This is a genomic window from Bacillus sp. C-3-6, assembly GCF_054509685.1.
Genome location: NZ_CM137247.1, coordinates 2,033,775 through 2,091,445, shown reverse-complemented (window position 1 = coordinate 2,091,445; position 57,671 = coordinate 2,033,775). Strand labels below are relative to the sequence as shown.

59 protein-coding genes, 2 pseudogenes and 2 other annotated features (1 of these 63 only partly in view) are annotated in these 57,671 nt (G+C 33.8%); of the genes and pseudogenes, 13 read left to right on the top strand and 48 right to left on the bottom strand.

Annotation, left to right across the window (positions count from 1 at the left end; all coding sequences use genetic code 11):
* Window positions 1-694: the 5' portion of a tetratricopeptide repeat-containing glycosyltransferase gene (locus ACW0JX_RS10820; RefSeq protein ID WP_144465459.1), read on the bottom strand. 527 nt of this gene lie to the left of the window's left edge; the window shows 694 of its 1,221 coding nt (coding positions 1-694); the start codon lies at window positions 692-694; the stop codon falls past the left edge of the window.
* Window positions 695-833: 139 nt separating this feature from the next.
* Between ACW0JX_RS10820 and ACW0JX_RS10815 the strand changes: the two genes are divergently transcribed.
* Window positions 834-1,598: a DUF2711 domain-containing protein gene (locus ACW0JX_RS10815; RefSeq protein ID WP_144465458.1), complete on the top strand. Its 765-nt coding sequence runs from the start codon at window positions 834-836 to the stop codon at window positions 1,596-1,598.
* Window positions 1,599-1,666: 68 nt separating this feature from the next.
* Here the strand turns inward: ACW0JX_RS10815 and gnd are convergent, their stop codons facing one another.
* Genes gnd through gntK form a run of 3 tightly spaced genes read right to left on the bottom strand, consistent with a single transcriptional unit; the run spans window position 1,667 to window position 5,484 of the window.
* Window positions 1,667-2,563 carry a phosphogluconate dehydrogenase (NAD(+)-dependent, decarboxylating) gene (gene gnd, locus ACW0JX_RS10810; RefSeq protein WP_144465457.1) on the bottom strand — a complete coding sequence of 299 codons (897 nt, stop codon included), beginning with the start codon at window positions 2,561-2,563 and terminating at the stop codon, window positions 1,667-1,669.
* Window positions 2,564-2,581: 18 nt separating this feature from the next.
* Complete coding sequence (locus ACW0JX_RS10805) at window positions 2,582-3,931, bottom strand: GntP family permease (RefSeq protein ID WP_000260205.1); 1,350 nt, start codon at window positions 3,929-3,931, stop codon at window positions 2,582-2,584.
* Window positions 3,932-3,945: 14 nt separating this feature from the next.
* Window positions 3,946-5,484, bottom strand: coding sequence for a gluconokinase (gene gntK / locus ACW0JX_RS10800; protein WP_459245661.1), 1,539 nt, complete (start codon window positions 5,482-5,484; stop codon window positions 3,946-3,948).
* Between the two features lie 560 nt (window positions 5,485-6,044).
* Between gntK and ACW0JX_RS10795 the strand changes: the two genes are divergently transcribed.
* Together ACW0JX_RS10795 and ACW0JX_RS10790 are read left to right on the top strand one after the other, a co-directional pair.
* Complete coding sequence (locus tag ACW0JX_RS10795; protein WP_095690980.1) at window positions 6,045-6,947, top strand: ABC transporter permease subunit; 903 nt, start codon at window positions 6,045-6,047, stop codon at window positions 6,945-6,947.
* A complete protein-coding gene (locus ACW0JX_RS10790; RefSeq protein ID WP_000836567.1) occupies window positions 6,944-7,963 on the top strand; it encodes an ABC transporter permease in 1,020 nt (339 codons plus the stop codon). The genes ACW0JX_RS10795 and ACW0JX_RS10790 overlap by 4 nt, the downstream gene beginning before the upstream one ends.
* A 147-nt stretch (window positions 7,964-8,110) precedes the next feature.
* On the opposite strand, the gene adhP is transcribed toward ACW0JX_RS10790, so the two are convergent.
* From adhP to ACW0JX_RS10760, 6 genes are all read right to left on the bottom strand, one after another.
* Window positions 8,111-9,148: an alcohol dehydrogenase AdhP gene (gene adhP, locus ACW0JX_RS10785; RefSeq protein WP_144465455.1), complete on the bottom strand. Its 1,038-nt coding sequence runs from the start codon at window positions 9,146-9,148 to the stop codon at window positions 8,111-8,113.
* A 293-nt stretch (window positions 9,149-9,441) separates the two neighbouring features.
* Window positions 9,442-10,305 carry a PhzF family phenazine biosynthesis protein gene (locus tag ACW0JX_RS10780; RefSeq protein WP_000704327.1) on the bottom strand — a complete coding sequence of 288 codons (864 nt, stop codon included), beginning with the start codon at window positions 10,303-10,305 and terminating at the stop codon, window positions 9,442-9,444.
* A gap of 162 nt (window positions 10,306-10,467) precedes the next feature.
* Complete coding sequence (locus tag ACW0JX_RS10775) at window positions 10,468-11,322, bottom strand: MurR/RpiR family transcriptional regulator (protein ID WP_095690983.1); 855 nt, start codon at window positions 11,320-11,322, stop codon at window positions 10,468-10,470.
* 162 nt (window positions 11,323-11,484) lie between these two features.
* Window positions 11,485-12,126: a two-component system response regulator CasR gene (casR, locus tag ACW0JX_RS10770; RefSeq protein WP_088362949.1), complete on the bottom strand. Its 642-nt coding sequence runs from the start codon at window positions 12,124-12,126 to the stop codon at window positions 11,485-11,487.
* 14 nt (window positions 12,127-12,140) lie between these two features.
* Window positions 12,141-13,259 (bottom strand): two-component system sensor histidine kinase CasK, encoded by a 1,119-nt coding sequence (casK, locus tag ACW0JX_RS10765; protein ID WP_001008460.1) that lies wholly within the window; start codon window positions 13,257-13,259, stop codon window positions 12,141-12,143.
* Window positions 13,260-13,417: 158 nt separating this feature from the next.
* Complete coding sequence (locus tag ACW0JX_RS10760; protein WP_095690984.1) at window positions 13,418-14,311, bottom strand: mechanosensitive ion channel family protein; 894 nt, start codon at window positions 14,309-14,311, stop codon at window positions 13,418-13,420.
* A gap of 231 nt (window positions 14,312-14,542) precedes the next feature.
* Between ACW0JX_RS10760 and ACW0JX_RS10755 the strand changes: the two are divergent.
* Window positions 14,543-14,991 (top strand): annotated as a pseudogene (locus ACW0JX_RS10755) (NUDIX hydrolase).
* A 34-nt stretch (window positions 14,992-15,025) separates the two neighbouring features.
* Here ACW0JX_RS10755 and ACW0JX_RS10750 read toward each other — a convergent pair.
* The 10 genes from ACW0JX_RS10750 to asnB form a co-directional block, all read right to left on the bottom strand.
* Window positions 15,026-15,574 carry a cysteine hydrolase family protein gene (locus ACW0JX_RS10750; RefSeq protein ID WP_000816771.1) on the bottom strand — a complete coding sequence of 183 codons (549 nt, stop codon included), beginning with the start codon at window positions 15,572-15,574 and terminating at the stop codon, window positions 15,026-15,028.
* A gap of 114 nt (window positions 15,575-15,688) precedes the next feature.
* Window positions 15,689-15,943, bottom strand: a complete 255-nt coding sequence (locus ACW0JX_RS10745; protein WP_095690985.1) for a hypothetical protein — start codon at window positions 15,941-15,943, stop codon at window positions 15,689-15,691.
* A 66-nt stretch (window positions 15,944-16,009) separates the two neighbouring features.
* A complete protein-coding gene (locus tag ACW0JX_RS10740; protein WP_000713495.1) occupies window positions 16,010-16,498 on the bottom strand; it encodes a putative periplasmic lipoprotein in 489 nt (162 codons plus the stop codon).
* A 261-nt stretch (window positions 16,499-16,759) separates the two neighbouring features.
* A complete protein-coding gene (locus ACW0JX_RS10735) occupies window positions 16,760-17,407 on the bottom strand; it encodes a nitroreductase family protein (protein ID WP_053564602.1) in 648 nt (215 codons plus the stop codon).
* Between the two features lie 98 nt (window positions 17,408-17,505).
* Window positions 17,506-18,381 (bottom strand): D-amino-acid transaminase, encoded by an 876-nt coding sequence (gene dat / locus ACW0JX_RS10730; protein ID WP_144465454.1) that lies wholly within the window; start codon window positions 18,379-18,381, stop codon window positions 17,506-17,508.
* Window positions 18,382-18,507: 126 nt separating this feature from the next.
* Window positions 18,508-19,470: an ABC transporter substrate-binding protein gene (locus ACW0JX_RS10725; protein ID WP_053564604.1), complete on the bottom strand. Its 963-nt coding sequence runs from the start codon at window positions 19,468-19,470 to the stop codon at window positions 18,508-18,510.
* 239 nt (window positions 19,471-19,709) lie between these two features.
* Window positions 19,710-20,696: an N-acetylmuramoyl-L-alanine amidase gene (locus ACW0JX_RS10720; protein ID WP_459245660.1), complete on the bottom strand. Its 987-nt coding sequence runs from the start codon at window positions 20,694-20,696 to the stop codon at window positions 19,710-19,712.
* A 102-nt stretch (window positions 20,697-20,798) separates the two neighbouring features.
* On the bottom strand, window positions 20,799-21,128 hold the full coding sequence (locus ACW0JX_RS10715; protein WP_000200465.1) for a hypothetical protein: 330 nt from the start codon (window positions 21,126-21,128) through the stop codon (window positions 20,799-20,801).
* A gap of 51 nt (window positions 21,129-21,179) precedes the next feature.
* Window positions 21,180-21,539 carry a GNAT family N-acetyltransferase gene (locus ACW0JX_RS10710; RefSeq protein WP_089170912.1) on the bottom strand — a complete coding sequence of 120 codons (360 nt, stop codon included), beginning with the start codon at window positions 21,537-21,539 and terminating at the stop codon, window positions 21,180-21,182.
* Between the two features lie 93 nt (window positions 21,540-21,632).
* Complete coding sequence (gene asnB / locus ACW0JX_RS10705; RefSeq protein ID WP_000333826.1) at window positions 21,633-23,534, bottom strand: asparagine synthase (glutamine-hydrolyzing); 1,902 nt, start codon at window positions 23,532-23,534, stop codon at window positions 21,633-21,635.
* Between the two features lie 217 nt (window positions 23,535-23,751).
* Here asnB and ACW0JX_RS10700 point away from each other — a divergent pair, with 217 nt between their 5' ends.
* The gene (locus ACW0JX_RS10700; RefSeq protein ID WP_001288086.1) at window positions 23,752-24,213 is read left to right on the top strand and encodes an Hsp20/alpha crystallin family protein; all 462 of its coding nucleotides are present in this window, start codon (window positions 23,752-23,754) and stop codon (window positions 24,211-24,213) included.
* Between the two features lie 34 nt (window positions 24,214-24,247).
* Here ACW0JX_RS10700 and ACW0JX_RS10695 read toward each other — a convergent pair whose 3' ends face one another.
* Window positions 24,248-24,835 carry an SCO family protein gene (locus ACW0JX_RS10695; RefSeq protein WP_000833332.1) on the bottom strand — a complete coding sequence of 196 codons (588 nt, stop codon included), beginning with the start codon at window positions 24,833-24,835 and terminating at the stop codon, window positions 24,248-24,250.
* A gap of 335 nt (window positions 24,836-25,170) precedes the next feature.
* On the opposite strand from ACW0JX_RS10695, the gene ACW0JX_RS10690 reads away from it, so the two are divergent.
* Window positions 25,171-26,145, top strand: a complete 975-nt coding sequence (locus ACW0JX_RS10690) for an MBL fold metallo-hydrolase (protein ID WP_144465453.1) — start codon at window positions 25,171-25,173, stop codon at window positions 26,143-26,145.
* 330 nt (window positions 26,146-26,475) lie between these two features.
* Here ACW0JX_RS10690 and ACW0JX_RS10685 read toward each other — a convergent pair whose 3' ends face one another.
* The 4 genes from ACW0JX_RS10685 to ACW0JX_RS10670 all read right to left on the bottom strand — a co-directional run bounded on the left by ACW0JX_RS10685 (window position 26,476) and on the right by ACW0JX_RS10670 (window position 29,020).
* Window positions 26,476-27,318: a DegV family protein gene (locus ACW0JX_RS10685; RefSeq protein WP_069356630.1), complete on the bottom strand. Its 843-nt coding sequence runs from the start codon at window positions 27,316-27,318 to the stop codon at window positions 26,476-26,478.
* 152 nt (window positions 27,319-27,470) lie between these two features.
* Window positions 27,471-27,722: a DUF2535 family protein gene (locus tag ACW0JX_RS10680; RefSeq protein ID WP_000629012.1), complete on the bottom strand. Its 252-nt coding sequence runs from the start codon at window positions 27,720-27,722 to the stop codon at window positions 27,471-27,473.
* 329 nt (window positions 27,723-28,051) lie between these two features.
* The gene (tatC, locus tag ACW0JX_RS10675; protein ID WP_000390119.1) at window positions 28,052-28,792 is read right to left on the bottom strand and encodes a twin-arginine translocase subunit TatC; all 741 of its coding nucleotides are present in this window, start codon (window positions 28,790-28,792) and stop codon (window positions 28,052-28,054) included.
* Window positions 28,793-28,834: 42 nt separating this feature from the next.
* Window positions 28,835-29,020, bottom strand: a complete 186-nt coding sequence (locus ACW0JX_RS10670) for a twin-arginine translocase TatA/TatE family subunit (RefSeq protein ID WP_000492442.1) — start codon at window positions 29,018-29,020, stop codon at window positions 28,835-28,837.
* Window positions 29,021-29,233: 213 nt separating this feature from the next.
* Between ACW0JX_RS10670 and trhA the strand changes: the two genes are divergently transcribed.
* Window positions 29,234-29,890, top strand: coding sequence for a PAQR family membrane homeostasis protein TrhA (gene trhA, locus ACW0JX_RS10665; protein WP_000136889.1), 657 nt, complete (start codon window positions 29,234-29,236; stop codon window positions 29,888-29,890).
* 41 nt (window positions 29,891-29,931) lie between these two features.
* Here the strand turns inward: trhA and ACW0JX_RS10660 are convergent, their stop codons facing one another.
* The 5 genes from ACW0JX_RS10660 to ACW0JX_RS10640 all read right to left on the bottom strand — a co-directional run bounded on the left by ACW0JX_RS10660 (window position 29,932) and on the right by ACW0JX_RS10640 (window position 35,242).
* A complete protein-coding gene (locus tag ACW0JX_RS10660; protein ID WP_000616582.1) occupies window positions 29,932-30,651 on the bottom strand; it encodes a lysophospholipid acyltransferase family protein in 720 nt (239 codons plus the stop codon).
* A gap of 110 nt (window positions 30,652-30,761) precedes the next feature.
* Window positions 30,762-31,397: an FMN-dependent NADH-azoreductase gene (locus tag ACW0JX_RS10655; protein WP_000170028.1), complete on the bottom strand. Its 636-nt coding sequence runs from the start codon at window positions 31,395-31,397 to the stop codon at window positions 30,762-30,764.
* A 239-nt stretch (window positions 31,398-31,636) separates the two neighbouring features.
* On the bottom strand, window positions 31,637-33,622 hold the full coding sequence (pbpC, locus tag ACW0JX_RS10650; RefSeq protein WP_016098466.1) for a penicillin-binding protein 3: 1,986 nt from the start codon (window positions 33,620-33,622) through the stop codon (window positions 31,637-31,639).
* 155 nt (window positions 33,623-33,777) lie between these two features.
* Window positions 33,778-34,266 (bottom strand): dihydrofolate reductase, encoded by a 489-nt coding sequence (locus ACW0JX_RS10645; RefSeq protein ID WP_000637207.1) that lies wholly within the window; start codon window positions 34,264-34,266, stop codon window positions 33,778-33,780.
* 19 nt (window positions 34,267-34,285) lie between these two features.
* Entirely contained in the window at window positions 34,286-35,242 is a 957-nt protein-coding gene (locus tag ACW0JX_RS10640; RefSeq protein ID WP_000679600.1) for a thymidylate synthase, read from the bottom strand.
* A 198-nt stretch (window positions 35,243-35,440) separates the two neighbouring features.
* On the opposite strand from ACW0JX_RS10640, the gene ACW0JX_RS10635 reads away from it, so the two are divergent.
* The gene (locus ACW0JX_RS10635; protein WP_144465451.1) at window positions 35,441-36,898 is read left to right on the top strand and encodes a serine hydrolase; all 1,458 of its coding nucleotides are present in this window, start codon (window positions 35,441-35,443) and stop codon (window positions 36,896-36,898) included.
* A 50-nt stretch (window positions 36,899-36,948) separates the two neighbouring features.
* Here ACW0JX_RS10635 and ACW0JX_RS10630 read toward each other — a convergent pair whose 3' ends face one another.
* The 6 genes and pseudogenes from ACW0JX_RS10630 to ACW0JX_RS10605 all read right to left on the bottom strand — a co-directional run bounded on the left by ACW0JX_RS10630 (window position 36,949) and on the right by ACW0JX_RS10605 (window position 41,767).
* Window positions 36,949-37,881 (bottom strand): aminoglycoside phosphotransferase family protein, encoded by a 933-nt coding sequence (locus ACW0JX_RS10630; protein WP_069355520.1) that lies wholly within the window; start codon window positions 37,879-37,881, stop codon window positions 36,949-36,951.
* Window positions 37,882-37,892: 11 nt separating this feature from the next.
* Window positions 37,893-38,216, bottom strand: a pseudogene (locus tag ACW0JX_RS10625) (VOC family protein).
* Between the two features lie 28 nt (window positions 38,217-38,244).
* On the bottom strand, window positions 38,245-38,886 hold the full coding sequence (locus ACW0JX_RS10620; RefSeq protein WP_144465450.1) for an HAD family hydrolase: 642 nt from the start codon (window positions 38,884-38,886) through the stop codon (window positions 38,245-38,247).
* A gap of 108 nt (window positions 38,887-38,994) precedes the next feature.
* Window positions 38,995-39,582 (bottom strand): YpjP family protein, encoded by a 588-nt coding sequence (locus ACW0JX_RS10615; protein WP_095690996.1) that lies wholly within the window; start codon window positions 39,580-39,582, stop codon window positions 38,995-38,997.
* A gap of 267 nt (window positions 39,583-39,849) precedes the next feature.
* Window positions 39,850-41,064, bottom strand: a complete 1,215-nt coding sequence (locus tag ACW0JX_RS10610) for an ABC transporter permease (protein WP_098127198.1) — start codon at window positions 41,062-41,064, stop codon at window positions 39,850-39,852.
* Window positions 41,057-41,767 (bottom strand): ABC transporter ATP-binding protein, encoded by a 711-nt coding sequence (locus ACW0JX_RS10605; protein ID WP_095690998.1) that lies wholly within the window; start codon window positions 41,765-41,767, stop codon window positions 41,057-41,059. The genes ACW0JX_RS10610 and ACW0JX_RS10605 overlap by 8 nt, the downstream gene beginning before the upstream one ends.
* 153 nt (window positions 41,768-41,920) lie before the next feature.
* Here ACW0JX_RS10605 and ACW0JX_RS10600 point away from each other — a divergent pair, with 153 nt between their 5' ends.
* A complete protein-coding gene (locus ACW0JX_RS10600; protein ID WP_000009776.1) occupies window positions 41,921-42,352 on the top strand; it encodes a GNAT family N-acetyltransferase in 432 nt (143 codons plus the stop codon).
* A gap of 28 nt (window positions 42,353-42,380) precedes the next feature.
* Window positions 42,381-42,908 carry an HAD-IIIA family hydrolase gene (locus tag ACW0JX_RS10595; protein ID WP_098127199.1) on the top strand — a complete coding sequence of 176 codons (528 nt, stop codon included), beginning with the start codon at window positions 42,381-42,383 and terminating at the stop codon, window positions 42,906-42,908.
* Window positions 42,909-43,149: 241 nt separating this feature from the next.
* On the opposite strand, the gene ACW0JX_RS10590 is transcribed toward ACW0JX_RS10595, so the two are convergent.
* From ACW0JX_RS10590 to ACW0JX_RS10555, 8 genes are all read right to left on the bottom strand, one after another.
* Window positions 43,150-43,368, bottom strand: coding sequence for a helix-turn-helix domain-containing protein (locus ACW0JX_RS10590; protein WP_000152534.1), 219 nt, complete (start codon window positions 43,366-43,368; stop codon window positions 43,150-43,152).
* A 10-nt stretch (window positions 43,369-43,378) separates the two neighbouring features.
* Window positions 43,379-43,864 carry a DUF2975 domain-containing protein gene (locus ACW0JX_RS10585; protein ID WP_001050152.1) on the bottom strand — a complete coding sequence of 162 codons (486 nt, stop codon included), beginning with the start codon at window positions 43,862-43,864 and terminating at the stop codon, window positions 43,379-43,381.
* A 167-nt stretch (window positions 43,865-44,031) separates the two neighbouring features.
* The gene (locus ACW0JX_RS10580; protein WP_001223866.1) at window positions 44,032-44,472 is read right to left on the bottom strand and encodes a GNAT family N-acetyltransferase; all 441 of its coding nucleotides are present in this window, start codon (window positions 44,470-44,472) and stop codon (window positions 44,032-44,034) included.
* Window positions 44,469-44,942, bottom strand: coding sequence for an SAM-dependent methyltransferase (locus ACW0JX_RS10575; protein WP_000493252.1), 474 nt, complete (start codon window positions 44,940-44,942; stop codon window positions 44,469-44,471). Before ACW0JX_RS10575 ends, ACW0JX_RS10580 begins: the two co-directional genes overlap by 4 nt.
* Before the next feature lie 95 nt (window positions 44,943-45,037).
* Complete coding sequence (locus ACW0JX_RS10570; protein WP_088023266.1) at window positions 45,038-45,730, bottom strand: aspartate/glutamate racemase family protein; 693 nt, start codon at window positions 45,728-45,730, stop codon at window positions 45,038-45,040.
* Between the two features lie 181 nt (window positions 45,731-45,911).
* Window positions 45,912-47,114: an iron-containing alcohol dehydrogenase gene (locus tag ACW0JX_RS10565; RefSeq protein ID WP_098127200.1), complete on the bottom strand. Its 1,203-nt coding sequence runs from the start codon at window positions 47,112-47,114 to the stop codon at window positions 45,912-45,914.
* 78 nt (window positions 47,115-47,192) lie between these two features.
* Window positions 47,193-48,632: a GntP family permease gene (locus tag ACW0JX_RS10560; protein WP_000424326.1), complete on the bottom strand. Its 1,440-nt coding sequence runs from the start codon at window positions 48,630-48,632 to the stop codon at window positions 47,193-47,195.
* Between the two features lie 208 nt (window positions 48,633-48,840).
* Entirely contained in the window at window positions 48,841-49,503 is a 663-nt protein-coding gene (locus tag ACW0JX_RS10555) for an HAD family hydrolase (protein ID WP_069355516.1), read from the bottom strand.
* 190 nt (window positions 49,504-49,693) lie between these two features.
* Between ACW0JX_RS10555 and ACW0JX_RS10550 the strand changes: the two genes are divergently transcribed.
* Both ACW0JX_RS10550 and ACW0JX_RS10545 read left to right on the top strand, forming a co-directional pair.
* Window positions 49,694-50,491 carry a lipid II flippase Amj family protein gene (locus ACW0JX_RS10550; protein ID WP_000028911.1) on the top strand — a complete coding sequence of 266 codons (798 nt, stop codon included), beginning with the start codon at window positions 49,694-49,696 and terminating at the stop codon, window positions 50,489-50,491.
* A gap of 35 nt (window positions 50,492-50,526) precedes the next feature.
* Window positions 50,527-51,102: a nucleotidyltransferase family protein gene (locus ACW0JX_RS10545; protein WP_095691002.1), complete on the top strand. Its 576-nt coding sequence runs from the start codon at window positions 50,527-50,529 to the stop codon at window positions 51,100-51,102.
* A gap of 36 nt (window positions 51,103-51,138) precedes the next feature.
* Here ACW0JX_RS10545 and ACW0JX_RS10540 read toward each other — a convergent pair whose 3' ends face one another.
* The 4 genes from ACW0JX_RS10540 to ACW0JX_RS10525 all read right to left on the bottom strand — a co-directional run bounded on the left by ACW0JX_RS10540 (window position 51,139) and on the right by ACW0JX_RS10525 (window position 57,073).
* Window positions 51,139-52,014 (bottom strand): alpha/beta fold hydrolase, encoded by an 876-nt coding sequence (locus ACW0JX_RS10540; RefSeq protein ID WP_141241075.1) that lies wholly within the window; start codon window positions 52,012-52,014, stop codon window positions 51,139-51,141.
* Window positions 52,015-52,090: 76 nt separating this feature from the next.
* Entirely contained in the window at window positions 52,091-53,431 is a 1,341-nt protein-coding gene (locus ACW0JX_RS10535) for a sodium-dependent transporter (RefSeq protein ID WP_016081805.1), read from the bottom strand.
* Between the two features lie 116 nt (window positions 53,432-53,547).
* Window positions 53,548-53,796: a binding site (T-box leader), on the bottom strand.
* 209 nt (window positions 53,797-54,005) lie between these two features.
* Window positions 54,006-55,304 (bottom strand): aspartate--tRNA(Asn) ligase, encoded by a 1,299-nt coding sequence (gene aspS / locus ACW0JX_RS10530; protein WP_459245659.1) that lies wholly within the window; start codon window positions 55,302-55,304, stop codon window positions 54,006-54,008.
* Between the two features lie 105 nt (window positions 55,305-55,409).
* Window positions 55,410-55,623 (bottom strand) — a binding site (T-box leader).
* A 67-nt stretch (window positions 55,624-55,690) separates the two neighbouring features.
* Window positions 55,691-57,073, bottom strand: coding sequence for a UDP-N-acetylmuramoyl-tripeptide--D-alanyl-D-alanine ligase (locus ACW0JX_RS10525; protein WP_141542525.1), 1,383 nt, complete (start codon window positions 57,071-57,073; stop codon window positions 55,691-55,693).
* A 64-nt stretch (window positions 57,074-57,137) separates the two neighbouring features.
* On the opposite strand from ACW0JX_RS10525, the gene ACW0JX_RS10520 reads away from it, so the two are divergent.
* Window positions 57,138-57,617, top strand: coding sequence for a hypothetical protein (locus ACW0JX_RS10520; RefSeq protein ID WP_459245658.1), 480 nt, complete (start codon window positions 57,138-57,140; stop codon window positions 57,615-57,617).
* The last annotated feature ends 54 nt before the right edge of the window (window positions 57,618-57,671 follow it).

Sequence of the window (57,671 nt, the reverse complement as noted above, 5' to 3'; positions counted from 1 at the left end):
CAAATTGACTTAAATGAAAATAAGTTTGGGCTAAATAAAATAAATATCTTATATGCAAATCTGGCGTTGTTTCTGGGTCGTTTATTCCTTGTAACAACAACCTCTCATCTCTTTCAAATTTATCAGCTTTACTCCCGCCATCTCCGGGATCATTCACGACAAGAGTCTCTAACCGATCTACCCTCGTATTGTAATTCGCTCCAACTTTTGAGCGATCTATATCCCAATACTCATGAGTAACACCGACAGATTTCCATGGTAAAGAAGCTTTTAAAAGACGTGTAAGCCAATATTTAATATGAACATCATATTGCAATGTAAGATAATGATCTTCCGTTAAGCTCGTTTTATCGAAATTCGGATTAACCTCTAAAATCATATCCGCATCTAATATTAATAAATAATCTGCTTCTGGATATGTTTTTTGCGCTAATGAAACAGCTAAACTTCTGTTATAACCAAAGTTTTTAAACGGCTCATGATGAACCGTCCCAGGTATCTCATTTTCCTTACACCAATTTTCAATAATTTCAGGCGTATTATCCGTCGATCCAGTATCACAAATAGAAACATAATCTACAATTGATTTTGTTGCATTTAAACATCTTTCCATAATTCTAGACTCATTTTTGACAATCATACAAAGACATAACTTTTTTTCTTCCTTTACAGACTTCACTTGCTCATTTCCCATTTAACCACCTCATATTTTATTAACACGCTCTTCTCATATGTAACAACATTTTTTAGCTATACTGATGACATAAGCACCCTTTTACTATTTATGAAAACTTCATTTTATTTATTCTTACTTTTATGTTGGGACATATTTCATGCTTCGCTTTATATTTGATACAATCAATACAAAAAAACATAATACGGGAATCCGTACATTTCAAAGTCTAAGAGGAGGTTATATTTTGTTGGATTACATTTGGCTAGATGACAAATCACCAATTTTAGAACAACTACCAAGTAATTTTAAATCTGCAGCTATATTGCTACATCCATTTGTCCAAATGCCTTTAGGATGGGAAAAGTCTGTGAGAAAAAGACCATATGAGCACATCTATCCTAGCTCTGAAGAAATCATTCACAATGGGAAATCCGTTTCTTGGAAGGAAATGATGTCTTGTAGTGGATTACATTCATACGCAGACCTAGCAATGGCCATGTTGACTTCCATTAGTGCCTTTTCAGAAGAATATAAAAGAGAGGATTTAGCTGAAAAGCTACATTCAAACTTAAAAAAAGATCTTTATTATCCAACAGAAAATTATACGTCTATATTTTTATTACACAAATTACTTAAACTCCTCGGTTCTAAAGGTGCAAAAAATCTATATTTCTCTGAACCAATTCTTGATACAAACGGATTATTACAGGTAAATAATACTACTCCATTAGATATTTGGGACATTAGCAATAATGAGTTAATTATTACTGGAGAAGACAATGAGTATGCGTTTATGAGTATATACGATTCCTTTACAACCTTATTATTAGCTAAAGAAGAAAATATAGAATATATTGTTCAATCAATGAATGTTGAAGCTGTCATTTGTGACAAAAAAACGATGATTGATTGGTATTTTTAAATTAGTAATTTCTTAAACTATAAAAAAGAAACTTGCGCTTATGCACAAGTTTCTTTTCAAAAACATCCTTAATTTTTTACAACTTCATGTCCACCGAACTGATTACGTAGTGCTGAAACTACTTTTCCATGGAATGTATCATCTTCCTGAGAACGATAGCGCATAAATAATGACATCGCGATTACTGGTGCCGCTGCTTGTAACTCAAGCGCAGTTTCAACAGTCCATTTCCCTTCTCCTGAAGAGTTCATTACACCTTTAATGCCATCAAGTTTAGGATCATCTGCAAATGCTTTTTCAGTTAAGTCCATTAACCAACCGCGGATTACTGATCCGTTCGCCCATACTTTTGCAACATCTTCATAATTGAAATCAAAGTCACTCTTATCTAGTACTTCAAATCCTTCAGCGATTGCTTGCATCATGCCGTACTCAATACCGTTATGAACCATTTTTAAGAAATGACCACTACCAACGCGGCCAGCATAAGTATAGCCATTTTCTACTGCTAAATCTTTAAATAAAGGTTCTAATTGGTCATAAATTTCTTTTTCTCCACCAACCATTAAACAAGCACCGTATCTAGCTCCTTCTACACCGCCAGATGTACCGATATCTACATAATGTAATCCGAAGCTTTTTGCTTCTTCAGCACGGCGTAACGTATCTTTATAGAATGAATTTCCACCTTCAATAACGATATCACCTTCATCTAATAACGGATACACATCTTTTAATACTGACTCTACAACTTCTCCTGCAGGCACCATTACCCAGATCGTACGAGGAGCTTCTAATTCAGCGATCATTTCTTTTAATGTATGACGTGCAGTAATTCCTAGTTTTCCTGCCTTTTCTACAAGCTCTTTATTTACATCGTATACAACTACTTCATGCTTGTCTTCATGTAAGTGTTCAGCTAATGGGAATCCCATTTTTCCTAATCCAATTAAACCTAGTTTCATAATAATCAATCTCCCATTCTATACAAATATATTTAATATCGAAATTAATCCAAGTGCTACAACTGATAGTATCGTCTCCATTGCGGTCCATGTTAATAATGTTTCTTTCACAGTCATTCCGAAATATTCTTTAATCATCCAAAATCCCGAATCATTCACGTGTGATAAAATTAATGACCCTGCGCCTGTTGCAAGTGCTAGTAATTCAACATTTACACCAGGTGTACTTGCTGCAATCGGCGCAACAATACCAGCTGCTGTCATCATAGAAACAGTTGCCGATCCTGTTGCAACTCGGATAAGTGCAGCAATTCCCCATCCAAGTAATATTGGTGAAATATGTGATTCTTTCGCCATTTCAGCAATTGTAGTACCAATTCCAGAATCTAATAACACCTTATTAAACGCACCACCAGCACCAATTACTAACAGTATGTTTGCAATTGGCCCAAGGCAATCATTTGTAAATTGTAATACTTTATCTTTAGAAAATCCTTTTGCATAACCAAGGCTAAAGAAAGAATAAATCGTTGCAATTAATAAAGCGACTATTGGATCTCCAATAAAGTGTAACACTTGTGCAAGTTGACTCGTTTTATGTAACGCTACTTCAGCAATGGATGCACCAAGCATAAGAAATACTGGAAGTAAAATAGTAAACAATGTATTTCCGAAGCTAGGAAGTTCTTTCTTCTTATCTCTTTCAATAAATTGCTCCGCTATATCTAATGGTACTTCCTTATGTATACGAGCACCAATCCATTTCCCGTAAAGTGGACCTGAAATAATTGCAGTTGGAAGTCCGACAATTAACGCATATAAAATTGTCTTCCCTACATCTGCTTTAAAAATACCCACTGCCGCCATTGCCGCTGGATGCGGTGGAACAAGTCCGTGTACGACTGACAGTCCTGCTACTAGCGGAATACCGATTGTAATAAGTGATACCCCAGTTTCTAACGCAATTGTAAATACTAACGGAATTAATAGGACAAATCCAACTTGGAAAAATACCGGAATCCCTACTAAAAATGCAACGAACATCATCGCCCAGTGAACTCGTTTCTTCCCAAAACGATTAATTAATGTGTTAGCGATACGTTCAGCACCGCCAGATTCGGCCATCATTTTTCCAAGCATCGTTCCTAGTGCTAAAACTATCGCTAAAAAGCCTAACGTATTACCAAGCCCTAGTTTAATAGAATCAATAATCCCTGGATCTTTTGGTGAAGTTCCAATTAAAGGCATTCCCATTGCTAAACCTACACCAATTGCTGTTAAAATTAATGCGACAAATGGATGCCATTTTACTACCGTAATAAGTAAAAGTAGTATGACAACTGCCGCTAGTACGATCCCAACTACCATTTCTCCCAATCCCCCTATTGTTTACGTTGGAAAGCAGCTATACAATCAAATTCTTCTTTCAAGCGATTGTAAAGTCGTTCATACATATAAAACATTTCTAAATATATAGCCGTATTTTCTTTATTCGGTACATGATGATGGACAATATCAATCCAATCCTTTACCTCTTCAAGAGAATCAATTTTTCCTACAGCATATAAAGCAACTGCCGCTGCCCCAAGCGCAGATGCTTCATGACTTTCAGGTACAAGCAATTCTTTTCCCATCATATCGGACAACATTTGTCTCCAAAATGCAGATTTTGCAAACCCTCCTGAAACTCGTATTTCAGTAAGTGGCCCTGTACAATCCCTGATTGCGAGTGCTACTGAATATACACTCATACAAACACCTTCCATCACTGCACGTATAAAATGTTCTCGTTTATGTTGAAGATTGATTCCAAAGAATGTACCACGAGCGTTTGCATTCCAGTAAGGTGCGCGTTCTCCAGATAAGAAAGGTAAGAACAATAGCCCCTCCGCTCCAGCTGGTACGCTTTCTGCATATTTAATTAATAAATCATAAGGATCAATGCCGAGCTTTCTTGCTACTTCTTGCTCTGGACTACCAAATTCATCACGTAACCATCTCAGTAATATTCCGCCGTTATTCGTTGGACCACCGATTACCCAGTGCTCATCTGTTAATGCGTAACAAAACGTTCTCCCTTTCTCATCTGTATTTATATTTGATGAGATTGTTCGAACCGCACCACTCGTTCCAATCGTAATTGCAGCCGCACCCGGTGATATCGCCCCAACTCCTACATTTGCAAGAACCCCATCACTTGCTCCGATGACAATTGGTGTCTCTGCACTTATCCCCATCTTCTGTGCTAATTCTGGCTTCATACCTGATAAAATATATGTAGTGGGTACAGGGGTTGATAATTGTTCTGGTGACATTTGTAACATAGTCAAAACATCTTCATCCCAGTTTAATGTTTCTAAATTAAATAACCCTGTAGCAGAAGCAATCGAATAATCAACTACGTAGCGTGAAAATAATTGGTAAATCACATACTCTTTAATGGAAATGAATTTATAGGCACTTGTATATAACTCTGGTTCCTCTTCTTTCATCCATAACAATTTAGAAAGTGGTGACATCGGATGAATCGGTGTACCTGTACGTCTATAAATTTCATGCCCATTCATTTGTTGTAATAATTTTTCTGATTGCTTCGTACTTCGATTATCTGCCCAAATGATAGAACGCGTTAATGGCGCACCATTTTCATCTACTGCAATTAATGCGTGCATAGCTGTACTAATACCGATTGAAGAAATATCTTCTGGTAATACATTACCTTTTTCAATGGCAACGCTTACACTTTTGTATACAGCGGCACATATTACATCAGGATCTTGCTCAGCCCATCCTACATTCGGTTGAATAATTGGGTAATCGATTGCATGTGATGCAATGACTTTTCCTTTTTCTGTGAACACAACCGTTTTTGTACTTGTGGTACCGATATCAATCCCGATTACTCTCCCCCTTGTTTCCATGCGAATCTTCCCTTCATTTCTAGCAAAATACGATTTAGTAAACCGTTTACATGAATTAGTATATAAAATATTTTTTCATTTATCAATTTATAAAAAGAAAATTTTTTTCATATCAAAAAATAAATCCCCTCATTCCATTTCACTTATATACTAAATTTAGCTTTTCCATGCGGTAAAATTACGTTAAATTCGTTACGCAATACACTCTTTCCTCTCATTCACAACACATACATAGTCCCTCCATACGTTCTACTTATTTGCATGAAGAAAGAGTTGAAAAGCAATATTCATTTTTAGCGGTCACGTAACATCACCATCAAGCCAAGAAAAGTAACTAAACGCAGAATGAGAATTCTGTGCATTTTACTCTTATTTATTGTTTTAGGTTCACTAGTCTTTTATCTTGATAAACATAGAGCGCGGCCCCCTACTATCAATTTTTTATCTTGTAAATATATCTTGCATACTATAAAACCGAAAGTATTTTTATTTTTCAGAAAAATAAAACAATAATACAGAATTTATTGTATAATGTTGTAAAAAGATGTCGGAGGGATTTAATGTTAAATAAAATATCTCAATTCACAATTAAGCTTTCATCAATTCTTTTATCACTCTTACTATTATTAAATTTACCTTATTTATTTATCACTCAACAAGGATTTACCTTTCAACCAATTTATTTTTTTAATCAGATCGTTATCATGTTAAAACAGGTCTTCTCCCCTGAATCATTAGTGATTATAGGATCCGACCCGAAGTTTGGCCATTTCAAAAAAACACCATTATTTCCAACTGTTTTAGAGCCTTACCTATATTCATTTACTATATTATTTTTAGCCTTTTTTCTTGCTCTCTTTTTATCATCTAGCACGGCATTTTTTTATTTTTTAGCAAAAGATTATATAAAAAAATGGATAAACCGAATTGTGTTCATATTAGAAGCTGTCCCTGATATGATGATGATGATTTGTTTACAAATATTTTTCATATGGGTACTTCAGAAATTTGGGGAATCTCCTGTCACTATTATTTCTTTTAATGAAAATCGAGCTTATTTACTCCCTATTTTATCATTAGCTGTCTTACCTACATTACAAATGTTTCGGATGATGGTGTTATACATAAAAGAAGAACAAGGAAAACATTACGTAGAGGTTGCATATGGAAAAGGCCTTTCATCAAGTTATATACTCTGCATTCATTTATTCAAAAATATATCTATCCACTTCTTTCACCATTTAAAAACGATTTTTGTTTTCTTACTTTCTAATTTATTCATTTTAGAATTTGTTTTTAATATGGAAGGCATTATTCAATTTCTATTTAATAAGGCGTTTGTTTCACCTCCCGCTGCATTTATCATACTTGTTATGATTATTTTACCGTTTTATGCCCTTTTCCACATAGTCTCATTCATGATGAATAGATGGAAAAAGCAATTGAAAGGAGTATCATTATGAAATCTATTTGGAAATCAAAACGCTTTTTAATCGGCTTTACTTATCTATTCATACTTATTTCAGCTAGTTTTATTTATAGTTGGTTCTTTAAAGATAACATCCCAAAACCTCCTCAGTTACTTTACAATGACAATAACGAATTACTTGGAAAGGCCCCCTTTCCGCCTTCGTTAATTCCACCTTTTGGATCTGATCGTTTTGGAGAGTCTGTTTTCTTACAAATTGTAGAAGGAGCAAAATTCACTATTTTATTAGCCGTGGCAATTAGCTTCTTTCGAATTTTATGCGGAACATGTATAGGAATCCTCTTAAGTTTATTTGCTCCAAAACTCAAGAGATTTTTCCAGTCATGCTCAGAAGTTTTTTATTATATTCCAACTCTATTTATCGCATTCATACTCATCACGCCCGTTAATATTATAATCACATCAAATGCTGATGGGGTAGATCCAAATATTTCATTTACGTTTTATCAAGTACTCGTACTTATTTTCGTCGCTCTGCCTACACTTTCTTTATACATATCCTCAGAGGTTGATGAATTTATGAAACAAGATTACATCTTAAGTTCACAATTACTGGGGGCTAGTCGTTTTCATATTATTAAAAAACACTTACGAGTCTTATTACTTGACCGCTTATTTGTATTATTTATGGAACATATTGTCCAAACACTCATACTCGTTATCCATTTAGCGTTGCTTAACATTGTAATTGGCGGCATACAAATGCGTGAACTCTATGACGGAGTGCTCAAACCTGTTTCTCTATCTAATGATTGGGCAGGCCTTATTGGATTAAATCGTAATGAAATGAATCTTTCATGGTGGATTATTTTTTATACTCTCGCTTCATTCTTTATTACGATTCTATTTATTAAGCTTATGACCATCGGGATTCAAGATGCACTGAAAGCAAGAGATTCGCAGATTGTAGCAATTCAAAACGTTCCAGATCATAAAAAATTTGTTAAACATAAAGATTCTTTTTCGTTTGCAAATAAAGTAAACCTTTAATCATTTCTCATTAATCAAGTATTAATTGGCATCGATATTAGTAGAAAATAAAGAAGATGAACCCTATTAAATACAGGGATCATCTTCTTATGCTGTCTAACTTTTTTACATGTCCTTTAGACTCACAATTTTTATATTTAAAGTGAATTATTTGCAATTACAATTATGTATTTTAAAATCAATTACCATACGCCCTTGAATTCTACCTTGTTCCATTTCTTCGAATACATTTTGTACTTTATCTAGAGAACAAGTTTGAACAACTGGCACTACTTTTCCTTCTGCCCCGAACATAAACGCCTCTTCCAAATCTTTACGAGTACCAACTAGTGAACCAACTACTTCAATTCCATCTAGTACAAGTCGCGGGATGTTTAAGTCCATTGTTTCTACTGGTAGCCCTACTGCAACTACTTTACCGCAAGCACGTACTGCATCAACTGCTGAGTTAAAGGCTACTTTAGAGACTGCTGTTACTACCGCAGCATAAGCGCCACCAAGCTCCTCTTGAACAATTTTATCAGCAGGACCTTGAGAAATTGGATTGATAGTCATATCAGCACCAACTTCTTTCGCTAAGGCTAATTTGTCGTCATTAATGTCTACTGCGATTACCTTTGCACCAAATACATTTTTAGCATATTGGATAGCTAAGTTACCTAATCCACCGCAGCCATAGATTACAATAGGTTGACCAGGTTTAATATCTGATACTTTAATAGCTTTATATGTAGTTACACCAGCACATGTAATTGATGATGCTTGAGCAGGATCTAATCCTTCTGGTACTTTTACCGCATAATCAGCTGTAACGATACATTGTTCAGCCATACCACCATCTACTGAATAACCTGCGTTTTTAACTTCACGGCAAAATGTTTCTCTACCAGTTACGCAATATTCACAACGTCCACAAGATTGGAACATCCATGCAATACTTACACGGTCACCTACCTTTAGTGAATTAACATCATCAGCTATTTTCGTAACAATACCTACACCCTCATGACCAAGAATACGGCCATCAGTGTTACCAAAATCATGATTCGCAACGTGTAAATCAGTGTGGCAAACTCCACAATACTCTACATCTACTAACGCTTCACCTGAGCGTAACGGACGTAATTCTTTTTCAACCACTTCGATGTTTGCTTTGCTGTTTTTATTAACCACTACTGCTTTCATATGTGATCTCCCCTTTAGTGTTTTAGCGTTTTAATGAGTTTATCTCACAACTACTTTCTTCACTACTTTGGCTAGTTACCGTACCAAATTTAAGTGTTCAATCATCATTACATGTTCATCATAACATGACACTTCATAAACAAATTGTGAAATTATGAACAATATTTGAATTATTACATAAATCGGTCTTTATTTTAGATTTTTAAAAATGAGAGTTTATCACTGACTATAAGTAAGTCATACATTTCTAAAAGAAAATAAAGTAACAAACTTCTCATCGATAAAAAAGCTCTTTACTCAATATTTTCTACATTTAAACACTTAGTTTCACAGTAATAGCCTTTACCGCCAACATAAACTTTTTCTATTTTATTTTTGCTATTGGTTGCTAATTTAACTAATATTTCGGAAGGCGAGTGTAAAGAATAACCTTGTTCAAATACATAGACTTCTTTTTGCAAATAGTGCTGTTCATAAAGGTAGCAAGCTAATGCACCGTTTGAAGTTCCAGTCGCTGCTTCTTCATTAATGTCGTATAGTGGAGCAAAATTTCTGCATATAATTCGATTGTCATTAAAAGTATATAGATGCATCCCAACAACATTATAATACTTGCTGATTTCTTTAATTTTTTCAAAATTAGGTTGCAGTGCATGTAATTGTGTTTCGCTTTTTATAGGAATTAAAATATCTTTTAAGCCCGTGGAGACAATTTGGATTGGGTATTTATTGTCTATATCTTTAATGTCAAAACAGTCGGTGAACTCATTTGGAGATACAACATCATAGAATATCGGTTTATTTTGTTCCATGAATATGATGTCATCTGTTATGGTAATAGTAAGAACACCGCTGTTCGTTTCAATCGTATAGCGATTCTTGAAAATTTTATTTAAATGCATCAGTATCGCGAAAGAGCCAATTGTGGCATGACCACATAAATCAACTTCTTCTTTTGGAGTAAAATACTCAAATTTATAATCAGCAATTTCAGATTCTGATATAAATGCGGTTTCCGCATAACCCAGTTGTTTCGCTATTGTCATTTTTTGAGTAGTGGTCAATGTATTTGTATTCTCAATAAATACCACTCCTGCTTTATTTCCGCCTTTATGATCCTTGCTAAATGCACTTGCAACATAAACGGATATTTTCATAAGACACCTTCCTCACTTATAGTAAATTATATATAGAAAGCACTACATATAAATGCAATTGGATAAATTATCTATAAAATACGAGACAAACTATTTTTAGCATTTGAACTCTCCAAAAATAGTTTGTCTACAATCTGAAAGCTCTTCATTTGAAGAGCTTTTTTATATTCGCTTCATCGAAATCGTTTCACGTATACTTTGTAAATTTTTTAGTGTTTCTTCTTGTCGCTGCAACGACAACCCTACATACAAAGTATCTAATAAGCTTAACTGTGCTAATCGTGATGAACTTGCTTCTGTACGGAATTCAGTCTCACGTGTTGATGTATATAACGTTATATCAGCAAGCTGACTTAATGCTGATTTCTTATAGCTCGTAATCGCAATAATTTTGGCCCCTCTTACTTTCGCTACTTCTAACGCTTCAAGTAACCCTTTATTGCTACCAGAATGAGAAATGCCAATAACAACTGAATTTTCCGAGAGTAAACCTGCTCCCATAATTTGAAAATGCGAATCAGTATGAGCGATACAAGAAATACCCGTTCTCATAAACTTATGATACGCATCCATCGCAATAATACCAGAGCCACCATTTCCATAAAACTCAATTCGACTTGCTTCTTGCAAGGCTCGTACAGCCTGCTCAAGTGCTGTTTCATTTAGCAAATGTAAAGTATCTTGCAGTCCTGTAATATGCGAATGAAAAACTTTTTTAGCAACAGTTACCATACTATCTTCTGCCGATACCTCTTCATGAATATTTTGCATCGGTGTATGTACAATTTCACGAGCTAATGTAATCTTTAAATCTTGAAAACCTTGCAAACCAAGGTGTTTACATAAGCGGAATATCGTCGCTTCGGAACTACTCGTAACTTCAGCTAATTCTGTAATAGATTTATGTACAACATCTTGTGGATGTTTCAAAATATGTTCGGCAATACTTCGCAATTTCGGTGATAAACCATTCAACGAAGCCTGAATCTTTCCAATCCCACTCCTTGTACCAGGCATAGCATATCCTCCTCTTCCATCGTAGCTTTATCCTGTAAAAACCGATTAGTTTAACTTTATTGTACCTAATTATTGAAAGAAGAAAAACCTATATTAGGGATTACTATAAATTTTAATTGCTCCTATGTATTCTGTCATACGATATAACAGAATTATTCATGCTTATGAATAATTCTCCCCATGTTTCACTGCGTATAATGCGGCTTGCGTACGATCATCCACTTCCAATTTAGCTAAAACGTTTGAAACATGTGTTTTCACAGTTTGTTCTGTAATATGAAGTTCTGCTGCAATCTCCTTGTTGCTTCTTCCTTTCGCAATTTCGCGAAGTACCTCTTGCTCTCTTTTCGTTAACATTGAAAAAGGATTTTCTATTTCCTTCTTTACTGCGGTACGCCCCATTAATGCAGGTGTTACTTTCGGGTGAAAATTCGCATTTCCTTGATGTACTGCAATAATAGAAGCGACAAGTTGCTCAGGTTGTACTTCTTTTAATTGATAACCATCTGCTCCAGCTTCAAGTGCTGGTATAACATAATCTTGCTCTGAAAAACTACTTAATATAAGTACCTTTATCGTCTCATCGTATTGCTTTAGACGTTTTGTTGCCTCAATTCCATCCATTTTCGGCATCGATACATCCATTAGTACGACATCCGGTCTTTCTTTTTGCACGAAATGTAATGCCTCTTCGCCATTTTCCGCTTCCCCAATAATTTCAAATTCTTCTCTCGTTTTCAAAAAGAATACAAGTCCTCTTCGAACGATATGATGATCCTCAACTAGTAGCAATTTAATCTTCAATCTTATTCTCCCCTTCAAATCGGCAATTGAATTTCTATTTTTGTACCCTTTCTCAGCTCTGTTATAATTTGAAACGACCCCTTCATTAACTGAATACGTTCCTTCATACTTTTCAGGCCAAGTGCTGACTCCCTTACTTGCTCTTGTATAAATCCTATTCCATTATCTTCTATGTAAAAATGTAACTGGTTATTTTCTATTTTCAAAAGAACATGTACCTTTTCACACGAAGCATGCTTTTTACAATTATGTAGCGCCTCTTGGCTAATACGCCATAAAACTTCTTCTATTTCATCCCCAATTGAAACCATCCCATCAATTCGAACTTCCACTTGAACTCCTAATAACTTCCCGTAATTTTGAATTGCTTCTGCTAACCCTTTCTCTAATCCTTCAGGTCTTAATTGCCAAATTAATAGAGTCATCTCTTGTAATGCTTCTTGTGATAATTCTCCAATATAACTTAACATCTCTTGCAATTCTCTATCTTGCGTCATATTCAGAGTACCTTTCGCTGTTAGCATAATAGAAAATAACAATTGTTTTACTGAATCATGTAAATCACGTGCAAGTCGATTTCTTTCCGCTACCACTACATATTTACGTTCTTTCTCAACTAACTGAATACGTTGTATTGTCGTTCCAATTTGAAATGCAATTGATTCTAATAATGCTAACTCTTCCTCTGAAAAATGAGTCTTATGAGGCGCAGCCACATTTAGTAGACCAAATTTTTCTGATCCAGACCTAAGCGGAATTGTCGCATGATGTGTAACATCTTCTGTCTCTCCCCAATTACATTCAATTGCATCTTCTATTCGCTTACATTCAATAATATTAGTCGCTTTTTCTAATCTCCCATTCACAAACCGTTCTACACACCAACAGTTTCCTTCACACATCGGCTTCTTCTCTTGCCACGTAAGAGCCTCTGGTAAATTTTCGTCTACAAGCATGCTATGCTTTCCACTTTCATCAATAAAGAATATCCACCCTGTTTGTAAATTCATTACTTGTAACAATGTATGCAACACTTTTTCTAACATATCCTGTAAGTTTGTTGCTTCATTTAATAATTCAGCAATTTCTTTTAATGCTTCTAAACGATGCATCTCTTTTTCTTCAAAGTTCATTCTCATCACCAACTACAATTATAACATTAAGAAATTTCTAAATTCTATAAATAAAAAAAGAACCGAATCCCTTCAGCCCTTTCTTTATATCAATCATTTTATTATTGTTATTCTATCCAATGTTGGAATCAGAATTTTTGTTAACAAACGATTCTACTTTAGCTGTCCGATAAAGATTTTCCACCATGGATATGCTGTAAAATTTCAGTAGTAACAACCATATTCGCTGCTGGCATTTGCACTTGATTCTTATGAAACATAGACATTAATTCAAATCTTACTTGTCTAGAAGTTTCAAAATAATCTTCTGGCTTTATTAAACCTGTAATACAAAATTCATAGCCAACATATTTCAAGTTAGGATTTAAGTCTGTAACACCGACGTATTTAAATGGTTCAACAGCGTCATCCTCTACTCTATAAAGAGTTTGATCCAATTTTTCATTGCATATAACACATACTTCTTCTAACAATTCCTTCACTCTTGTTGGATCTTCCTGATAACTTACCGTGATGCGTTCAATTACACGCATCCATCCTTTATTAAAATTTTGTATCGTTCTAATCTCTCCGTGCGGGATGGTAAGTAGTTTTCCTGACCATTCACGTATTTGCATAAAACGAATACTAATCTCTTCAATAGTTCCTGAATTTGTTCCGTTAAAAGTTACAAAATCACCAACTCGAAACTCTTTGTCCGCTAATCTTGCAAAGCCTAATATAACATCTTTTAGCATCTGTTGTGCTGCAAAACCGATGACAACTCCAGCTATCCCTGCACCTGCAATAATACTTTTTATATCTACAAATTGGCTAATTAAATATATGATAAGACTGATGATAATGATATATCTAAAAATAGATCGAATTACACTTTGAATCGTCTGCTCTACCTCTTCATCAAAAAAGCTTGATTTCCTAAAAAACCAATCAATAATACGGTTTATTACAAACGAAATAATGATTAAAACTAAAGCAAATAGTAAAAATCTTAAAAGTAAAAACTCCCTTACATAATTAAAAAATTCTTCAGTATACGTTAATAAACTCATCCATCCACTTCCTTAACTAATAAAAATTCTATACAAAGCTGCTATATTTTTAAAATTCATTAGACATTCTTCTATAAATATACCCCTTTTCATAACCTAAAGGGAGCTAGCAATTGAATTTTTTTATGACTTCACTTTAAGACTACACACCCCATCCTAATAAAAGGAAAATATTTACATAATATCGAATAGTTCATTTGAAAATATTATTACTTACGAGGGTTACAAGCAATGGGATATATCGAAGAACTAAGAGAAGTTGTTGGATCAAGACCGCTTAATTTAGCAGGCGTTGCGGTAGCTGTTTTCAATGAACAAGGACAAATACTACTACAACAAAGGTGAAATGGCATGTGGGGCGTTCCAGGAGGTTTTGTAGAACTTGGTGAATCTATAGAAGCAGCTGGAAGACGAGAAGTACTTGAAGAAACCGGAATCGAAATTGGTACACTTCAGCTAGCAACTGTGTTTTCAGGTAAAGAATGTTTTGTGAAATTACCGAACGGAGATGAATTTTCCCTATAACAATCGCTTACCTTTGCAAAGATATTACAGGTGGCTTGCTAAAAGCTGATGAAGTCGAATCATTACATGTACAATTTTTTAATTTAAATGAGCTACCACAAAATATTAGCCCATTCATAAAAAAATTAATTGAGCAAAATGTCGTCTCAGTTTAAACGCAAAAAAGAGACCTTTTTAAAGGCCTCCTTTTCATTTCACTTCTGCATGTAAACAAGATTTAAAATGTCCAAGTGCAAATTCATGTCCTTGCGCATTAAAAGATGCAACTGCCTTTTCATAAACAACAATTTTAAATCCTTTATTATAAGCGTCTACTGCTGTGTGAAGAACACAAATATCAGTACAAACACCTACAAGATGAACTTCTTCTATTCCTCTTTCTCTTAACTTCATTTCTAAGTCGGTTCCTGCAAATGCACTATATCGTGTTTTATCCATGTAATATACATTTTCAGCATTTTTATATGTTTCGTATACATCTTGTAATTCCCCAAACAAATCTCTTCCACTTGTACCAGCTATATTATGGGGTGGGAATAATTTTGATTCTGGATGATATACATCATTTTTTTCATGTTTATCAATCGCAAAGACAACGTAATCTCCATTTTCAATATATTGCGTCGTTATATGTACAATTTCCTTCTCAATTTCTTGACCTGGTTTTCCGCAAGTTAAAGCACCTTTTTCCGCTACAAAATCATATGTATAATCAATATTAATAAGAGCTCGTTTCATAACTACTATCTCTCCTTCTCCTGTTTCACAGTAAACAATAGAAAATTTGTTATTACGACATCGTATGTACTATTCGACATTTCAAATGAAATACCTACATTTTTCTTCTGAAACTTACCTTAGTCCGAGTTTATCATATAATAGATAAACAATGGTAACACAAATAGGTCCTATTAATAAGTCATGAATTTGATAATTGAGCGTAACTTGAATCACCTCTTGTATCGTAAACCAAAATACTGCCATCATCATACTAATTAAGACGATACGAATACACCGATTCACATCTTCAACCTCTTTCTCTGTCATAGTAGTAACAAGTGATTTCTTCCTATTTAATCGTATTAGAAAACGAAACAAGTTATTCACTCTTGCACACTCTAGTCCAAATAAAAAAGCACACTACTTTTTTGAGTAATGTACTTTTTATTCTTATTAAGACGCAGGCTTTGTCTCAAATGTTGCTTGATTAAAACTAATAACCTTTCCTTTCGGGTCATTGTTTTCATACTGAACTGCAGTAATCGTATGACTACCTGTTTCAAGCGTCTTTTCTTTTAATTGTACTGTTGTCTGCGTTGTACTAGTTACTTGATGTCTATCTGTATACATTTGATCTACAAATATGAAGGTTTCTTTATCACTTTGAAAATTAGAAAGTTCTAATTCAACTTGCTGAATTAAAGTATCCTTTTTAATGAATACAGTCGGTATATTGCCATTTTCAGAAGTACCATCTGGAGTAATAACTTTTACTTTCCCTTCTCCAATTGACATTGCACCTTCAGGAAATACAACCATATTCTCATCACTTGCGTTTACAACTTGTTCTTCCTGTTTTGATTGCGCGTCCTCTTTTTCCTGTGGAGCACCGCAACCTACTAATAACAATACAGACAATCCAGTGATTATGAATTTTTTCAAAATTCATCCCCCCTGTCATTTGATTATAATTTATTATACAAAAATAACTTTTAAATTTTAAGACAACTTTTAAAACTTTTATGAACATATAGAAGCTTGCTCACGATTAATGTATCATACTTTCCTTAATAGAACATTAATTTTTTTATGAAATAAATAGTAATTCCTTCTTATTTATCATTTTAGCCCAACAAATCGATATAATACCCGCTCAAAAATAAAAAGACATTGATATGTCCAATGTCTTTTCTATGTAGCACTTTAAAAAACAAATGTTGTGATTTCTTCTACTTCTTTTCTTGGAAGTTTTTTTGGCTTATCTTTCGGAAATCCGAGTGAAATAACCATATTTATTTGTTTTTCAGGCTCAATTTGTAAATATTGGCGCAGTTCATCTTGAGCTAGCAATACTGGCCCTGTCATTGGACAAGTACCAAGTCCCTTTGCATGTGCAGCTAACATTAAGTTTTGTGCCGCTAAACAGCTACTCTTAATCCCTTCTTCTTCCCAAACTGAATCTGGAACAAAAGCAATTGGATCAAATATCTTTTCACGGAACTTTGATTCATATGGTGTTGCCAAACATACGATTAATACTGGTGCCTCAGAGAAAGCTGTTGCATATGGTCCGAAAGAACGTGTAAGTAATTTCCCTGCTTTCTCTTCTCCATTTTCTGCTGCTTTTGCCGCAAGTTTATGTAATGCATCCCATGTCATTTGTTCAATTTCTTTGATCTTCTCTCGATTCATGATAACTAAGAATTCCCACGTTTGCGAATTCGTATCACTCGGTGCGTAACGCGCACAATCAATTATTTCTTTTATATCATTAGTAGATACTTCTTGATCTGTAAACTTTCTAACACTTCGTCTTCCGTGAATTACTTCTTTAAAATCTTCATAATTCATATATTAAATCCCCTTTTTACAGCGTTTTCAAAACTTGTCCTATGCTTGAATTATATCATGAAAAAAAGCCGGAAGAATACCAGCTTTTTTCTTCATGATTAATTTGTCACTTTAAACAAACGAATACTCTCTTCATATGCAGCTTGTAATTTTTTCGTAATTGGTCCTCTTTCACCAGCTCCAAACTGTTCATCACCAATTTGAACGACTGGGAATATTTCAAGTGGCGTCGCTGTAAAGAAGCACTCATCAGCTTCATATACTTCTTGTAATGAAAACTCTCGTTCTTCTACTTCGATATGTAACTCTGTCGCTAATGTAATCACGTAGTGACGTGTAATACCATGTAAAATGAAATGATCCGCTGGATGTGTAATTAACTTATTATTTTTCACAATAAAGAAATTGGAATGACATCCTTCAGTCACAATACCACCTCGTACTAATATTGCTTCTTGATACCCTTGTTCATTTATTTTGTTTTTGATCATGATATTAGGAAGCAAATTTAAAGATTTTATATGGCAAAACTTCCACCTGATGTCCTCTTCTACTGTTACCTTAATCCCTGCTTCCATTGAAGCAACTGGTCTTGGGAACGAAACAAGATTTGCAAAATATGTCGGTTGTAAATCTGATTCATATACATGATTGCGCGGTTGTGCACCTCTTGATATTTGTAAATATACATTTCCATCTTCTTGAAATTGATTTTTTTCAATCATTTGATATAACTCTTCTACTAATTCTTCCTTCGTAAATGGTGGAATTATTTTTATTTCTGCCATAGAGTTAAAGAATCGTTCTAAATGTAAATCTAATAAATGAGGCTTGCCATCGTATAGTCTAAATACTTCATAAATACCATCACCAAATTGGAAACCGCGCTCTTCTAATGCGACCATCGGCTGTTCTTCCTTCGTATTAATCATTCTCCCATTAAACAAGATCCAATCTTTATGAGTAGCTTTCATTCTTCCCCACTCCTTTATCACATGATTGATTTTATTGTACAACTTATGTCACCCCGAAAGAAGGAATTTTCTGTATTTTCACAAATAAAAAATACATCACTTCGTAAAAGTGATGTATTTTATCATTTATTTAAGGAAATATTTTTCAATATCATCTAACATAAGGTTCGCAGCTTTAATACCGCCTGCTGTATTCCAGATTACCTCATCTACTTGGAATACTTTATTATTTTTAGAAGCCTGTAGTTGCTTAAAGAGTGGATCTTCTGTCCATTCCTTTGCTAACGAATTTCCTTCATTATTCTTATCTGCATCTTTATCAGACGTGAAATAGAATAAGTAGTCTCCGTCCATATTTGGAATTTGCTCTTTTGTAATTCCTTTTATCGCAAAATCATCTTTATCTTGTAATGGTGGTCGTTTAAATCCAATATCATTTAAAACAACTCCCGAGAATGAGTTTTTTTGATAAATACGAACATCACCTGGCACGAAACGAATAATAGAAACTTTAGAATTCAATTTATCTCCTAACTTCTCTTTCATTCCTTCAATACGTTTTTTATAATCATCAAGAGCTTTTTGCCCTTCTTTTTCTCTATTTACAGCTTTTGTATAAAGCGTAAAGTTTTCTTTCCAATCACCGCGTAATGTTTCTGCATAAACAGTTGGTGCGATTTCTTTTAGCTGATCATATATTTTTTCGTGACGCATTTTATTTCCGATAATTAAATCTGGCTTAAGCTTCATTACAGCCTCTAAATTAATATCACGTTCAGTTCCTACAACTTCCGTATTTTTTAACTCTTTCGCTACATGAGGATACCATTCATCACCAGCACGTGGTTTTGTAGTCCCCACTGGCGTTACGCCCACAGCTAGAAGAGCCTCTGCACCTTCATTTGTTAAAACAACAACTTTTTTAGGTGTACCATTTACTGTCGTTTCGCCCATTGCATGCTTTACCGTATATGAATCTTTTGCTTTCGCTGATATATCATTTTCCTTTTTCTCTTCTTTACTACATCCTGCAATTACAACCATGAGTATCATAATGCAGAACATAATTAGTTTTTTAGTATGTATCATATGTCCTCCCTAGATGAAATCGATTATCATTAACAATTAAAGATTAATGTATCCTACATACATTGTCAATGTATATCAGAAAACTTTTTTAATATATACTATTTAGATTCTATCCGCTTTTCTAATGTTTCTTTTTAAAACATAGTGCATAAGTATGAAAATAAATGTTGTTATTAAAATGCGTACCCTTGTTATACATAACAAAGATACGCATCCATATTGCATTATCATTTTAATTGCTAATATTGAGTATACTTAATATACGATGGATCATTATATACCCACTGCTTTCCACCAAGGTTTAACCAACCATTTTCATTTATATATACTAAATAAGATTCTGGAGAATTTAATTGGCGGATAACTGCAGATGTAGTTGATGGACCACTTCTTAAATTTACATTCATCCCTTGTATATATGCAACCCCAATCGGACTTCCATCACTATTACTTGTCTTTACAAAATTAATGTAAGAAGGATCATTATACACCCATTGTCCATTCCCCAAATCTAACCATCCGTTACTTTCCTGATAAACAACGTAAGATTCTGGAGAATTTAATTGACGAATAACTGAGGAAGAAGTTGATGGACCATTTCTTAAATTTACATTTTTCCCAAGGATATAAGCGATTCCCTTCGTTTGAGGTGTCGGTTGTGGGTTAGGAGGTTGTGGATTTGGAGCTACTCCAAAAATAGCCGCTATTCCATTCGCATACGCTTGACTTAGATCTTCAATAAATTGTGGATTTTTTAATAAATTTGCATCAAACGTTGTATCAATAAAGGCAGTCTCAGTTAAAATTGCATCCATTGCGGTTTCTCTTAATACCGCATAATTTTCTTTTTTTGCTCCTCGATCACGAAGACCGTATTTTGTTAATACAGGATTTACTGCTGTATGCATCTTTTGTTGCTTTGCATATGCAGTGCTGCTGTTGGATAACGCATTATAAATATAGCTTTCAAAACCTGTACCCCCGCCGCTATTAATATGAAATGAAATAAAATAATCCGCACCAAAAGCATTGGCAATATTAGCACGTTCCGATAAAGAAATAAACACATCACTATCACGTGTCATTTTAATTGTAATTGGGTAATTTACCGTTAAAATGTCTCGAACGCGTCTAGAAATTTGAAGTGTTAAGTTTTTTTCTACTAAACCATTACCAACAGCACCAGAATCATATCCACCGTGCCCTGCGTCTATAACAAGTTTCATTTTATTGCCCCGCCCCTTTCTTGTAATATGTTTGCATTGCTACTCGTCCTATTTTATGTGAAATGTACAAGTTCTGTTACAATTACAAATAAAAAAAACGCCTTATGTAAGGCGTTTTCTATCATCTTGCTTTAACCAATTTAAAATAAATATATACGATTGATAGTGAACATAACGTATGCAAAATAAAATAAATAAAAGTGTTATTCCAGCACCACTATAAAGTAAACCGAACTTTAAAAAAACATTCACAAGTGGTGGAAAGTTCATTAGATTTTGTAATGTACTAAGCATACAAAACATAATGAAAAAGACAGGGACATATTGTAATTCATACGGCTTTTTTTTCTTACTCATTCTTTTCCGAATGAGTATATGACATAATTCTGCTACTATAAAGCACCCTCCAATTAATACAAGACCAGAAGTCATCGTCATACATCCACCTGCCTTATATTTATTTTATCGCATAAGTAATCATCGTTATATTTTCTTTACATACTCTTCATCTTCTAAAGTAAAACCAAAACTCTCTATGAAAGACTTCGCCTTTTCTGTTAATTCCTCTTGTAGCACTTTTATTTCTTTCACATTTCTTTGTTTCATCATTTCTTCAAATGTAAAATACGTATTTGCACCATAACCGTAACCTTGGTAATCAAAATGAATAATTAGCTGTGATAAAACAGCTCGTTCCTCTTGAACACTATAATCTATTACACCAATATATGTATCATCAACTTTCACACAGTACTGTACCTTTTTCTCACCTAAACTATGCGATTTAAACATTTCTTTAACAACGCTTTCATTTTCTACATTAACTTTCTCAAACGTAATCATATGTTGTCCATCCTTTTACTATTATTGTATCAATAATACTTCCTATTTATGAAAAAAACCTTAAGACCGTATGCGATCTTAAGGTTTTTTTAATTAAACTAAGCTATACGCACGTTTTGTTTCTTCATGGAACTTATTCGTATCGTATTTATGCTCAACATAAATTTGGTGCCATACCATAAACGCAAGGACAGTCCAAATTTTACGGCTATAATCGCCTTTATCTGCACAATGTGCTTCCAGTAAGTTTAATACATACTGTTTGTCGATTAAATGCTCTGTTTTACTCTCGTTTATAATATTGATAGCCCAATCATGCATTTCGTCTTTTAACCAGTGACGAATTGGTACTGGGAATCCAAGTTTTTTACGATCTAATACGTGATCTGGAACGATTCCGCGTGCTGCTTCACGTAAAATAGCTTTCGTAGTTCCGTTAGCAATCTTAAATTCAGTTGGAATTTTAGATGCAACATCGAATACTTCTTTATCTAAGAACGGTACACGAAGTTCTAATGAGTTTGCCATTGTCATTTTATCAGCTTTTAATAAAATGTCACCACGTAACCATGTGAACATGTCAATGTACTGCATTTTGCTTACATCATCATAATCTTTAATCTCGTTATACAATGGTTTCGTGATATCCATATAGTTAACACTTTCATTGTAATACTTCATTAATTCAACTTTCTCTTCTTCACGGAAGATTTTCGCGTTTCCATAGTAACGCTCTTCAATTGGCGTACATCCACGCTCTAGGAAGCTCTTACCTTTAAATCCTTCTTTAAGAGCACCACTTAATGCTTTTAGAACGCTCTTACCTGGGCTAGGAATGTAAGAGAACATTTTTAGTGAGTTTGGCTCACGATAAATGTTATAACCACCAAATAGCTCGTCTGCACCTTCACCTGAAAGAACAACTGTTACATGCTTACGTGCTTCTTTTGCAACGAAGTACAATGGTACAGCTGCTGGATCTGCTAAAGGATCATCCATATGCCAAATGATTTTTGGGAACTCATCCATAAACTCTTTCGCTGAAATGAATACGTTATGGTTTTTAACGCCTAATTTCTCAGCAGTTTCTTTGGCAACATCAACTTCACTGAAACCACGTTGTTCAAAACCAATAGAGAATGTTAAAAGATTTGGATTCATTTCTCTTGCGATAGAAGCGATAATAGATGAATCGATACCACCAGATAAGAATGAACCTACTGGTACATCACTGCGCATATGCACTTTTACTGAATCGTATAACACATCACGAATTGCTTGGATATGCTCCTCTTTCGTTGCGCTTGAAGCATTGAAATAAGGTTTCCAGTAGCGATGGATCTCCATCTCTTTACCGATTTCTTTTACGAAATAATGACCAGGCTCGATTTTATTAACATCAATTGTTAATGTTTCTGGCTCTGGACCATATTGGTACGTAAAGTAATGTTGTAGTGACGTTGGATTAACTCCTTTATCTTCCATCACATGCATAATACTTTTCTTCTCAGATGCGAAGAATGTAGTATCACCTTGTTGTGCGACGTATAAAGGTTTAATACCGAAGTGGTCACGTGCACCGAAAAGTTTCTTCTCTTCACGATCCCAAATCATAAATGCAAACATACCACGAAGATAGTCTACACATTTTTCTTTCATATGTGCATACAATGCAATGATAACTTCTGTATCAGATTGTGTTGCAAACGTTGCACCTTTTTCAAGTAACATTTCACGTAATTCTACATAGTTGTAAATTTCACCATTAAAAATAATTACATATCGATCATTTTCATAAGTTAGCGGCTGATGTCCTGCCTCTAAGTCAATGATACTTAAACGGCGGAAGCCAAATTGTACATGTTCATCACGAAAATATCCTTCGTCATCTGGACCACGGTGGAAAATCATCGTGTTCATATTTTCAAATTGATGTTTTTCTGTTTCTGAAAACTCTCTAGGGTTTTCACATAAACATCCTACAAAACCACACATACTTCTTACCCTCTTTCGGTTTTCATTCTGTTTCTATACTACTATATCAACCCTATTTATACTAGCATAATCAACTGAATATGGCGACCAAAAACTATAAAAAAATCACTCCATTTCACATTTTTAACAATTTTTTATGAAAACATGAAAACTAGGCACTCACCTTTCTCCGCTTTTGTCATATGATATTGCAAATTGATTTCTAGGAGGGAATACCATGAGTGAAGAAAAAAAAGATTCTTCTCGCCCACCGGTTCGTAATTACTTAAAGCAAATTGATGATTTCTTCGAGCAAACACCTCTTCGCAATGTAATCGCTGATTTAAATCATTTTTTCCAAAAAGGAAACCGTTTATTAACATTCCCTGTAGATTTATATGAAGTTGGTGAAGAACTCGTTGTTACAGCTGAACTACCAGGTATACAAAAAGAGCAAATTCAAATTGAAATACAAAGTGAATACTTAAAAGTCTCTGTAAAAGAAGAGATACTCGAAGAAGAAGAAGAAACATCCCATAACTATTATCGCCGGGAACGTTCCATTTCAGAAGCATCAAGATTGATTAAGTTGCCGTATTCAATTAATAAAAAAGCAGCAAAAGCTTCTTATCAAAACGGCGTATTAGAAATTCGGGCGCCGAAACTTCCCCAACAACATGACATTTTATCCATAGACTAATGCAAAAAAATAAGGGTGCTATGCACCCTTATTTTTAATCCACTAATCGCTTCATATCACGTATAATGTCTTCGTATGGCGTATTACTAATGCCACTATACTTTTTCATTACTTTTCCGTTTTGATCAATTAAATAAAATGATGTACCATGCATGACCTGACCATTCTCCGGCTTATCTACAAGTGATTGGAAATTATCTTTTGAAAACTTCGTGATATCTTCTAACGAATATCCCGTTAATAAATTCCAGTTACTAGTATCCTCTGTAAACTTTTGAATAAAAGCTTTCAGATTTTCTGGTTTATCAAGGTCTGGATCTACACTAAATGAAACAAACTGAACATCTATCTTCTCTTCTTTTGCCATCTTTTGCAGCTTGGCCATATTTGCAGTCATTGGTGGACAAACTGTTTGACAATTTGTGAACATAAAATCTGCAACCCAAACTTTCCCTTTTAAATCTTTTGTACCAAATTGCTTTCCATCTTGATTTGTAAATTGGAAAGTTTCTAAATCCCAATTTAATGGTTTACGAAGCTTTGAACCTGATTCACTACATCCAGCAAGTACAAAGAGACAAAATACAACCATAAGACCAATTATTTTTTGATAACGCTTCATTTATAAACCTCTTTTCTCTATCCTAAATTTAAATAGGTTATGTTTATAATAACAAAAGTTAACACTACGAGAAAATTGTTTACTACATTTGTTCACGAAATCGTACGAATTTACGTATGTTACTTCTTTATTTCAAGCGAATTACTAGACAAAATATATTTTTTTACTATTATTTCTATAAATAGAATTGATAAAACTAATTTTATTGTTACTTTTGTAAATATCTCTCCCTATTTTTTAACAATTCCTTAAACATTAATCCATGTTTTACACTGTATTCCTTAACAACATTTCGGTACAATACAAATACAACGATTGTAAATGAGGTGATGTTCATGGCAAAGCGCTATGAAAATATGGATAATGTTAGTACAAAAAAATCAATTCGCTCTTTTTTACGCTGGCGTAAAGAACGAAAGCAAAACAAAAAGGATTTTTCTTTCTTAGTAGAACAATCACCCGTTAAACAAAGTGCATTTTTGCAAAGTAATGTAAAAAAAACGACTATCACGTGGATTGGGCATTCTACTTTTCTTATCCAAACGAATGGACTTAATATATTAACAGATCCAGTATGGGCCAATAAATTAAAGCTAGTTCCAAGACTTACAGAACCTGGACTTTGTATAGAAGCACTACCTAAAATTGATATTGTCCTTATTTCACATGGTCATTATGATCATTTAGATTTTTCAACTCTTCGTCAGTTGAATGATGATGTTCTATATCTTGTACCTATTGGATTAAAAAAATTATTTACTCGTAAGAAATTTAAACATGTAGAAGAGTATAAATGGTGGGAAAGTACGATAATTAATGAAGTTTCTTTTCACTTCGTACCTGCTCAACACTGGACGAGAAGATTCTTATTTGATATGAATACGTCTCACTGGGGCGGATGGATTATTGATAATGAAACGACTATGGAAACCATATATTTTTGTGGCGACAGTGGCTATTTCCAAGGTTTCAAAGAAATTGGTGAACGCTTTTTAATTGATATTGCTCTTATGCCCATTGGCGCTTATGAACCAGAATGGTTTATGAAAGTATCTCATGTTTCACCTGAAGAAGCTGTGCAAGCTTATTTAGATTTAAACGCTACGCATTTTATACCGATGCATTACGGAGCTTTTGCACTCGCCGATGAAACACCTCGTGAAGCAATAACTAGACTTCGAAATAATTGGAATTTGCGCATGTTACCATGGGAACAACTGCATGTACTCTTTTTAGGCCAAACTTTTATTTATAGTAACGCAACAAATGATAAGCAAGTAAATGAAAAAATTGAAACTTTACATGTGTAACGTAACGACTGATTTTCTATATCCAACATATAATATAGAAAATCCTATAATGAAACTTTAATCAGTGGGAGTTTCTTTATCCCCACTGATTATTAACCTTCACCAATCGGGCTTTTACGGACAGCCCGCCACCTAACCTCTTTGCTCCAGCTAAATTTTGAGGTGGGAGTTTTACTGTCCGCAAATAGCAGGATAAAGGGTGTTATCTATGAATGAATATTTACAGACTCGCTATATCATTAGCGGTAGTGCCTGTATAGCTCTGCTTATTTCTTACTTTCTATTTACATAAAAAAGCTACTTGAAATATATTTTCAAGTAGCTTTTTTATTACTCTGCTAAATACATAAATCCGATTGCACCTGGACCTGTATGAGTACTAATTATAGGCGTTGTATAGAAAATTTCTGATTGAGCAAACCCACTCACTTTTTCAACCGCCACTTTCATACTTTCAGCTAAAGGAATTGCTTTCGCATGCGGAATTGCAACAGCCTTTACAACTTTTCCAGCTGTATCTTGCTCAAATAACTTAGCTAATGTTTTTACAATTTGGCCTTGGCTACGAACTTTCGTTACAGGATTATAAACACCATCTTCAAGACTAGCAATTGGCTTTATATTAAGCAGCGAACCGATAAACGCCTTTCCTTTACCGATACGTCCACCCTTCACTAAGTTTTCTAATGTATCTACTACTACATATAAACGAGTATTCTTTCTTACTTCATCTACACGTTTTAAAATTTCTTCTAGTGAGCGTCCTTCATTTGCCATTTTTGCAGCTTCAATCACTTGATATGCTAAAGCATGTGTAATAAATTGAGAATCAACAACTGTTACTTTTGTATCGGTCATTGATGCAGCACTATTTGCAGTTGCTACAGTACCACTCATTCCACTTGTCATATGAATGGAAAGTACTTCACTTCCATCTTCACCTAACTTGTCGTACATTTCTACAAATGTACCCATTGCAGGTTGTGATGTTTTTGGTAGTTCCTCTGATTTAATCATTTCTTCAATAAATTCATCTGGTTGTAGATCAACGCGATCTAAATATGTTTGTCCATTTACAGAGATTGATAATGGTAGAACATGAATGTCATACTTCTCGATTACCTCTTGTGATAAATCTGCCGTTGAATCTGTTACAATTTTAATTTTTTGCATATTATATTCTTCCCTTTCCAATACGCTCTCCTTGTTATTATACTAGTATTCCCACTGCTTTCAACAATTTGGAACGAAATTTCATCAAATTAATTATATTTTTATATCTAAAATGAAAAAGACAGAGCTCCTAACCCTGTCTCTACTCTATATCATGCATTTTTTTCAAGAGTATTTGTTTTATATACATTTAAATAATCATTCCACTTCAAACAATTTTGTAAATATTCACGGAAAGAATATGAAAATCTTGGATGTTTTTGTTTTTGAATTTTTGCAATAAATAATTGAAGACGAGACTGAATTAGAAACGATAATGGATGCTGTGCCTGTAGGACAGGGATTTCGAATATTTTAATACAATCCCCTGTTGAATGAGTGAAATAAAAACTTTTCGTAATCACAATATCAATCCTCTTTTTCATTGGATTTTTGAACTTCCTCTACTTTGCGCTGTAAGACGTTGTTTAAAGTGGAGTAAAATCAGACTTATATGATTTCTGTAGTCCTTATGGCTAGAAGATTTATACTCTATTCATCTCCACCTAATCCATCTTCCCGTCCTAAATATCTCTGAGACGGGAATCTCATTATCCATCAATTGTTTAATACATTTAGTATAAGCTTATAAAAGCGCAAAGTTTGTCTAAATTTTAGAGATTCTATAATTTTTTTCTTCTATATATTGTATACGTTTATAGCTATAGTATAACAAATAAATAAAAAAGTGCCTTTATAACGAGGCACTTTTCGACTGCATTTCTTCTCTTTTCTTTTTCCTCTTACTTACAACCTTTGATAAAGCAATACTTACTTCATAAATACAAATAAGCGGCACCGCAACTAAACTATGAGATAAAAAGTCAGGCGGTGATATACAAGATGCAATGATAATTAATGCTACGTAAGCATACCTTCTTATTTTTATTAAAAATTCCGCCGTAAGTATTCCAATACTAGTTAAAAACATTACAACGACTGGCAATTCAAAAATCACAGCAAATGGAACTGTTAAATTAAGTACAAAATGAAAATACTTTTCTGTCGTAAACATCGTATTAAACATTTCATTACCTATCGTAGTTAAAAAGTGAAATAGAAACGGCATTACAATAAAGTATCCAAAACATAAACCTGCGATAAATAATATAGACAATACCGGTATATACATTATTGTCATCTTTTGTTCATTTGGATGTAAACCCGGTTTTACAAATAACCAAATTTGTATAGCAGCAAAAGGAATTGTACAAACGATAGCAAATACTGTAGCAATCGAGAAAAAAATCCACAATACATCACTTGGACCGAGAACAGTTAATTTCATTGGTAAATCTTTTACAAGCCAAAAATAAATATCCTTTGTAAAAGTAAATCCAATAATTAAAAATAGTACAAAGGATAACACTGTATATATTACTCTTTTTCGAAGTTCAACAATATGTTCTACTACGCTCATTTCCCGATCTTCCATCTCGTTCACCACACTTTATTTTTCCATTAAAAGGAAAATACATTACAGTTTTTCTTTCTTTTCCTTTTCTTGAAATGCGTCATCTGTCAATTCTTTCGTTGATTTTTTAAACTCTTTTAACGTTTCCCCTAAAGCCTTCCCGATTTCCGGCAATTTTTTAGGTCCAAATAAAATGAGTACTGCTACTAAAATTAAAATTAACCCTGGAAAGCCAATATTTGAAAACATTTCCCCATCCCCTTTATTAGTAGTTTCCTTGTCCTACTATTACATAATTTTATTTTGTCAAAAAAGTTTGAAAACGTCAACAAATCCATTGCCTTTTGTCAAAAAAATTCAAAAATATAATCAATTATACAAATTTCATTTTCTATTGCTCTTGTGTATGATATGGTAAGGGAAATGACATATTATTTTATGATAGTAGAAAGGATTTGCATTATGACTGAAAAAATGACACGAATGACCCAATTTGTAAAAGAAGAAATTGCAAATGCAATTACACATGGTATCGGTGCCATTTTAAGCATCCCTGCCTTAATCATATTGATTATTCATGCTTCTAAGCACGGTACCGCATCAGCTGTAGTCGCATTTACTGTTTATGGTGTAAGCATGTTCTTACTGTACTTGTTTTCAACATTGCTACATAGCATCCATCATCCTAAAGTAGAAAAAATATTTACTATTTTAGATCATTCAGCCATTTACTTATTGATTGCTGGCACGTATACTCCTTTTCTACTTATTACACTTCGTGGCCCATTAGGATGGACGTTGCTTGCTATAATTTGGACACTTGCAATCGGAGGTATCGTCTTCAAAATCTTCTTTGTACGTCGCTTTATAAAGGCATCAACTTTATGTTACATCATTATGGGCTGGCTCATAATCGTTGCCATTAAACCACTTTATGAAAATCTAACTGGACATGGTTTTTCACTACTTTTAGCAGGTGGAATTTTATATTCTGTCGGAGCTATATTCTTCCTTTGGGAAAAGCTACCTTTCAACCATGCCATATGGCACCTGTTCGTTTTAGGTGGTAGTGCGATGATGTTCTTCTGTGTACTCTTTTACGTCTTACCTACAGCATAATAAAAAAGGTTTCAGCTTACTATAAGCTGAAACCTTTTTTATTACTTATGTAATTGTGATGCGATAACTTCCTGTGTATGCTTCGTTAATTCTTTAATATCCATATTCGCATACTCTTCAGGTGTAATCGGCTTAGAAATTGTTACTGTTGCATGAGCTGACTTCATACGATTTCCATTCGCTTCAAACATCTTATATGTACCATCTAACGTTACAGGTAAAATTGCTACACCTGATTTTACTGCAAGATGGAAACTACCAGCCTTAAACTCTCCAACTTCGCCACCTTTACTTCTCGTTCCTTCTGGGAAAATTACGATAGAATGTCCATTCTTTAATAGTTCGATTCCATCTTTAATTGCTTTAAGAGATTGACGACGATCGCTACGATCCATAAATACACAATTCATAAGTTCCATCCAAGTTGGTACAACTGGGAACTTTTTAATCTCTGCTTTTGACACGAATCCAATTGGTTTATTTAAGTAACCTAGTAAAACAGGGATATCCATATTACTTTGGTGATTACTTACAACTAGTACCGGCTTGTCTTTCGGAACATTTTCAAGCCCTTTCACTTCTACTGTCCCTCCAGCTACACGTACCATTTTCTTACCAAACCAATTTGTCGTTTTGTACACAGCATTATCTTTTTCTTTTGGCGCCATCGTATTTACTTGTCTTTTAAGACGCCACATTCTCGGTGTAATCGCAATTACAATTAAAATTAAATAAAAGATTTTAAAAAACGTTTGAATCATACAGAACCCCCACCTATTATCATTCCGACCTTCATTATACTAGACAAACGAAGGAAAAAGAAGAAAAAAAGTCCAAACAGCAAGTGTTTGGACTTTTTAAGCATTCTATATTAGAAACGTTTTGCTAATTCACGAGCATTAGCAATTGCCGCTTCTTTAATTTCTTGTGCTTTTTCAGGGTTTGCATTCATACCCTCAACTGCAATATAATCAGTATCATTTACACCGACAAATCCTAATACAGTTTTTAAATGATTGCGTCCGAAGTCTACAGCTGCGTATGCTCCTTCAGAATATACGCCACCTGTTGCTTGAATGTGAAGTGCTTTTTTACCTTCTAATAAGCCGACTGGACCATTTTCAGTATATTTGAATGTTTTACCTGCGATTGCTACGTTATCTAAGTATGCTTTTACTACTGGTGGATAGCTAAAGTTCCACATTGGAGTTACGAATACATAACGATCTGCATGCATAAATGTTTCTAAGTTTGTGTTCATTGCTGCTACTTTTTGTTGTTGAGCTTCCGTTAAAGTTTCAAAGCCTTCACCTGCTGCAAATTTACCCCAAGCAGCAAATACATCTGCATCGATTGCTGGTACAGTAGTATTGAATAGATCAATTGTTACAACTTCGTCTTGTGGATGCTCGTTTTTATAAGCCTCGATGAAAGCTTCCCCTACTGCCATTCCGAAAGAACCTTCTGCTGAATTTGGATTTGCTGTGATAAATAGTACTTTTGTCATTGTATTCTCTCCCTTTTTTCTCTTTATCTTCAATTCAAGATTTGTTTTTTAAAAGTTAATAACTTACCTTATGTAAGTATAATACAAAAAGTTTTATTCAATGTCAATAAAAAATAGCTACTTTTTTTTCGTAAGTTAATGATTTATTTTGTTTCTCTAAAATTTAGTATACAGATATTAAGACTTCTCATACAAAAAGGCTACCTCTATAAATTATAGAGATAGCCTTTTATTACATATTATTTTTGAAAAACATGTTTTACTTTTTCAGCTGGAATGTTACTTCCACCTCTACCTTTTACATCTTCAATCATCATTGTAATGACCATATCTGGCGAATTCAAATCAAATGCAGCGAACCAGCCTAGTTCTTTTCCTTCGGCTTCTTTAGATACTTTTAATTCCGCTGTACCTGTTTTTCCAGCAAGAGTCATTCCATCAATCTTAGCAATTTTCCCTGTACCATCCGGATCATTAATTACTTTCGTCATAGCAGTTTTTAATATATCCTGATTTCCTTTAGAAATTACATTTTCTTTCCAAGCTTTTGGTTGTTTATCTGTTTTAATAATATACGGTGATGGAATCGTTCCATCATTTACAATTGGCGCATACGTTAAAGCTAAATGAAGAGGAGTCATTAATACTTGTCCTTGTCCATATCCTGTATCTGCCATTTGAATATCATTTTTAATACCGTCATTTGCAATTTTAGAAGCAGGGAATCCATATTCAATTGGTAGTTTCTCATCGAATCCGAATTTTTTCGCTTCACTCATAAACTTGTCTTTTCCGATTTTCAAAGCTTCTTGTGCGAAGTAAATATTATCCGAGTATTTCATCGCCTTATCAAAATCAATCGGATTTGCATCTTTCACACGCGTTACATAATAATTACCCCAAGAAGAATCTTTTGTCCATTTTAATCCTTCAATTTTCAACTCTTCTTTTGGATCGATTGTTTTCGTTTCAAGACCAATTGCAGCTGTAATTGGTTTAAATACAGAACCTGGTACCGATAATTGTGTAAAGCGATTCGTCATCGGTTTTTTCGGATCATTATTCCAAGCTTCGCGTTGCGCTTTCGATGTTCCTCGTGCAATTAAATTAGGATCATATGCTGGACTACTTACTAGTGCAATTGTTTCTCCACTTTTCGGATTGATTGCTGCACTTGAACCAGCTTCGCCCTTCATTTCATTATACGTTTTTTCTTGAACAGCACTATCAATAGTTAAAGTTACATTTTCTCCATCAACAGCATCTGTTTTTGCCAAGTTTTTAATTTCTTTTCCTTGCGCATCTTCTACAAAGACACGGCCACCTTTTTTACCGCGTAGCTTTTCCTCTAATACTTGCTCTAAACCAGCTTTACCAACTGGGTCATCAGCTTGATAGCCTTTCTTTTGTAGCGTTTTTAAATCTTCAGCATTTACCTTTCCAATATAACCAGTCAGATGAGCTGCCGCTTCCCCTAACGGATATGTACGAACATTTACAGGTTTTGTTGAAACACCTGGTAAATCAATGTACGTATTTTGCGTTGCCCCTTCAGGCAAAATTCCAATTGGTACGAGATACCCTGGTTTTACCCATTTAGCAGCTAATTTTTGATCAATTTCTTCTACAGACATATTTAATAACTTCGCTACTGTTTCTTTCGTTTGCGGAGCAGTATCGCCTAACTTTTCAGGAATCAATCCGATTTCAGAAGCTTTCCCATTTGTTGCAAGACCTTTTCCATTACGATCGTATATTTCACCACGTTTTGGCTGTGTTGTCTGCATACGCACTTTACTATCTTTCGTCATGCCAGGGAAAATAAAATCAGGAGTCCAATCTATTTTCCAAGATTCTTTATCTCCATCTTTTTCTTTAACCATTTTTGCTTCATGGCCAAAAGTAATTTTACCACCAACTGTATCCATGCTTACTTTAAAAGGAACAGGGCCTTCATCTTTTTTATCTTCTTTTACTTCCCCTGTTTCCACCTTTAAGTCTTTCACTTCGATACCAGAATAAATTTTTTCATATTTCTCAGTAAATTCTTTCTTTGAAATATCTTTTTTTGCATTTTTTGATAGTTGATCATACATATCTGCAAATTTTTGTTTATTCCACGCTTTTACATATGTATCAAACGCTTCTTGTGGTTTTTCTTCTTTACCACATCCAACTAACATGAATGTTAAGCAAAGAAAAAGAATCCCCCATATCTTTCTCAATCGATTCTCCTCCTCTTTCTATATTAGTACTTTTGAAAATTTTAGCATTTTTACATGCTACCTATCATTATAGCACTATCGAATCTCATCTATAAACTTATATTGGTGAATATAAATAAAAAGATTGATGCGAATTCTCACATCAATCTTCTTTATTATTGTTGTTTCTCATATACGTGGTAATAATACGTATACGGGTTTTTTTCATCTGTTAAACCTTTTTCTACAAAAATCTCTTTCCAATTTGTCATATCCATTTCTGGGAAGAATGTATCTCCTTCAAATGCATAATGAATTTTTGTTATATACAACTTGTCTACGTATGGTAAAAAGAGATCGTAAATTTGCGCTCCGCCAAAAATAAAAATCTCTTCTTCATTTTTACATAGTTCGAATACTTCTTCTACAGAATGAACAACTTCACATCCTTCAACGTGATATCCTTCATTACGAGTTACAATAATATTACGTCTTCCAGGCAGCGGTCTACCAATCGCTTCATAGTTCTTTCTTCCCATAATAAGCGGGTGACCCATCGTTGTTTTCTTCACGTATTGTAATTCACTCGGTAAACGCCAAGGTAAATTATTATCTTTACCAATTACTCTATTTTCGTCCATTGCGACCATAAATGAAACAATCATTTTTTCATCTCCTCTACAATTATACTGCAACCGGTGCTTTAATTGCTGGATGTGGATCATATCCTTCAATCGTTAAATCTTCCATTTCAAAATCGAAAACAGATTTCACATCTGGATTTAATGTAAGTTTCGGGAATGGACGTGGTTCACGTGCCAATTGCTTTTCTACTTGTTCAAAATGATTTGTATAAATATGTGCATCACCAATTGTATGAACAAATTCTCCTACTTCAAGACCACATTCATGTGCAATTAAATGTGTTAGCAGTGAATAGCTTGCAATGTTAAATGGAATTCCAAGGAATATGTCACCACTTCTTTGATATAGCTGACAAGAAAGTTTCCCATCCGCTACATAAAATTGGAATAATGTATGACAAGGGGGTAATGCCATACTTGGTACGTCTTCAGGATTCCAAGCAGAAACGATTAAACGACGTGAGTCTGGTGTTTTTTTAATCATTTCAATTACATCTTTTAATTGATCAAGTGTCTCACCAGCTGTCGTTTTCCAAGCTCGCCACTGTTTACCGTAAACGTCTCCTAAATAACCATATTTATTTGAGAAATCATCATCTTCTAAAACGTTCTTTTTAAACAATTCCATCTGCTCATCGTACTGTACTTTAAATTCTTCATCTTGTTGTGAGCGAAGACCAAAATCCGTCATGTCAGGACCAGTATACTCATCACTTTCTACCCAGCTCTTAAACGCCCATTCATTCCAAATATTATTATTATGCTGCAATAAATAGCGAATATTTGTATCACCTTTCATAAACCAAAGTAGTTCACTTGCTACAAGGCGAAATGGTACTCTTTTTGTCGTTAATAAAGGAAATCCTTTACTCAGATCAAAACGCATTTGATATCCAAATACAGATACAGTTCCTGTCCCTGTACGATCTTCTTTCTTCGTACCATGTTCCATTACATGGCGGCATAAATTTAAGTATTCATTTTCAGCATGTTTCATATGTAGGAAAACCTTCTTTCAATCGTATATGCAATTTATCATAACATGAAAAATGGTAAATTTAATAATCCTAATTAATAAAATTTCTTCCGCTAATTCTTACAAAATTATTAACTTTCCAAATTTAAAAAGGTTTTCATTTTCTATTACCGAAAGTATAGTGCGGTAGAACAAAATTTATATTTGGAGGTTAGAAGTATGTCTAAAATTGAAACGCCTGTTATGACTTCTTTACAAACAGCGGTTGAAAAAATGATGAAGGATTTAAATGTTCCTGGTGCTGCTGTCGCTGTTATAAAAGACGGTGAAGTTATTATTTCAGAAGGTTTCGGCTATCGTAATATAGAAACAAAAGAGGCTGTTACACCGAATACTCGATTCGCAATCGGTTCCTCAACGAAAGCATTTGGCACACTTTCATTAAGCTTGTTAGCACAGCAAAAAAAGTTTAATTGGGATACCCCTATCCAGTCTTATATACCTAACTTTACTTTATCTGAACTACTTGCTAGCTCACAAGTTACAGGACGGGATTTAGCTTCTCATCGAACTGGAGTGAGTCGTCATGAGGCTCTTTGGTATAGTTCTTCCTTATCTCGAAAAGATCTCGTTGAAAAAATAAAACATTTACCACTTGATGCACCGTTCCGGACTGCATTTCTATATAACAACTTAATGTATGCAACAATTAGCTACATTGTTGAAAACATTACAAATCAAACGTGGGAGCAATACACTACAGAACATATTTTAGAACCTTTAAATATGAGACATACAAACTTCTCTGTTAACGATTCACAAACTACAGATGATTATGCTTTACCTTACATTGAAAATGACGGTGAAATAAAAGCAGTTCCATTCCGTAACATCGATACAGTTGGCGCTGCTGGGTGTATTAATTCCACAATTGAAGATATGGCAAATTGGGTACTTCTCCACTTAAATGAAGGAAAATTTGGAGATCATGAATTAATCTCCTCTGAATTATTACAACAAATGTATACACCACACAATTCAATTCCAGACCAACCGGTTTTATCACTCCCTGAATCTCCATTAAATAGTTACGGTCTTGGTTGGTTTATTAGCGCTTATCGTGGTAAAAAAGTGATTCATCATGGCGGTAATATCGATGGATTTTCAGCGCTTGTTTCATTTATACCAACAGAAAACATAGGCCTTGTCATTTTAACGAATGCTGGAGGAACATTACTTCCTACTTATCTCGCTAATCAAATTTATGACGAACTACTTGAATTAGAATCCATTGATTGGCATAAACGTGCTGTAGAAGATACTAAAAAAATGAAGGAAATGATGAAAGAAGCAACTGAATCCCTCCCTGAACAAATTAAAGGGACTACACCTTCGCACAAGTTAGAGGATTATACTGGTACTTTTGAACATCCTGCATACGGAACATTACAAGTATACAAACGAGATGATTCGTTATATGTACAATTTATGGAAATGGATATTCAATTAGGGCATCATCATTACGACATCTTCTCCGCAAAAGTTGACTTATTCCAAATGAAAATGAGCTTATTATTCGCTTATGAAATGAATATAAGTGGTGAATTCCCATCCCTTCAGTTACATGTACCTGCTATGTTAAGTACACAGCCGCTTACATTTAAGAAAATTAAATAAGTATTTTGATGGTAAAAAATAAAGGTAGGTGCGAATCACACCTACCTTTTCTATTTCATATCAATCTTATCTGGTTGAAACCAACTTGGTTTTGATAACTCAAAGTTTTTATGATCTTCCAATACAATAGTAAGACGCTCTAACGTATCATCCAACATATGTGGTGCTGCTCTTAATGTCCAGACAACTGATGAGAAAACTGTCATGCCAACGTACACCGCATATAATTTCCAGAACTCCTCTGGTATTCTCCTATTAAAGTATCCTTCTATTTGTCCGATTGAATACGGAATACTAATGTCCCTTGCAAATAGTGCAATTTTCACGAAATCATGCAGTGGATCGCCCCAGTCATAACCATTAAAATCAACTACACCTACATATTTCCCATCCCGTACAATTATATTTTCTAAATGAAAATCATCGTGTTGAAATCGATTTGGGCGATCCTTTACATACATTTCATTTTCATCTATAAACTTAATAATCTTATCATCATTTTTTATTTTTATTCCGCATGTTTTGTATGCTTCTAAATATTTACTATGTTTTTTCATTGCTCTTTCATGCCATGGAAGTATATCATTAGGAGCTTCATATGTATGCATTTTTGCTAAATCTTTTCCTGCCTCTATGCCAATATCATATTGTTCTTTTGGTGAATACGTAGGCAATAGCTTCTTCGCATCTTCCCCTTCTAAATATGAAAAAATACTATAGCATACACCTTCTTCTTCCAATATACCTATTTCAATTGGCCTTTGTACCTGTACGTTACGTTTTACCATTTCATTTAAAATTTGAAACTCTATTTTCTTTCTTTCATACTCTTTTATATCTCCTGTCCGAAATAAATATTTTTCATTATTTGCATTCGTAATTACATATTTCTTATCTGGAGAGAAACCTTTAGAAATTTCTTCAATATTCGCTGCATCTTTTACAATTTGTATATTGTTTTGCCGTGCTGTAATTATCTTCATATCTATTCCCCTTATATTTCTGCATTTGGTGTATAGGCTACTTCTACAATAAATCCATTCGGATCGTAAAAATCAATCGTATAGTACCCTTCTGAATAATGATTCATTTCAATTAAACCACGTATTACCTTCACTTTCGTACTAGAAAGAAAATCTACTACTTCATCAACTACTTCTCTATGAATAGCTTGATAACAAATATGTCTAGGACCTAACGTCCTTACGATTTCCTCATCTACTTCTTTAAATTATATTTCACTTTCTCCCGTGCTATATGCTACTTCATTTAACTTTCTCCATCCAATTATCGGAAACAACTTATCATAATAAGAAATGGATTCCTCTAAATTTGCTACTCAAAATTCAATATGATGAATACACTCCTTGTACTACTTGCACAATTTCCATCGGCTTATGAACCATATAATCGGGTGCATCTTTTTTCACTGTTTCAATGACATCATATCCCCAAGATACCCAAATTACGTTTACCCCAGCCTTTTTACATGCTACTACGTCTCTCTGTTCATCACCGACATATAACATATCTTTCTCAGTTATTTTTTTCGATTTTAAAAATCTTTTTATCATCTTGTCTTTACCGAACAAATTTTTAGAACAATACACTTCTTGTATATTTTCTATATCATTCTTTTGTAAAAATGCTCGAATATGCTCTTCTGAATTAGATGATATAACCGCAATACCGTATCCTTTTTTATGTAGTTCATCTAATACATCCTTCATTCCATGGAATAAAACGAGATCTTTTATAGCAGGCTGATATAATTTATAAAACTCTAACGCTAATATCGGTAGTTTGTACAGTGGTACATCGAGTTGTTTACATCTCTCTGACATCGTTAATTTACGTAAATACTCAATTTCTTCTTCCCTTACCGTTTTATACCCGTGTTTTTCAGCAAGTTGATTATAAATTGGTACAAATATATTTTGTGAATCTACTAATGTGCCATCAAAGTCAAAAACAATATATTTTTGCATTCCCATACTCCCTTTGCTGCTTTTTTTCTAAACCTATCATATTCAACACCATAGTTGTCTTACCCTTCTATAAACATAAAAAAAGAACAAGATTTTCTCTTGTTCTTTTTAAGAAAGCCATTTTGGCGGTACATTCGTATTCCAATAAATATTCCCTAACTCATGATGTCCAGAGTATCCATCATCAAAACGATGATAGTGGAAATTAAAATAATAACCATCTTGCGGTGGATGATCTCTTCTTACATGGAAACGCAATAAGTCATTTCCTGTTTGCGTATCGTAGACGTGAAAAATCTTTTCATTATTTCCACCAGCTGGTCTTTGAGAAATCGCTAATGATTGCAATGACTCCTCTGGTACATCATTGGCAAGTTCAGCAATTGCCTCTTCAATCTTTGGTAATATTACATCTTTAAATTCATCTTCAATTACTGGGCCAATTTTAGTACCAAACTTTTGCATCGACTGTTTTTCTGCTTCTTGCATCGCATAAGTAATAAAAGTATCGGTGGTTAACCTGTCATTCGTTTCTTCATATGTATAGGACGTACTCTCCAAATTTTGTTGCCCAGCTGTGCTCGTAGGCTTGTCCGCAGCTTTGGCATTATCAAGCAATATGGAAGGAGGCGTCACTAAACCAAATGTAAATACGGTAATTAATGCGACTAAGGTTTTTCTAAACCAATTTGGCATTTATGTTCCCTCCCCTTTCACTCATTATTTTTTATATAACGGTGGTTTCTTCTATTATACAAAATGATTATAATTTTTGCACTTTACAATTTTGTTAACGTTCACATATTTTTCACTTGAATATGAAATTGTAAGATTTCATACAATATTAATACCACAATATTGAGGAGGCACTTGAATGACTTTAGATGTCATGTATTCCGCCGCAAGCATACTCGTTTTAGTATATTTTATTTATCAATGTGTTACAGACTAGAAAAAGAGCCGTCAATGGCTCTTTTTTAATGGTAAAAATACAATCCATACAATTAATAAAATAAAAATAATGCCACCAATCACAGCTGGCAATAAATAAAACTGGGCAAGTATAACTATTCCATACAAAAGTATTGCTGGTAGTAGTAAATAACGATTTGCCTTCCATCTTAACAAAAGTAAGTTCCCTTCATCACAATATAAATGAAGAAACATCTTATTCGTAAATTCATTCCAATAATCACGTGCATAGCGAGAAATTGCAACTACAGCAAATACGAGAACAATAGCTGCAATCCACCTAGGAGTCATAATTATACTTGCAGTACTGATACATACAATTTGAATATAAAATATTCGTGCAGTACTTGTACGGAAAAATTCTTTCAAAAAAGATTCGACAATACGAGAATCAGCTTTTTTTCCTAATAGTCTTTTAGAGTACGGAAACATCCACGGTTTTTTATTCGAACTACTCGGTTTAGCCGCATGACCACCAACTTGCATAATTCCGCTCGTCCAGCGCATGCTTTCCTCTTTTTCTTTCTTAATTTCTTTAAAAAAGAACTTTTTATAATTCATTTTCGCTTTTACTAATACACTACTTAAGAAAATTACTAAACCGATAAATAGAATTGAATAAAATGGATTTTTATAAATAAAAAATAAACTAATTCCCAAAAAGGACACGCTCATAGAAAATACTACATTTTTTACAATCCATAAAACCCATCGTTTCTCCGCATGTACATGAATAAATCTCGTTAACAACGACATCATAAATCGAAATATAGTAAAGAATACCCAAAATAATAGGACTTGTATCTCTGTTACTCCGATACTTTTCATCAACACCGGTAACATAATAACGACTAATATTATATTCGTTATCGCTATTCGAACAAATGTGTACATCATGCCATACTGGACTAATTTTTGCATATGTGTTGCATACGAAATTAAAAATAAACTATCCGCTTGCTCAAAAAATGAACGAACTCCTCTCGGATATGTTACTAGATAAAATGCGAGTAATCCTAATCCGAAATAAATCGTCTCTTCCGTTGATAATTCATTTATCCATAGTGACCTATAATAGATTCCCATAAATATAAGTGCTGGTATAATAATATATAATGCGACTGTCCAATCTGTTACCGAACGTATAGACTTCCACTTCCGCTGAAGCTCATGACGTAATCTTTTATAAAATTGTTGTTTAATCATGTTGTTCACGCCTTACGATTACATCAAAGCAGTCTAGTAATGAGCTACCCGGCATTTCCGCTAACATTTGAATAGATTCTAAATGTCCATCTGCGACTAATGTACCTTGTGAAATGAGTAAAAATCTTTCACAAATTTTTTCAGCAGTATCCAATACGTGCGTACAAAGTAAAATTCCTGCTCCGCGCTCTTTTTCTTTATATAAATAACTTAAAAACTCTTTCGTAGCTACTGGATCTAAACCGATAAAGGGTTCATCAATGATATAAAAATCTGGCTCAGTTAAAAACGCCAATATTAGCATCGATTTTTGTTTCATACCTTTTGAAAACTTTGATAAATACTCATGTTTATGCTTATCCATTCGAAAAGTATGTAATAATTGTTCCGCTCGTTCTTCCCAGCTTCCCATTTCACTTCCACGAGCAGCCATTAATAATTCAATATGTTCCCAGAGCGTCAAGTAATCATAGTATGTTGGATGTTCTGGCACGTATGCATACGGATTTTTCTTTTTACCGAATGATATTTCACCGTCCATATTTACAAGTAATCCGAGCATCGTTTTTATCGTCGTACTCTTCCCAGCACCATTTGCTCCAATAAGAGCAACTAGTTCACCTTTTTCAATAGAAAAAGCTATATCATGAATTGTTTTTTCGCCTATTTCATATCCGGCTGAGCGGATATTTACTTCTAACATGCATTTCCCCTCTTTCCATTTCCAATACAATCAAGGAAAAGAATAACATATAACTATCTATATATCATTATAAAATATTTATTTTCATAGCAGGAAAAAACATTTTTTAACAGAATATTAAATGTTTGATTACATTTTATTGGAGTGGATAATATGTCTTTTCAAATTCGTGAAGCAACGATAGATGATATAGACGCACTTTGTTCTTTAACGAAAGAATTAAAAGGTTCCTCTATTTCCTATGAAGATATGAACAACCGATTACAATTCGTACAAATGAGTCCGTTTGATTTTTTATATGTTTACGAGGAAGAAGAAGCTATATTTGGATTACTTGGATTTCGTATACGTGAAAATTTAGAAGATGTAACACGTTATGGAGAGATTTCAATTATTAGCGTCGATTCTAACATACGACGGAAAGGCATTGGACAAGTGTTGATGGATTATGCAGAGCAATTAGCAAAGAAACATAATTGCATTGGCACATGGCTAGTTAGTGGAACAAAAAGAGTAGAAGCTCATCCTTTTTACAAAAAATTAGGATATGAAGTAAATGGCTACCGATTTGTAAAACATTTTTAAACTACTTATAATTGAAGGGACTATAACTATGACAAACATTAAAGCAATTTTCATTGATCGTGACGGTACAATTGGTGGTGACACTACAATACATTATCCAGGATCTTTTACATTATTTCCATTCACAAAAACATCCTTGCAAAAACTAAAAGCTAAAAATATAAAAATTTTCTCTTTCACAAATCAACCTGGTATCGCAGATGGAATAGCAACTGTATCCGATTTTGTACAAGAATTAGAAGGCTTCGGTTTTGATGATATTTATGTATGTCCTCATAAACACGGTGATGGTTGTGAATGCCGTAAACCAAGTACAGGCATGCTGCTTAAAGCAGCAAAAAAACATGGGCTTGATTTAACACAATGTGCTGTAGTTGGTGATCGCTGGACTGATATTGTTGCAGGAGCAAAAGTAAATGCGACAACAATTCTAGTCCGAACAGGCGCTGGGTATGATGCTTTGCATACGTACCGAGACAAATGGGCACATATTGAACCAAACTACATTGCAGATAACTTTGAAGATGCAACAAACTGGGTTTTAAATCAACTATAATACAAATGAAGATTTTGATGCACTCAAAATAATTTAAAACATAGTTAAAATAGCCTTTTTGGCAAATAATTGTCTTCCACAAAACGGATTACCTCAAAAGGTAGCAAGTTCCCTTTTGATACGCAAACATTGCAATTCAAATTTTATTTTTTATTAGTAACAGCAATTAACGTAAAGAAGGAATAGCTTAGTGGCTATCCCTTCTTTATTGACTTCTATTATTTACATTTGTTATCTTTTTTTATTGAGTATTCTCATCGTTTTTATACTCCAAAATATCCCCTGGCTGACACTCCAAAGCTTTACATATCGCTTCTAATGTTGAAAAACGAACCGCTTTTGCTTTCCCATTTTTCAAAATAGAAAGATTCGCCATCGTAATTCCAACCTTCTCCGAAAGCTCCGTTACACTCATTTTTCGTTTTGCTAACATGACGTCAATATTAATAATGATTGTCATATCCGCCACCTCAGACCGTCAAATCATTTTCTGATTTTATGTTAATTGCCTCTTGTAGAAGTCGTTGGAGGATAGCAGCAAAAACAGCGATAACGAGAGAAGCAAAAACGATAATAAGTCCCACTAACCCAATAGGAGGGTCCATTTTTTTCGCTATAAAATGAAAAAGTGGTAAACCTAATACATACAAACCACTGATTGTAACTGCACAGCGCTTTATATTCTTTAACGCCTTTACAGATAATTCCGAGAACGCTGTGTTCTCATCAATGTACTGTAAAAGATTGAAAGCCTGATAAAGAGCAACGTAAAAAGGCACAGCTGCTCCATACATCACAATGAAAACAAGATATTTTATCAGAGTAATATTAGGATACAAATTCGCTGCGAAATTCGCCATTTCCGGCACTAAAAATATGCATAAAGCAAGTACTGCAATTCCAACAAGAAAAATAATTACTTTTAAGAACGTTGTTGAACTTCGTTTAAGATTCATTTACAATACCTCATTTATTTAATGATAACATAATTTTATCATATTTTTTATCGTTTAACAATAAATAAATATCGTTTTCTTCATATTTAATTTAGGCAAAAATAAAAAAGAATTTCTCATTACAAAGAAATTCTTTTTCTTGAAAATGTCTCTTTCAACTTAATTTTTTAAAACGTTAATTCGTAATGGAAATAACGATTATCTCTCAAATAACCATTTTCAGCATATAATCGTTGTGCTGATAAATTATCAATCTCTGTTTGCAATTTTACACCTTTTGCTCCATTCTCTAATGCGTATTCTTTAGCAGCTTCTAATAATTTTTTACCTGTTCCGGCTCCACGCTTCGCCGCTTGTACAAATAAATCATTTAAAATCCATAATTCTTTCATTGAAATGGAAGAAAATGATGGATATAGTTGTGTGAACCCAATATATTCGCCGTCTTCAACTGCTACGAAAATAACGGACTCTTTTTTCTCAATTCGATTTCGTAAAAATACTTTTGCACCTTCTAAATCAGAATCCTGCCTATAAAACATGCGATAGTTATTAAAAACTGATGCTAGTCCATCTAAATCTGCAATTGTTGCCTCATATATTCTCATTTTACTCCATTCCCCTTCCAATACTGTCTCATTATATCGGTTGCCCATTTAGGCTGGTGTATTTCTTCTTTCGGCATAAACTCTTTCATTATTGGTTTTATATCCAATATAGGAGTACCATTAATAGCATCTAATCCCTCAACAATAATTGATTTACCTTCTCTTTTGATCACCTTTACAATTGTTACACCTATGCGATTCGGGCGATTTTTTCCGCGCTGTGCAAAAATACCTACTTCAGGATAATCTTTATTATTTCTAGGATGTCTAGCAAAATACTGAATTTGCTCGTCAGTTACTTTATGAAAATAAAAAACAACTTCAATATGGGAAAAATCTTCAATCCCTTGTATACTTTCTTCTGCATACATTTCAGTTAAAGTTATACGGGATCTTACTTCTCCCCACTCATCATCTTTTATTTCCTTTCTTTCATTATGTACAAATGCGATTGGTTGAACTGAAAACATACGCATTCCCCCTTAAATGTAACCACTTACATTATAAAATATTTTCTGAATATTTTCCAGATATATGAATTAAGTTTACATAATATAATTATAATCTATTTATCTAGAGCTACCTTGACTGCTTCAATTGCATGTATATGAGTCGTATCAAATATCGGGACAGATACGTTTTCTTGCTTTATTAATAACCCTATTTCTGTACAACCTAATATGATTCCCTGTGCTCCTTTTTGCACTAACTCTTCAATGACTCTTTTATAATATTCTCTAGATTGAGATACTATTTTTCCTAAACATAATTCTGTATATATTACTTTATTTATTTCTTTTCTATTTTTTTCTGATGGTACTATTACTTTTATATCATGCTCTTCAATACGTGACTTATAGAAATCTTGCTCCATTGTATATTTAGTTCCAAGCAGACCAACCTTTTGAATGTCTTTTCTTTTAATTGCTTTTGCAGTTGCATCGGCAATATGTAAGACTGGAATATCAATTTTCTCCTTTATTTTTCCAACTACCTTATGCATTGTATTTGTACAAATGATTATAAAGTCTGCTCCTCCCTTCTGTAATGAATACGCCGCATTCGCTAAAACTTCACCTGCTCCATTCCAATCTCCTCTAGACTGGAATCTTTCAATCTCTTCAAAGTCCACACTATTAATCAAACATTTTGCTGAATGTAGCCCTCCTAATCTCTTTTTTATTTCTTCATTAATAATTCGATAATATTCAGAAGTTGATTCCCAACTCATACCACCTATAAGACCTATCGTTTTCATACAAACACCTACCTAAACTATTTTTATAAAACTAATAACAACGTTTTATTATGTATATTATACATAATAAAACAAGACTTTAAGTTTGGAATATAAAGTCTTGTTTTAACGGAAAATACGGAAATAATAAAGAATAATTCTACTTTCATTTCCAAGGAAATTTTTATAGAATATTCTGAAATTAATAATCTGATTTTTTTATGAATTCTTTATACTTATAATTAAAACACTCTCGATACAGCTCTTTGATTTCATCATATGATGGAACACGTGGGTTATTAGCTGGGCTACCACTTTCAATTGCATCTGATGCCATTTTAGAAATAGCATTTTCAAATTCAATTTCATTGATTCCGTATTCTTTTAAATTTGGAATACGAAGATCAAAGCAAAGTTTTTTTATTTCACCAAGCGTGTAGTCTGCTACTTCCTCATCAGAATTCGAATACAAATCCTTATTTAAACTACGTCCAATTTTTGCTAACCTTTTCATTGCACTTGTTTTTGTAAACTCTAACACTGTAGGTAATAGTATGGCATTTGATATTCCATGCGGTACATGAAATAATGCTCCCACTGGCCTTGACATTCCATGAACTAATGTAACTGATGCATTAGAAAATGCAATTCCAGCTTGTAAGGAAGCAATCATCATCGCTTCTCTTGCCTCCATATTACATCCATCTTCATATGCTATACGTAAATATTTCATAATACTTTCAATAGCTGAAAGAGCTAGTACATCTGTAAGTGGTTGTGAAACTTTAGAAATATACGCTTCAATTGCATGACATAACGCATCTATCCCTGTTGCTGCCGTAATTTGTGGTGGTAATGAACTTGTCAAAACTGGATCTATAATTGCTACTTTCGGTATAAAACTAGGATGCTTCATCATCATTTTTACATCTGTTTTTTTATTCGTAATTACTGCTACACTTGTAACTTCCGATCCAGTACCAGAAGTTGTTGGAATTGCAATAAGTGGTAGTGGGTTGTTTTCTATTTCAATATCCTTTTGGACATAATCCTCAACTTCTCCACCATTTGTATATAAAACCGCTACTGCTTTCGCAGCATCAATACAACTTCCACCACCAATACCGATAATAAAATCACACTTTTCCTCTTTACAAAGAGATAACGCTTCTAACACGTGTATATTTGTAGGCTCAGCATCTACTTTATTATATGTACTAACAGTAATACTTTTCTTATTTAGTTGTTGTATACACTTTTCAACATATCCTAATTTCTCCATAATTGTATCAGTAACTATAAAAGCTCTTTTCCCTAACTTTTTTGATTGTTCCCCCAGTTTTTCAAGCGAATTCCTTCCATATAATACCGACTTTGGCATACGAAACTCAGAAACTTCTTGCAAGTACTCCACCCCTTCTTATCCTAATTAATATTTTATGATATAAATTATCGATTTGATGAATCTTTACGATTCGAATGTTTAATAGAGTCCTGTTAAAGTATAGAACGCGATAACTAAAAATACAGCAACCGTTTTCAAAATTGTAATAGCAAATATATCTTTATAGGACTGTTTATGTGTTAATCCTGTTACTGTAAGAATAGTAATAATAGCCCCGTTATGCGGTAGTGTATCCATTCCTCCTGATGCCATTGATACGATACGGTGCATAACTTCTAATGGAATATCAAATTGATTGGCCGCTGCAATAAATTTATCTCCCATTGCACTTAATACTATTCCCATACCTCCTGATGCAGAGCCTGTAATTCCAGCTAAAATATTCGTCGTTACTGCACCATTCACTAACGGATTTGTGAAAGTAGCAGAGATACCATCTCTCATAATTGCGAAGCCTGGAAGTGCTGCAATGACACCACCGAATCCAAACTCAGCTCCTGTATTCATCGTTGCAAGTAGTGCTCCACCAATACTTGTATTCAATCCAGCTTGGAAACCTGTTACTACTCGCTTCCAATATAATAATAACGTTGTTAAGATCCCTATAATAAGTGCCAATTCTACAGACCAGATTCCTACTACTGCACTTAATTCTACTTTTCCAAATGCTTTCATACCAATTGCAGAAAAATCAAAACCGCTTGGATACCACTTCGGTATCATAATAGTAAACACTTTATTCATTACACCTACTAAAATAAGTGGTATAAATGCAATAAGTTGTTGTGCTCTTGTGATTTCAATGTTATTAATTAATGGCATATTTTTTTGTTCTAATTGCAAAGATGCTGCCATTTCAGTATTTCCATCATTAAAACCAAAATATCCTTCACCTGCTGCTTTTGCCTTCTTACGTCTACTCTCTAAATATAGTAAACCTAATGTAAGAACAAAAATTGCTCCTACAATCCCAAGTATCGGTGCAGCATAAATATCCGTTTTAAAAAATGTTGTAGGTATTACATTTTGAATTTGTGGTGATCCAGGTAGCGCATCCATTGTAAACGTTACTGCTCCAAGAACAATCGTTCCAGGGATTAAACGTTTTGGAATATTAGCTTGTCGAAACAACTTAGCTGCGAACGGATAAACAGCAAACACTACTACATACACACTAACACCACTATACGTTAAAATAGCCCCCATTAATACAATCGCTAATATAGTACGTTTTTCACCAACTAACTCAATAATCGTTTTTGCGATAGAATCTGCAATTCCTGACATTTCCACTACTTTTCCAAATATTGCTCCTAATAAAAACACAGGAAAATATAACTTTATAAATCCAACCATTTTCTCCATAAAGATATTAGAAAAGAAAGGTAATACATAACTAGGTTCTGTCAAAAATACTGCAAATAATGCAAATATTGGTGCGAATAGAATAACAGAAAAGCCTCTGTATGCTACGAACATAAGTAAACTTAGTGCTAATAATATAATAACTAACTCCAATTTTACCCCTCCATTAAACAGAATATTCTAAATTTTATCGATAAACTTCTACTAATCTTTTAATTCTGACATCCCTCCTCTTATTCATACAATTTTTTCATGCTAAAAATGTCTAATTATAAATATTCGATTACATATGAAAAATCCCTTTAAACAGAAACGAATTCCTCATCATACGTTATAAAGGGATTGCTAGCATCTATATTTACTAATTTATTAAACTTTTTTCTGCACAAAAATGATACAGTTCTTCAACATCTTTCACTATGTAAGTCGCACTAACTTCAGTCAGTTCTTTCTCACAGCCATAGCCATATAAAACACCAATTGAAGCAATTCCATTCTGATTCGCACCTATTATATCGTGCTTTCTATCACCAATCATTATCATTTCTTCTTTATTTAGTTCTTCATTTGTTTGTAAAATATGAGCAATTATTTCTTCTTTTTTTATTCTCGTACCATCTAAATTACTTCCAATGATATCTTCGAAATAATTCGTTAATTGAAAATGCTCTATAACTTGTTTCGCAAATACAGTGGGCTTTGAAGTAGCTACGAATATGCGATTTCCTGAACTTTTTAATTGTTGCAAGAGCTTCAGAATCCCCTCGTATACATTATTTTCAAACAATCCACGCTGCTTTAAATACTCACGGAAGTAAAAAACTGCACGTTCAACCTCTCCTTCACTCATATTATATCTCTCTACGAATGATTGCTGAATAGGAGGACCTATAAATGAATCTAACTCACTTATATGTACTTCTTCAATTCCTACTTTTTTTAACGCATACAAAACCGAATTTACAATCCCTTCTTTCGGATCCGTTAAAGTTCCATCTAAATCAAATAGAAATGTTTTATACATGTTTCATTCCTCCACTTAATTTGCTGTATAAATAACTGCTAACATCTCTTCCACTTCTCCCTATTATACTATCATTATCTATTTTTTCGAAAAATCAATTTCCATATGTCACATACTTTCAGTTACAAAATACGATAGATATGATAAAGTAAAAAAGTTACAATTATTTTAATAGAAGCTGGTGAAACAAATGTCAATTACGTTAATTTTTATAATGGCTTTCACAATTGTAATCCACGCAGTTGAAACAAGCTCTTATAGTATTCGATTAGCGGGGGTTCGTTTAAAGAAGATTGCTGTCGCATTATCCGTCGTAGGAATCGTATTACTCATTTCAAGAACGTCAAACTTACTACAAGCCTTTTTACTTGGCGGGATTGTGGACGAAGCAAAACTAGATCCTTCTATTGATTTAGAGCATATTATACGTCTTGTACTATTATCTGCTTCTATCGGTACATTGCTTGCGATTATACTGTATCCAACTTTGACAAAACTATTTGGATATGTCATTCAAAACTTTGAAACAGACGGTTCTTTCATTCGAATGATGAAAACGAATAACATTCAAAAATTAAAGTACACAAAAAAATATGTCCGCTTTCCAAAGTTAGAAATGATTCATAGACTGCGTATCGGCGGTATTCCAAAGCGTATAATGCTTATTAACATGTTCGCTACTGCAATTTATACAGCGGGAGTTCTTTCCGCACTATATGCTTCTTTTTTAATTCCAGCTTTCGCAACAAAAGCCACTACAGCTTCTGGTCTTATTAATGGTTTTGCTACTATTTTATTAACAGTGCTACTAGATCCACGTATTGCTCTTTTAACAGAGCGAGCTCTTCAATCAGAAGAAGGTGCTGAAGCAATGAGTAAAATGTATGCTTGGCTAATGATTTCTAGACTTTTTGGTACATTACTTGCTCAACTGTTATTCATACCAGGTGCTTACTGGATTACATGGATTATAAAGCTTATGAATTAAATTTACTCTCTAAAAAAAAGCAGGTGAGATAACAAATGACTATACAAACAGAACAAGATATCATTCGCTTAATAGAAAACGACGAATGGATGATGAATGTATTACAAATGGCAAAATCACTAGAGTTACCTGATTGGTGGGTTTGTGCCGGCTTTGTTCGTTCTAAAATTTGGGATACTTTACACAACTACGAAATAAGAACAGATACGCCTGATGTAGATGTTATTTATTACGATTGTCTACATAAAGACGAAACATATGAAAAGTTATTAGAAACGAAACTAATGAATATGGATGCCACTATCCCTTGGTCAATAAAAAATCAAGCTCGTATGCATGTAATGAATAACATGCCGCCATATTCTTCTTCTGTTGATGCTATTTCTAAATTTCCTGAAACAGCAACGGCATTAGGAGTTACATTAGATGACCAAAACAATATTATATTAGCATCTCCATGCGGAATCGAAGATGTACTTTCACTACAAGTGAAACCAACAGCTCATTTTCTTGAAACAAAAGAACGTATACATATGTACAAAAATAGAGTTATAAAAAAGAATTGGCAAATTAAATGGCCTAACATAACAATCGCTTATCCAGAAATTTAAAAAGGGTGCTTCTCATTTATAGAAGCACCCTTTTCTTCATTTCAAAAAATGAATAATTGTTTCTGCGAATCTATCTGCTTCCTCATAGTGAGGTGAATGACCACTCTCTTCAAATACGATACACTTACCGTTTTGAGCATCTTTATTAATTGTTTCAATTTGTTTTTCACACGTTACTACATCATGTTTTCCTACAATTAATAACATTGAATTCTGTACTTCTTTTATTTTATATAATAATGATTTATGACATGCACCCTCTAATTTTAATCTATCAAAATGAATTTGAGAACGATTTGAAAATACTTCCCACTCTTCATCACTATATAAACTATAGTCTGTTTCATCTTCCTTATAATTGTAAATCTCCATTCTTTTTTCTTCTAATTCAGCGCTTAATCTTATATAAGCTTCTAACAACTCTTCTGAACTAGCATTGCTAGATGAATAAGCAAAGCACTCTTTTGCTACTTCTTCTTTTCCATGCTTTTTTAATAAATGCCCTGTCTTTTGCAACAAAGCTCTACTTGTTAATGCAAAGTCGAAAGTTGGCCCTTCAAATATTATTTTCTCTATTGAACTTGGATATATCGACGCATATAACAATGCTAAATAGCCACCGAAAGAATGTCCAATTGCAGACCACTTTTCAATTTGTAATGCTTTTCTTAGTTCCTCACAGTCTTCAATTAAATCATTTAATCCAAAAGCTTCATCCTCAGTAATTTCTTCTGAGCGACAAACACCTCTTTGATCTATCATAATTACATATAAAGAATCTTTTAAACGTTCCGCTTGGTGAAATGAAAAATCTGAGCAACTCTCTCCTGGACCACCATGCAAGTATAAGACTGGCTTATTTTTAGGATTTCCATGCGTTTCAACGTATAGCTTTTTCCCTCTAATATTCATGTATTTCCCTACTTCTATCAAATTTGCCTTTATGATCATCACCCTCTCTTTTTACTGAATATTATAACATTTAATGTTAAATAATCCCTATTACATTTAAGAAGACGATAATTATTGCAAGTGGTGCTACAAATCGAAGTAAAAATGCCCAACAAGTAAATACTTTCTTTCCATAATTTCCACCTACAAAAAACTCTGCTTCTAGCACCTTCTTCTCCATTTTGAATGAAACGAAAATACTAATAAATAGTGCTCCAAGTGGCATTAATATATTACTAGATAAGAAGTCTACTGCATCAAAAATATTCTTTCCGAAAATCGTAATATCACTCCATACTCCAAATGATAACGCTGATGGGATACCCACTAAGAAAATGCCGAAACCGATCATCCATGATAATTTCGTTCTTTTTTCTTGTTCACCATTTGCTAATGCTGACACTACTGTCTCTAGTAGAGAAAATGCCGATGTTAATGTCGCAAATGTAAATAGTGCAAGAAATACTGTTAAGAACAACCCACCGAATGGAATTTGACTAAATACAGATGGTAATACGATAAATAGTAATCCAGGCCCTTCTGTCGGCTCCATTCCTAATGAAAATACGGCCGGAAAAATAGCAAGACCTGCAAATAATGAAACAAATAAATTCAATCCAACAATTGTTATTGCTGATTTTGGTAAACTTTCTTTTTTATTTAAATAGGAACTATACGTAACCATAATTGAAATCCCGATGCTAATCGCAAAGAATGATTGCCCCATTGCAAACAAAATACTTTCCGAAGTAATCTTTGAGAAATCTGGTTGTAAAAAAAACTTCACACCTTTCATTGCATCATCAAGTGTTAACGAACGAATAATAAGAGCGACAAATAAAACGAACAATGCTGGCAGCATATATTTACTTGCTTTTTCAATTCCGTTTTGTACACCTTTTGATACAACCCAAATCGTAATAAACATAAAAGCGAAATGCCCTATAATCGCCCAAGTGGGATTTCCAATTGTTTCAGTAAATAATGCTCCGTAATTTTGTCCCGGAGTAATCAGTTGTCCAGTTATTCCTCTGAATAAATAAATTAATACCCATCCACCTACAACACTATAAAACGAAAGTAGTATAAAACACGTTCCAACGCCAAGGCGTCCGATCCAGTGCCATCCTGTATTTGGTGCGATGCTTTTAAATGCTCCAACTGCTTGTTTCTGTGTACTGCGTCCAATCATAAATTCAGCTATAAGTAGCGGTAGTCCAATTAAAACAGTAAATAATATAAAGATTAAAAAGAACGCTCCTCCCCCACTCTTCCCAGCGATATAAGGAAACTTCCATATCGCACCAAGTCCAATTGCTGATCCGGCTGCTGCCATTATAAAACCTAATTTCGAAGTCCATTGCTCCGTCTGTTTCATCTCATTTTCCTCCTAATTAAATCTTTTTATATAAATAAATAAATTTTATAGACCTATCCAAATAAACCCTCCATTTCTTCTTCCATATAATAAAAAAATGGCCTAGCATCTCTATATAAAGAGACGCTAAGCCATTTACTTAACGCGGTACCACCCTTATTGATTCCATTATGAATCCACCTTAGTAGTAATCGTTTGATTACAAACCTAATATCGAAGGTTAACCGTTAAGATTTACTAAGAATGTGATTCCGTTCCACCTTACTGCTCCTAGGCGAGTTCAGGATGTCATTTGACTATGTCGCACCAACCCATAGCTCTCTGTACAAATACATGACCTTACTACTCCTATTCAACACATTTTAATATTTAGAATATATTTTCTTTTGAAATTAATATGAAGTATATCTGTTATATTTGTAACTGTCAAGGGGTATATTAATTTTTTTGTCGAAATGGTTCATATTGATAACTCACTTTCACTAAGCTTATTAGCAAAAGAAAGAGTCTATATTTTCACCTTTTCAAACGAACTATAAAAAAAGAATCTTCGCGATAGTCGCGAAGATTCTTTTTACGGTATAAGACGAGTACAATCTCTCGGAAAAGCACTCGCCTCTCGTACATTTGTTAATTCTAATAGTTTATATACAATCCTTTCTAACCCAATTCCGAAACCTCCATGCGGGGGACAACCGTATCGGAATGTATTTAAATAAGATTGAAATTTCTCTGGGTATAATCCTTTTTCTTTAAACGAAGCGAGTAACATTTCATAATTATGAATTCGCTGTGCCCCTGACGTTATTTCTAACCCTTTATATAATAAGTCGAATGAATCAGTAATAGCTGGATTCTCTTTATTTTGCATCGTATACATCGGTCTCGCTTCTTTCGGATAATGTGTAATGAAAACAAATTCACTATTATATGTTTCCTTTACATATTTCCCTAGTAACTTTTCACCTTCTGTATCTAAATCCCCTACAGGAGATTCTTTACGATACTTACTTTTCAAAATTTCTTGTGCTTCTAACAATGTAATTTTAGGTATTTCAGTAATAACAGGTACTTCTATTTGTAATAGCTGTAGTTCTATTTCACATTTTTTCGCTACTTGTTGAAACATATATCGTAAAACATCAGTTTCTAGTTGCATCACTTCATAAAAATCATGAATAAAACCAAGTTCTACGTCTAACGATATATATTCATTCAAATGACGGGAAGAGTTATGATGTTCCGCTCTATATACAGGTGCAATTTCAAAAACTCGTTCTAACCCACCCGCTACCATCATTTGTTTGTAGAACTGTGGTGATTGTGCTAAATAAGCTTCTTTTTGGAAGTATGGAAGCTTAAAAACATTTGCTCCTCCTTCTGCCCCTTGCGAAACAATTTTCGGCGTAAATATACGTGTGAAATCGTTCTCTATAAGAAATTCACTAAAGCTCTGAACGAGTGTAGATTTCACTTTAAAAATCGATGCGGTTCGCTCATGTCTTAGTGAGAGTACCCGCTCATTCAATAGTTGATCTAATCCAACTTGTAACTTCTTTTTGTTTATTTCAAATGGAAGTGGTTCTGCACCGTTTATTACTTTCACTTCATGAGCAAGTACTTCAACACCCAATTCTTTTTTCGATGTCTCGACTATCTCACCGATTACATGGACAACACTTTCTACATCAACTTTATATCCGGCCAATTCATTTTCTAATACACATTGAATTACTCCTGTTCTGTCCCGTAATAATAAAAAACTAACATTTCCAAGGTGCCGAATTTTTTTTACCCATCCTTGAAGTAATACAACCTTTCCACTTTGCTTTGTACATTCTTTTGTGAGTGAACGCTTCATTATTGAATCCATTATTTTTCCCTCCAGTAATTTTATATTTATTTACGTTATTGTTGTCATCGTCATCATCCACGGTCACTCACCCCCTTTCAAAGAATACAAAAATCCGCCCCTATAAATAGGGACGGATTTTTTTCCGCGGTACCACCCAAATTGTCATACTGACCATCTTAGCCCTGATAACGGTAGGTACCGTTTGCTTTTACTAATAATCACGTTCAAAGCAACACTCACAGGTGTCTTTCCATCATGCGGTATCGCAACCTTCCCAGCAACCGGCTGCTCTCTGTAGACCTTTGCATCATGTACTTTTCCTGATCATCACTTTTTATATTTACAGAGTATTCTAACTCTTATTTTTATAGAATGCAAGCCTTTTTAAAATATATTCTGATTTTTCACATCCACTTTTGTACAATCTCCTCTAAAGCCATGCCACGTGAACCTTTCAGTAAAACAACATCTTTTTTCGTTATAACTTTCAATACTTCCTCTGCTATTTTGGCTTTATTATCAAATGACTTTATTTTTCCTGTATGATAGTTCTTTCTTGCTTCTTCCGCTACAATTTCGGCTAACTCTCCATACGTAAATACATATTGAATGCTCTCCTCATTTAACATTTTACCAATTTCTCTATGATATGTTTCAGCTTTCTTGCCTAACTCCAACATATCCCCAATCACTATAATTTTTTTCTTATAGGCATTTAATTTCTGCAACGTTTCAATTGCAACCTTCATGGAGGAAGGACTGGCATTCCATGCATCGTTAATAATTGTAAAACCTGTTTTAGCGGTTAAAAACTGAAAGCGCATTTGTGTAATGTTTATTTGCTGCAATGCTTCTTGTATTTTTTCTATAGGGACTTTGTAAAATTGACCTACAGCGATTCCGACAATCGTATTAAAAATATTATGTTTTCCATGTAAGGGAACATCGTACTGTATTTTTGAATGATTTAATTTAAAATGAACACCATATTCATCTAATTGTACGTTCGTTGGAAACAAATCATTTGTATACTTTCCACCAAACGACTTACTTTCTATACCTAGCATATTAATATTTTGAGAAAGTAATGGCTCATCACCATTATATAAGAACAGTCCACCGTCATTTAATCCGTCTACAATTTCAAATTTAGCCTTCGCAATCTCTTCTCTTGATCCAAGCGTTTCTAAGTGTGACTGTCCAATCATTGTAATGATCGCTACATCTGGCTGTGCTATTTGTGCTAAGTTTCGAATTTGTCCCGTTTCGCTCATTCCCATTTCAAGTATTAAAAACTCTGTATCCTGTTTCATTTCTAAAATCGTTAGTGGTAAACCAATTTGACTATTTAAATTTCCCTTCGTTTTATGCACACGATAAGTTGTACTTAATATCGTGCTTATTATATCTTTTACCATTGTCTTTCCATTACTACCAGTAATTCCGATAACTTTCACATTACTTGTCTTTCGGTAATATCGCGCTATTTTTTGCAGTGCAAGTAATGTGTCATCTACAAAAATAATCGGTATTCCTTTTGGAGGATCACCGTAAGACTTTTTCCATAAAGAAGCAGCCGCACCTTTTTCCATCGCTTCTTTTACATAATCGTGTCCATCTTTCACCCTAATAATCGGAACAAACAAATTCCCTTTCGTAATTTTTTTAGAGTCAATACAGACGCCTTGCATCTCTATATAATGAAATGATTCTTGTAATCCTTCACCATTTACTATCTCTTCCAATTTATTTAATTGTATTTGAATCAAATCGTCACCCTTTTCCATTTTATTACATAAAAGTTGTATTTTTCACGCATATTAATAAAAAATTTTATAGCGAGGTGTGTATATGCAAAAAGCAATTAGTTTCTTTCTCCTATTGTTTTGCCTAATTGTAGTAAACGAAACATACGCCTATTCACCAAAATCTTTACCAATCTCCCAAAACTCTGATCAATGGCAAGTGAATATTGATAAACCGAAAAAAACAAACAAGAATATGCTTCAAGCTAAAAAAGATGAATTTCAAACATATCATTTTTCAGTAAAGAATGTTGGGAATAGTGAGGTATATAACGTAAACGTCGAAGTATTCCGCAACGAACCAAATAAGAAAACGAAATATGAACTCTTTTCCCTAAAGGAAAGTCGTTTAGCAAGTGGAAAAACTGGATTTGAACACACTAATTTACCTGTTGCTACAAAAACAGATGAAGTTGATGTTATTATTACATGGCAAGAGCACCCATTCCGATCGATGCGAAATGGTCAAAAAGTTGAATCTAGAAAATTTAAAGAGCATTTTGTTTTTAAAGAAGCTAAAAAGTAAATGGGATACGGATATATTCACACTATCATTGATATAGCTTTATTTACTAGTACC

Excerpts from the sequence above, each read along its gene's own strand:
- casK (WP_001008460.1), bottom strand. The coding sequence starts at position 13,259 with ATGAACTTTGAAGAAAAAGAGATGCATCGTTTAGAAGCATTAAAAGAA.
- ACW0JX_RS10690 (WP_144465453.1), top strand. The coding sequence starts at position 25,171 with ATGGCAAAGCGCTATGAAAATATGGATAATGTTAGTACAAAAAAATCA.
- ACW0JX_RS10635 (WP_144465451.1), top strand. The coding sequence starts at position 35,441 with ATGTCTAAAATTGAAACGCCTGTTATGACTTCTTTACAAACAGCGGTT.
- ACW0JX_RS10550 (WP_000028911.1), top strand. The coding sequence starts at position 49,694 with ATGTCAATTACGTTAATTTTTATAATGGCTTTCACAATTGTAATCCAC.
- dat (WP_144465454.1), bottom strand. The coding sequence starts at position 18,381 with ATGAAAGCTACTCATAAAGATTGGATCTTGTTTAATGGGAGAATGATT.
- ACW0JX_RS10520 (WP_459245658.1), top strand. The coding sequence starts at position 57,138 with ATGCAAAAAGCAATTAGTTTCTTTCTCCTATTGTTTTGCCTAATTGTA.
- ACW0JX_RS10700 (WP_001288086.1), top strand. The coding sequence starts at position 23,752 with ATGAGTGAAGAAAAAAAAGATTCTTCTCGCCCACCGGTTCGTAATTAC.
- ACW0JX_RS10600 (WP_000009776.1), top strand. The coding sequence starts at position 41,921 with ATGTCTTTTCAAATTCGTGAAGCAACGATAGATGATATAGACGCACTT.
- ACW0JX_RS10645 (WP_000637207.1), bottom strand. The coding sequence starts at position 34,266 with ATGATTGTTTCATTTATGGTCGCAATGGACGAAAATAGAGTAATTGGT.
- ACW0JX_RS10685 (WP_069356630.1), bottom strand. The coding sequence starts at position 27,318 with ATGCAAAAAATTAAAATTGTAACAGATTCAACGGCAGATTTATCACAA.
- ACW0JX_RS10575 (WP_000493252.1), bottom strand. The coding sequence starts at position 44,942 with ATGTTTTCAGTTCAACCAATCGCATTTGTACATAATGAAAGAAAGGAA.
- ACW0JX_RS10585 (WP_001050152.1), bottom strand. The coding sequence starts at position 43,864 with ATGAATCTTAAACGAAGTTCAACAACGTTCTTAAAAGTAATTATTTTT.
- ACW0JX_RS10725 (WP_053564604.1), bottom strand. The coding sequence starts at position 19,470 with ATGATACATACTAAAAAACTAATTATGTTCTGCATTATGATACTCATG.
- tatC (WP_000390119.1), bottom strand. The coding sequence starts at position 28,792 with ATGGAAGATCGGGAAATGAGCGTAGTAGAACATATTGTTGAACTTCGA.
- ACW0JX_RS10815 (WP_144465458.1), top strand. The coding sequence starts at position 834 with ATGCTTCGCTTTATATTTGATACAATCAATACAAAAAAACATAATACG.
- ACW0JX_RS10720 (WP_459245660.1), bottom strand. The coding sequence starts at position 20,696 with ATGAAACTTGTTATAGACGCAGGGCACGGTGGATATGATTCTGGTGCT.
- ACW0JX_RS10670 (WP_000492442.1), bottom strand. The coding sequence starts at position 29,020 with ATGTTTTCAAATATTGGCTTTCCAGGGTTAATTTTAATTTTAGTAGCA.
- adhP (WP_144465455.1), bottom strand. The coding sequence starts at position 9,148 with ATGAAAGCAGTAGTGGTTAATAAAAACAGCAAAGCAAACATCGAAGTG.
- ACW0JX_RS10540 (WP_141241075.1), bottom strand. The coding sequence starts at position 52,014 with ATGAATATTAGAGGGAAAAAGCTATACGTTGAAACGCATGGAAATCCT.
- ACW0JX_RS10525 (WP_141542525.1), bottom strand. The coding sequence starts at position 57,073 with ATGGAAAAGGGTGACGATTTGATTCAAATACAATTAAATAAATTGGAA.
- ACW0JX_RS10545 (WP_095691002.1), top strand. The coding sequence starts at position 50,527 with ATGACTATACAAACAGAACAAGATATCATTCGCTTAATAGAAAACGAC.
- ACW0JX_RS10590 (WP_000152534.1), bottom strand. The coding sequence starts at position 43,368 with ATGACAATCATTATTAATATTGACGTCATGTTAGCAAAACGAAAAATG.
- asnB (WP_000333826.1), bottom strand. The coding sequence starts at position 23,534 with ATGTGTGGTTTTGTAGGATGTTTATGTGAAAACCCTAGAGAGTTTTCA.
- ACW0JX_RS10775 (WP_095690983.1), bottom strand. The coding sequence starts at position 11,322 with ATGCCTGGTACAAGGAGTGGGATTGGAAAGATTCAGGCTTCGTTGAAT.
- ACW0JX_RS10640 (WP_000679600.1), bottom strand. The coding sequence starts at position 35,242 with ATGAAACATGCTGAAAATGAATACTTAAATTTATGCCGCCATGTAATG.
- gnd (WP_144465457.1), bottom strand. The coding sequence starts at position 2,563 with ATGAAACTAGGTTTAATTGGATTAGGAAAAATGGGATTCCCATTAGCT.
- ACW0JX_RS10715 (WP_000200465.1), bottom strand. The coding sequence starts at position 21,128 with ATGACTTCTGGTCTTGTATTAATTGGAGGGTGCTTTATAGTAGCAGAA.
- ACW0JX_RS10695 (WP_000833332.1), bottom strand. The coding sequence starts at position 24,835 with ATGAAGCGTTATCAAAAAATAATTGGTCTTATGGTTGTATTTTGTCTC.
- ACW0JX_RS10630 (WP_069355520.1), bottom strand. The coding sequence starts at position 37,881 with ATGAAGATAATTACAGCACGGCAAAACAATATACAAATTGTAAAAGAT.
- ACW0JX_RS10555 (WP_069355516.1), bottom strand. The coding sequence starts at position 49,503 with ATGTATAAAACATTTCTATTTGATTTAGATGGAACTTTAACGGATCCG.
- ACW0JX_RS10790 (WP_000836567.1), top strand. The coding sequence starts at position 6,944 with ATGAAATCTATTTGGAAATCAAAACGCTTTTTAATCGGCTTTACTTAT.
- ACW0JX_RS10605 (WP_095690998.1), bottom strand. The coding sequence starts at position 41,767 with ATGTTAGAAGTAAATATCCGCTCAGCCGGATATGAAATAGGCGAAAAA.
- ACW0JX_RS10735 (WP_053564602.1), bottom strand. The coding sequence starts at position 17,407 with ATGAATTATGAAGATTTTAAAGAAGTAATTCACGGAAGACGAAGTGTT.
- ACW0JX_RS10620 (WP_144465450.1), bottom strand. The coding sequence starts at position 38,886 with ATGCAAAAATATATTGTTTTTGACTTTGATGGCACATTAGTAGATTCA.
- ACW0JX_RS10660 (WP_000616582.1), bottom strand. The coding sequence starts at position 30,651 with ATGATTCAAACGTTTTTTAAAATCTTTTATTTAATTTTAATTGTAATT.
- ACW0JX_RS10795 (WP_095690980.1), top strand. The coding sequence starts at position 6,045 with ATGTTAAATAAAATATCTCAATTCACAATTAAGCTTTCATCAATTCTT.
- ACW0JX_RS10750 (WP_000816771.1), bottom strand. The coding sequence starts at position 15,574 with ATGAAACGAGCTCTTATTAATATTGATTATACATATGATTTTGTAGCG.
- ACW0JX_RS10595 (WP_098127199.1), top strand. The coding sequence starts at position 42,381 with ATGACAAACATTAAAGCAATTTTCATTGATCGTGACGGTACAATTGGT.
- ACW0JX_RS10655 (WP_000170028.1), bottom strand. The coding sequence starts at position 31,397 with ATGACAAAAGTACTATTTATCACAGCAAATCCAAATTCAGCAGAAGGT.
- gntK (WP_459245661.1), bottom strand. The coding sequence starts at position 5,484 with ATGGAAACAAGGGGGAGAGTAATCGGGATTGATATCGGTACCACAAGT.
- ACW0JX_RS10760 (WP_095690984.1), bottom strand. The coding sequence starts at position 14,311 with ATGAGTTTATTAACGTATACTGAAGAATTTTTTAATTATGTAAGGGAG.
- ACW0JX_RS10610 (WP_098127198.1), bottom strand. The coding sequence starts at position 41,064 with ATGATTAAACAACAATTTTATAAAAGATTACGTCATGAGCTTCAGCGG.
- ACW0JX_RS10805 (WP_000260205.1), bottom strand. The coding sequence starts at position 3,931 with ATGGTAGTTGGGATCGTACTAGCGGCAGTTGTCATACTACTTTTACTT.
- ACW0JX_RS10535 (WP_016081805.1), bottom strand. The coding sequence starts at position 53,431 with ATGAAACAGACGGAGCAATGGACTTCGAAATTAGGTTTTATAATGGCA.
- aspS (WP_459245659.1), bottom strand. The coding sequence starts at position 55,304 with ATGGATTCAATAATGAAGCGTTCACTCACAAAAGAATGTACAAAGCAA.
- ACW0JX_RS10570 (WP_088023266.1), bottom strand. The coding sequence starts at position 45,730 with ATGAAAACGATAGGTCTTATAGGTGGTATGAGTTGGGAATCAACTTCT.
- ACW0JX_RS10710 (WP_089170912.1), bottom strand. The coding sequence starts at position 21,539 with ATGATTACGTTTGAGAAAGTTAATGTAGAAAATGAAAGCGTTGTTAAA.
- ACW0JX_RS10580 (WP_001223866.1), bottom strand. The coding sequence starts at position 44,472 with ATGAGAATATATGAGGCAACAATTGCAGATTTAGATGGACTAGCATCA.
- ACW0JX_RS10615 (WP_095690996.1), bottom strand. The coding sequence starts at position 39,582 with ATGCCAAATTGGTTTAGAAAAACCTTAGTCGCATTAATTACCGTATTT.
- ACW0JX_RS10780 (WP_000704327.1), bottom strand. The coding sequence starts at position 10,305 with ATGAAAATATCCGTTTATGTTGCAAGTGCATTTAGCAAGGATCATAAA.
- trhA (WP_000136889.1), top strand. The coding sequence starts at position 29,234 with ATGACTGAAAAAATGACACGAATGACCCAATTTGTAAAAGAAGAAATT.